The sequence below is a fragment of the Kaistella gelatinilytica genome (genome assembly GCF_015679325.1).
GTDB lineage: Bacteria > Bacteroidota > Bacteroidia > Flavobacteriales > Weeksellaceae > Kaistella > Kaistella gelatinilytica.
This window is the reverse complement of the sequence record NZ_JADPVI010000002.1, coordinates 692,058-746,922: the sequence shown is the minus strand read 5'-3', so window position 1 is coordinate 746,922 and position 54,865 is coordinate 692,058. Positions and strand designations below refer to the sequence as shown.

Here is a 54,865-nt window from a genome sequence, read left to right as displayed (position 1 = left end):
GCTTACAAAATTTCCGGTGCGTTCTGTGAATTCAATTTCAATATCATAAATTTCGTTATCTATATTTTGAGTGATCCCAAATCTTTTAGAAAGTTCAACATCCAGATTTTGTACAAAACTGCTGTTGTCAAAAGAATCATTGGTTAACTTGTATTTTTCGATCTGTTCTAAACCGAGGATCAAAAGTTGATTATTCTCTTTAATAAAACCTGAAACATGAACGACGCCGCGATGATATAAAATTTGAATTGGAAAGAACATTTGCGGAAATTCTACGTGAGAAGATATAGAAGTGTAATCGTAATTGACCTCTATAAGTTGCATTTCTCTTTTGTTTTGAATGCTCCAAATGCAGTCATCTAAAATTTTATGATAATTGGTGAATACCGAACCTTCATAAAAGTGGCTTGCTTTGATCTGAGATTTTGCAACATTGACAAAATGCTCAAACTGGCTTTTGCTGTACTTTTGATAGAAAAGTCCGATGATCTTCCCGAGAGAACTGCTTCTGGAAGAAATGATGGATAAAGGCATAAAATTTTGAAAAAGGACATAAGAATTTATATCAAATTCCGTCAACGGTTTTTCGTCGTTGATATATTCGATCTTCCATGTTTTTCTGTTTTTTTCTCCGACAGAAACCACCAGTTTTTCATTTGCGGGAATAACAGAGTTTTCTAGATCATACAAATCCCGATAGAAGCTGCGTGCGGAGATTTGAACCGCATTTTTACTCGCCCAGTTTGATAACATTTCGATTGTTACGGGACCAGATTTCAGGCGGCTGTAAATCATCATTAATCTTTTCGACTTTTCTGACATCTAAATTCATTTTGTATATAAAAATAGGGATTTTTAATGGCTTATCATCAACTTTATCAGTGTAAATGATGGATTTTTATCATCATATTTCTTTGTCGGTCCTTATTAAATTCCTTAATTTTAAGAAAATAAATATTAAGCAATGAATTACAGAACAGAAAAAGATACCATGGGCGATGTGCAGGTTCCTGCAGATAAATTTTGGGGCGCACAAACGGAGCGTTCCCGCAATAATTTTAAAATCGGTCCTGAAGCTTCCATGCCGCATGAAATTATAGAAGCTTTTGCTTATTTAAAAAAAGCGGCAGCATTTACGAATGCTGAATTAGGCGTTCTTTCCTCCGAAAAGAGAGATATGATTGCAGAAGTATGCGATGAAATTTTAAACGGGAAATTAAATGATCAGTTTCCTCTCGTGATCTGGCAAACCGGTTCCGGAACTCAGTCGAATATGAATATGAACGAGGTCATCTCAAATAAAGTCCATGTAAATAACGGCGGAACTTTGGGCGAAAAATCTGAAATTCATCCCAATGACGATGTGAATAAATCCCAAAGTTCCAATGATACTTTTCCAACAGCGATGCATATTGCAGCCTATAAAAAAGTGGTTGAACATACTTTGCCCGCGGTAGAAAAATTGCGAAATACGTTGCATGAAAAAGCAGAAAATTTTAAATCGATCGTGAAAATCGGACGAACCCATTTAATGGATGCAACTCCTTTAACTTTAGGTCAGGAATTTTCCGGTTATGTTGCACAACTGGATTATGCGATGAAAGCGATTACGAATACATTCGAGCATTTGCAGGAAATCGCTTTAGGTGGAACTGCAGTTGGAACAGGTTTAAATACCCCAAAAGGTTACGATGTTTTGGTCGCAAAATATATTTCAGAATTTACGGGACTTCCGTTTGAGACGGCGCCGAATAAATTTGAAGCTTTAGCAGCACACGATGCGATTGTTGAAAGTCATGGAGCGCTCAAACAATTAGCAGTTTCTCTTTATAAAATTGCTCAGGATATTCGTTTTCTCGCTTCCGGACCGAGATCTGGAATTGGAGAAATTCATATTCCTGAAAATGAACCGGGTTCTTCCATAATGCCCGGAAAAGTTAATCCAACTCAGAATGAAGCAATGACCATGGTTTGCGCACAAATTTTAGGAAATGACACTACAATTTCTTTTGCCGGAACTCAGGGGAATTTTGAACTCAATGTTTTCAAACCGGTGATGGCGTATAATTTTTTACAATCTGCGCAATTATTAGGTGACGCCTGTATTTCCTTTAATGATCACTGCGCGGTTGGAATTGAACCAAATGAACCTCGAATTAAAGAACTGGTGGAGAAATCATTAATGTTGGTTACTGCTTTAAATACGCATATCGGTTATGAAAACGCTGCAAAAATTGCAAAAACGGCTCACAAAAACGGAACGACTTTAAAAGAAGAAGCCGTGAATTTAGGATTGTTGACGGCGGAACAATTTGATGAATGGGTTAAACCAGAGGAAATGGTTTAGTTTGAAAGAAAAGATAATAGACGGATAAATGATAGATTTTTAAATGCAAAAAACTCTGGAATATTTCCAGAGTTTTTTGTTGATATGAAGTGCTATGAAAAATTTATAATCCAAGAGCCAAACCAATTACTAAAGCTTTATCATTTGGAAAGTGACTGTCTTTGAAGTAATTACTGAAATCTTTTTTCACGAAAATACTTAAGCTGTCATAAGAAAAAGTGAGTTGACCACCATAGATAAAAGGATTTACCTGATAATTCGATCTGTTTCTAAAATCGTCACCACTTCCTGCTACAATATTATTGGTAGACATTTGCACTCCGCCATAAACGTTGGCTCCCATTCGAAATCCGCGACTGTATTTTCTGTATTGAATATCCATCCCAACATTTTTTAATTTAGAAAAATTGTATTGTAAACCAAGTGGAATCATCAGATAACCTGTTCTCAATTTACTTTTATCAATATTACCGCCGTAATTTTCTATATAAACCTGACCATTACCATCTTTCGCAAAAATCTTATTATTATCTAACCGCAATGTTCTCCAGGAAAATCCTATACCTGAAATTAAACCCCAAGGACTCGTTCTGCTAAATTGATAGTTCAATTTCAACCCAAATTCCAGATTACTGCTATACGCAATGTTGGTATCCAGTTCATTATTTGGTAAGCTGTTCGTAAGATTCATTATGCCGTAAGAAAAATAGGGATCTAAACTTCGCGTCGCGCGGTATTTTTTTAAAAGATTTGCTTTTAATTCTTCTTCAGAAGTAATATCGGCGTTCAATAAAGAATATCTTACTTGCTTTTGAATGACAGAATCAAGATCAAATCCCAATGCTTCAATTCTTTGGTCTATTTTTCCCGCATACTTTTCAGAAATTTCTGCTTTTTGTTTATCGAAATCAGCTTTGTCCAGGTTTTTACTTACAAGAACTTTTAATTCTGCGTCCATCAAAGTTTTTTCCTGCTGAATAATAGCATTTATGCTCGATGCATACTCTTCAACTTTCTCTTTTACAACAGGACTTATCTCGCTCTCTTTTCTCGAAGGAAGATTGAGTCTGATGTTGACCTGGGCGTTAATAGTAGCGGCATAAAAACATACCAATCCCATCATGATAATTTTCTTGATCATCTTATTAATTTTTAAAAGTTTGTAGTTGAGTTATTTGGAGTGGAGGTCAATCGTTGCAACGTTGCTTCCATCTTTCGAATTTTCGATCACTTCTTTATGTTCTACGGAAAATAAGAGGGTAGAAGCATCAACATATTTTTTTCTTTTTTTAGGAACATTTGTTGAATCTATCGTCGCAAGAATATTCTGATTTGAACTCTGATTTTTATAGATTTCAGAAGCAATTTGTTTTTCAGTCTCTTTTACTGGAGTTGCTGATTTTGCTACAACAACGTCCGGTTTTGAAATTTCAATTTTTTGAGAGGATTGAATTCTGGTGTTTTTAGAAGCGATCAATTCAGTTTTTTGATTTAAAATTGGCGAAACTTCTTGTTCAACAGTCTTCTCTAATTTGTTTTTCTGTAGAACTTCCGTTTTTACAATTTGAGGTTGAGTAGCTTCTTTTTTATTAAAGATTAAAAAGCTTAATGTTGCCAGTAAAATAAAGCAAGCCGCCATTAAGAACCAATTCATTTTTGATTTTGAAGAAGTCTGAACTAAAGTTTGACTTTGACTTTCAATTTCAGCCCACAAATCTCTCTTCGGAGTAATTTCCCGCCCGTCGATTTGCTTTTTGATCTCTTGTTCAAAATTATATTTCGGAGTATTCATTTTTCAAGTTTTTTTGTTGCTGAAAGTAGATTTTTCTTAATTTCTCTTTTGCGCGAAACAGTTGTGTTTTACTTACTGCTAAAGAAATGTCGAGCGTTTCAGAAATTTCCTGATGCGAACAACCTTCGATGACATAAAGGTTAAAAACCATTCTGTAAGCATCCGGAAGCTGGTCTAAAAGTTCCTGCGCATTAAAATCAAAGTCGGTGATTTCGTCATGAAATTCTTCCAGAACTGCGGGATTAATGTCATCAATATAAAAAACCGTTTTGTGGCTTTTAATAAAATTCAGACATTCGTTCACTACAATTCTTCTGGCCCAACCTTCGAGATTTCCTTCGCTGCGAAATGTTTCGATACTTTTGAACATCTTGCAAAATGCTTTGATCACGCAATCTTCAGCCTGGTAAATATCGCTGACATAACTTTTGCTCACACTTAAGAATCGCTTTACATTTTGTTCATAGAAGATTTTCTGCGCAGCCGGCTCCTGTTTTTGCAGGCGACTTAGCAAATCATCTTTTTTATTATTGAACAAAATCTTCATACTTATTCTATTTCTACTTTAAAGACAACAAAATTTTAAAAAGGTTACAGTTAAAAATAATTTTTCAATATTTAAACTGTAAGTAATTGATAATGAATTAAAAAAAAATCCACTTTCTAATAAATGAAAATGGATTTTGATTATGAATTTAGATTGAAACTTCAACCGAGGTGGCGAAGAAATCTTCTAATTCCTGCAAAGTTTCCGGAGTCGTGATGATATCTTTTATCATTTCGCCTTTGTCGAGCAATACGATTCTGTTGCTGACTTCGGTCGTATGTGCAAGATCGTGACTTGAAATTAGAAAAGTGACTTGTTCGTTTTTTGTCCAGTCTTTTATTAATTTCTTCAATTTAATTTGAGTGGAAGGATCGAGGTTCGCAAAAGGTTCATCCAGAACAATAATTTCGGGAGTTCCAATTAAAGCGCCTACAATTCCGACTTTTTTCTGATTTCCTTTCGATAGATCACGGATGTATTTTTTGGCATTTAAAATCTCACCATTAAAAAAATCATGGAACTGTTTTAAGAATTCGTCGACACTTGCTTTGTTTTGCCCGCGAAGTTCGCCCAGAAAATAGAAATATTCTTCCGGAGTTAAATAACCGATCAAGAACGTGTCATCAATAAAAGCAGAAACTTTCTTTTTCCAGTTTTCATTTTCGTTAACTTTATTTCCATCGATTTCGATAAATCCTGTTGTAGGTTCTATTAAATCTAACAAAAGACTGAAAAGGGTCGTTTTTCCGGCGCCGTTATTTCCTACCAAACCGAAACTCTCTCCTTTCGGAATGACGAGGTTTTCGATGTGAAGCACTTTTTTGGTTCCGTAAACTTTAGATATATTTTGAATTGAAATCATTTGATGAGGTTTTAGATGATGGGTTTTAGATAGGAAGAAATTTCTTTGTGCGAAAATTGAATAAATAAATTATACTTTTTTGAAGGCATCGAGGGTCGAATATTTCTGGTTTTTATAAACTTTAACGATCACATCGAAAATTTTGTGTCTAAGAGAAAAACCAATAATTCCCAGAATTGCTAAACTCCCAACTGCAGGATAAATTCCGAAGAAGTGTTTCATTACCGCAAAAACGCCCATCGGTAAAATCATTTGTGGTAGGAGAAGCAGCATAATTTTCATATTAAAATTATTGCCACCACCACCGAATGATTTGCTTTTTGAGTTCAGGTCAATTGGTTTTTTATTGAAAGCACCTGCTAAAAGCGTGATGTAGGAATTGACGCCTAAATTATATAAACCTGCAGCAAGAACTGTTAAATAAAACTCCCAACTAATCAGAAGATAAGCTGAAGCCAGAACAATCGAAACAGAAATACCGATGATGATCAGCGACCATTTTCCTTTCAAATATTCTTTATACGGAACATTTTGTGTCATCATCAAAGGATAATACGAACTGTCCCAACTTGGAACGCGCTGACCAAACATCAACATAAATCCGCCCGTGATAAAAATTCCGGTGAAGAGTTGCATAAAACTGTTGTCATAGCCTTTCGAGTAAGTCAGTAAACCATAAAACAGAAAGAACAAGCTCATTGTTAAAGCCGATTTAGCAGCTTTACTTCTCTTCAGCAATCTTATATCATTGTTAATAAAAGTTCCCATCACACCGTAGCGATTCAAAAATACGATGTTTTCAGTTTTACCTTCTGCGACTTTTAATTCTAATCCTTTATCGAGGTAAAAGTTTCTGTAAATTTCCTGATAAGCGACATATGCTGCTAAAATTGCCAGAATTACTGGGATAAGAAACACTCCAAAATATTGATAGAAGCTGTAGAAGATTTTCTGCGAATAGTGAGACAGTTGGATGACTTTATAATATTCTAAAGCGCCAAAAATCGCCATAATTCCGAAGACGGTTATGACAACCGCATTTTTTCCGTTGAGTAAAATATTGAGAAAATTGTTAAAATAGAAAACCGCTAAAATTCCAATGGTAAACATTAAGACATGAATCACCGAAAATCCGCCATCAATAATAAGAAGTCCGGCAAAAGGGAGAAGAAAAAGTAAATTTCCCCAGTTGAAAAAATTCACAAGAACTTTGACCATGGTATAATTCACCAGTTTTTTTTTCGAAATTCCTAGAGTGAGAAAAGGTTTGATGTTTTGCGTCGGCATTTGTTGCATGAAATAACGAACCAGCAGATCAATTGCCCAATAGTAAATAAAATACTTACAGAAAATAAGAACAGGATCTACATGTAATTTTTCAGTCGCAAAGAAATAAAGCAGAAATGGAAGAGCCAGATAGGCAAAACTGAAATAAGCCATTCCGAAAAACATCAGAATTTTCATTCCAAGATTAGCGCCGAATTGCGGATTTCGTATGAAATTTTTGAATTCGAACTGGATGAGTCTTCGGTACATTTTCTTAGTTTTATGATAAGTCTAAAAATAAGAAAAATGTTACAGATGAATTACTTCATCAGTTCTCTTGCCTGAGAAACTGCGGCATCAGTGATCTTACTGCCAGAAAGCAACTGTGCGATTTCCTGTAATTTTTCGTCGTGATTCAAAGGAATGATCGTCGTTTGGGTTTTCCCGGAAACTTCTCTTTTGATGACTTTGTAATTATTATTTCCTTTCGCCGCAACCTGTGCAAGATGGGTGATCACGATGAGTTGCATGTTTTCTGACATGTCTTTCATCACATTTCCCATTTCTTCTGCGACTTTACCGGAAACTCCGGTGTCGATTTCGTCCAGAATTAATGTCGGAAGTTCTGCATTTTCTGCCATCAGTTTTTTAATGGAAAGCATTACCCGGGAACGTTCACCACCTGAAATTGCGGTCTGGATCGGCTTTAAAGGAAAACCTGCATTTGCCTGAAATAATAATTGAATATTTTCTTTTCCAAAATTGTTATAGCTTTCAACTTCAGTTAACTGAACTTCGATTTTGGCTTTTTCTAAACCTAACTGATTAAGTAGCTTTTCCGTCTTTTTAATGAAATTTGGAATGGCTTTTTTTCGGTTCTGAGATAATTCGTTTGAAGCTTTTTCTAAACTTTGAGAAGAAGCCGCAATTTGCTTTTCAGTGCTCTCGATTAAAAACTCTAATTCTGCAAAACCAGTTTGATCGTTCTGCATTTCGTCGCGAATTGCCTTCAGTTCATCGACGGAATTTACTTTATGTTTCAGGAATAAAGTATTAATTTTATTGAGTCTCGAAGACAGATCCAGCAATGTTTGTGGATTTGTTTCCATATGTTCAGCTTCGTTTTGAAGGTCGAAAACGAGATCTTTCAATTCAACAAAAGTTTCCTCAAATCTCTGATTTAACCTTGAAAATTCATGAGAAAGAGAAGCAACTTTTGATAATTTCGTTTTTACATCGAGCAATGAATCCAGAACGCCAATTTCTTCTGCATCCATTTTATTGAAGATCAAAGACAGATTTTCAATGATCGTCTCCGCGTTTTCATGTTTGCTTAATTGATCCTGAACTTCTTCCAGATCAAATTCATCCAGATTCGCCTCCAACAATTCCTCCAGCAAAAATACTTTGTAATCGTTTTCTTTATTGCCTTCAAGAAGTTGTTTTTTAAAATTCTCCAGTTCTTTGACCAACCTTTTGTAAACTAAAAACTCCTGCTGATAATTGGTAATTAAGGTTTTGTTTTTCGAAAGTCCGTCGATCATTCGAAATTGATATTCCTCATCAAACAAATTGGATGTTTCAAATTGGGAGTGAATATCGATGAGCTTTTCAGAAAGTTTCTTCAATGTCTCCAAAGTGACAGGAACATCATTGACAAAAGCGCGGGATTTACCGGTGGGCAGAATTTCTCTTCGGATAATCGTTTGATTTTCGAAGTCTAGATCGTTTTCTTCAAAAAAAAATTTAAACGTTTCATTTAAATTAAATTCAGCTTCAACGATACTTTTAGTTTCGGAACTCTGAGTTGATTTTACGTCTGCTCTTTCGCCCAGAATTAAACGCAGCGCACCAAGAATAATTGATTTCCCAGCACCAGTTTCTCCCGTAATTACCTGTAAACCCTTGTTCAAAGTAATTTCGAGGGAATCAATAAGCGCAAAGTTTTGAATGAAAATTCTTGAAAGCATATTTTGAAAAATCAATTACGAAATTACCAATTGAATTTCGGTTTGTAAATTTAAGAATTTAAAAGAGATTTCAATCTATTTCCACTTATTCCATTTGCTATCGATATCTTTCGGAGATAAAATAATGAGCAGCGATTTAAGATCTGCCATATTGATATTGGCATTATTTCCGGTATTGAAAATGTCGAAAATTTCCTGTTTTTTGGTGTCGATGAAAATATTCACCGGATAATTCATCTGAAAATTATTTTCATACTCTTTCAATTGTAAAACAGCATCTGCAATAATCTTTTTTCCGGCAGATTGATCCTGTTTTCCAAGATTATCTAAACCCGCACGATGATAAGTATAATAAAGGTTTCGGAGTGTATTTTGTTCCGGTCTCAACATATTATCGACCAAAGCGGCTCTGGTTTTTGGGCCTTCAATTAATGACCATCCTTCAAAACTTTGATTTTGAGAATTGTTCAAAATTTTCTGAGCTTTTTCAAACCAAGGTTGTCCCCCTTTCACTTTGAAACTGTCGCCGTCGTAGCCCAAAATAGTATAAACATAAAAACTGATTACATCAATTAAGTTTTTACCGGAAAACTGTCTTTCATTAAAAACGAGATTTTCATTTTCGGTATAATCAAACGAAAATTTAGTATCGTTGAGGTTTAAAAGTGGCGTTTCATAAGTCGTATTGAAAACCGGTCGAACTGCCTGTACGACGAGACTTGCTTTGAAATTACTGTTTCCAGATCGTTCTGCGATAACAATGGCGAAATTGCACTTGATCTTTTCTAAATTCTGCAGTTTTTTTCCGGTCCAGCTTGTATTGTTGATAAAATCTCTTAAATTTTTTTCTAAAGTTTTATAAACCTGCGTATTACTCCCGCCAAGCTGTTGTGCGTTGACCTGAACATTTGCCAAAAGCTCCTGAGAGAAGCTTAATTGAAAGGTGAAAATAAGGAGGAATATTGTAAAAAGTTTCTTCATGTTCAATGTAAAATTAGAAAACGGAAATTTAAGGATATTATTTTGAAATCTGTTCTTCCACGAAATTTAAAATATCTTTTGCGACATCATTTTTCGATTTCAAAGTAAATTCTTTCACTTCGGTTTTTGTAATAATTTTAATTTTATTGGTGTCGCTTTTAAATCCTGCTCCAGCATCGCGCAATGAATTTAAAACGATCATATCGAGATTCTTTTTCGCCAGTTTGCCTTTTGCATTCTCTTCTTCATTTTGAGTTTCCAGCGCAAATCCTACGAGAAATTGATGGGTTTTTCTCTCGCCCATCGTTTTCAGTATATCCGGATTTTTTATGAGTTCAATGGTCAAAGAATCATCATTTTTTTTAATTTTCTCTTTGGCTATTTCTTTCGGAGAGTAATCGGCAACCGCAGCACTTGCAATCGCAACATCGCAATTTTCGTAATGTTTGAAAACTTCCTCAAACATCTCTTTTGCAGAAGTAACGCGGTGAACTTTTATATTGGGATGATTGGTAGTCTGAGAACTTGGCCCGGAAATTAAGATCACGTTCGCGCCGCGATCAGCAGCAACATCTGCCAGTGAGAAACCCATTTTTCCGGAAGAATGATTTCCTATAAATCGAACAGGATCAATCGCTTCGTAAGTTGGTCCAGCTGTAATCAATACTGTTTTTCCGACCCAGGTTTTGGATTGAGACGTTGTATTAAAAAATTCTTCTATTTTTTCGACGATAGTTTCAGGTTCGGCCATTCGACCTTGTCCGGATAATCCGCTGGCTAATTCACCTATTTCTGCGGGAATAATAAAATGTCCGAAATCTTCTGCCATTTCTAAATTTTGTCGCGTCGACGGATGTTTATACATATCCAGATCCATTGCAGGAACAATAAAGACGGGGCATTTCGCCGACATATAAGTGGCAATCACTAAATTATCGCAAATTCCGTGAACCATTTTAGCCAGAGTATTTGCAGTACAGGGAGCAACTACGATCAGATCTGCCCAAAGTGCAAATTCCACATGATTATTCCACGTTCCATTTTCAGAATAAAAGTCGGAGAAAACAGGATTTTTTGAAAGGGTAGAAAGCGTGAGTTTCGAAACGAAATTTTCCGCTGAAGGAGTCATTAAAATTTGAACTTCTGCACCTTTTTTAATGAGGTTTCGCACGAGGTAAGTTATTTTGTAAGCAGCAATTCCGCCGCAAATACAGATGAGAATTTTTTTACCTTTAATGTTCATTTCAGTGACCGTTTATAGTGGAACGAATTTACTTAAATTTTTAGAAATAGAAATTTGGAGGAATGATGTAGCGAAATATGTACTTTAGAAATAGCAAAAGTCACAAAAGCATAGATCTTTTGTGACTTTTATTGTATTTGGAAAAAACCAGAAATTAGTTTCTTTCGTCTGTATTTCTAAAATAAATTTCACCATCTAACCATTCTCTGATCGCGATGGATGTAGGTTTAGGAAGTTTTTCGTAATGTTTAGAGATCTCAATCTGCTCTCTGTTTTCGAAAACTTCTTCCAATGTTGAATTATGCACTGCAAATTCGTCTAATTTACTGTGAAGTTCAGTGCGGATCTCAGCATTGATCTGCTCTGCTCTTTTCCCCATAATTACGATGGCTTCATAGATAGAGCCCACTTTTTCCTCGATTTTATCTTTGTCGTAAGTTATTGTACTTAATTCGGCTTTAGAATCTTTTACGCTCATATTCAGTGAATTATTATATTAATAAGTTTGCAAATATACGGGTTATTTTTGGATTTGGAAAGTCGCAGCAGGAGCCGGTGTAGCAAGAGACGCACTGTCTCTCCTGATCTGATCGCTGTTCTTTTCTGCGCTTTTCAGATCTTTCTCTGCGTTTGTTCTTACCTCTTCTGCTTTCTGTTTATCCAAAAGTTCTTTTCTTCGGTCTTCCACTCTTTTCTCTAACACCACGAAATCTTCTTTCGCTTTGTTTAATTTCGTTCTCAAGTCCACTGCTGTTTTTGCATTTTCGCTGTTCGGCATTTCTCTTTCAACCTGTTTTGTAAACGATAAAGCGTTTTCGATTCTGTCTTTTTTCAAATCGTAAACAGAGTTCGTTGCAAGCTCGTATCTCGATCTCAAAATATAATCATAAATTTTCGGACGAAGTTTGGTGCTTGGGAAATCATTTAACACATTGTCGAAAGCAACATTTGCAGCTTTGTAATCTGCTATCTTATAATATTGTTTTGCGTTCTCATACGCTTTGAATTCCAGTTTATAAGTCAGTTCATCGATAAGTTCATTGATGTTTTTTGACTTGTCAGAGTTCGGATAATTGTTGAGGAAAGTCTGAAGTTCGTTGATCGCCAGATCAGTGTTGGTCTGATCGAGATTGTAGTCCATTGAACCTTCGTAAAAACATAACGCAGACATGTAAGATGCATCTTCCGCCCGCTTATCCTGGGGAAAAGTCACCGCGAAATTTTTGAACTGATGTCCTGCTAATTTGTAATTTTTATCGTAATAATTCGCGTATGCAGAATTGTACACTACGTTTGGCGCATCATCGGTTCCTGCAACCAGATTAGATAACCTTTCGTAGAGAGCAAGTGCATCGCTCCATTTTTTCTTTTCGAATTTTTCGTTGGCAACTTTCAGGATAAAATCTTTATCTGCACTTTTCATCGCTAAACCTTGCTGTCTGTTACACGCAGACAATGCGAAAAATGCAAGAAGTACTATCAAATGTTTTTTCATAAATCTATTATAGCAGAAAATAATTTTAAATGATTTCTGCGGTTAAGTTTGCAAAAATATCATTTTTTTATCAATAGATTTTCTTTTATGATTATTTAACTAATATTTTAACGGTAAATATTCATAATTTCAAAAAAAACACCTTTTTAATAGGCTTGATATCCAATTACGGAGAAAACGGTGATCAAAAGATTCGCCTGAATTTTTTTTTCTGCCTCCACTAAATAATTTTCTTCTTTACCCGAAACATACAGTTCATAGAAATTTTTGTTCCGAATTACAAAAAGGGAAGATCCCACGATCAGTGTCAAAACATCTTCCGGTTTTGGAGCATTGGTGAAAACTCCGGAAGCAACTCCTTTTTTAATAACATCATCGATTTTTGTGGTAAAGGTTGTGTAGAATTCGAGCAGATCATCTTTTAAATGTTCGGTATGACGAAGTTCCTGTGTTACGAAGCCATGGAAATAATTATATTTAAACAATTGATTGACTACATATTTCACCAGTTCTTTCATCTGCATTTCCGGTTTTCCTTCTTTTATAATTTCGGCAAATTCTGCAAAGCTTTCTCTGGTTTTTTGAACTCTGTAGCGGTAGAGATACGACATCATTTTTTCCTTGGAGCCAAAGTAGTATGAGATCATGGCAACATTTATTTTTGCTTCAGTAGAAATATCCCGGATCGACGTTCCCTCAAAGCCTTTTTTTGCAATTAATTTCTCAGCCACATCCAAAATATGGATCTGTTTTTCTGAAAATTTCTTCTTCATGGTGTTTTATTTCGAGTAAAGTTAATGAAATTTTAACACAATTTATGTTACTATTTTGTCACTTGTTTAGTTTTTTCGGTATTTTTGAGAATGCAATTTTTTGATTTTCACCATCATTATTTTAACAGCGAATTCGGTATTTATAATTTGAAATTTAAAGAAGAATTGCCCAAGAATTATTTTTCTGCAGGAATTCACCCCAATTCAATTTCGGATAATATGGAGGAAGAATTTCATTGGTTAAAAGAAATTTCTAAGTTAGAAAAGTGTGTTGCGATCGGAGAGTGTGGTTTAGATGGTTTGATCGAAGTTGAAGAAAAATTGCAGGAAGAAGTTTTTGAAAGGCAGATTTATCTCGCGAATGAAATTCAAAAACCTTTAATTATTCATTGTGTAAGAAGATTCTCCCGATTAATTCCTTTCCGAAAAATATCGAAAGTTCCCATGGTCGTTCACGGTTTCAATAAAAGAAAAACAATTGGCGACGATCTGCTCAGAAATCAGTTTTATTTAAGTTTTGGAAAATCAGTTTTGTATAATGTAAATTTGCAGGAATTTTTAAGAGATTTTCCCCTGGACCAATTGTTTCTTGAAACGGATTCAGCAGACTTTAAAATTGAAGAATTATACCAAAAAGTGGCTTCAATAAAAAATCTGGAAGTAGAAGAGCTGCTTCAAATAATCAAAGGAAATCTCCAAAACATACAAATTTCAATATAAAAATGCAGAAAAATTGGCTTGAAAGAACAGAACTTCTAATAAAAGAAAATGGCATTGAGAAACTTCAAAATGCAAATCTGCTCATCGTTGGTTTGGGTGGAGTTGGTTCTTTTGCGGCAGAATTTTTGGCAAGAGCAGGTGTTGGGAAAATGACAATTGTTGATGGTGATATTGTCGACATCACGAATATCAACAGACAACTTCCTGCGCTTCATTCCACGATCGGAAAATCAAAAGTAGAAATTGTTGCAGAACGGCTTTTAGATATCAATCCAAAATTAGAACTGCTTAAGATCAACGAATTTCTTAATCCGGAAAAGATGGAAGAAGTTATTGATTCTCAGAAATTTAATTATATTTTGGACTGTATTGACAGTGTTACGCCAAAGGTTACTTTGCTTCTCATGGCGAGAAGACGAAAAATAAAAGTGGTAAGTTGTATGGGAGCCGGTGGAAAAATCGATCCTGCGAAAGTGATGGTGAGAGATATCAGCAAAACTTACAATTGTTTTCTGGCAAAACAAGTTCGAAAACGTCTGAAAAAAGAGAATATCGACAAAGGAATTCGGTGTGTTTTTTCCAACGAAATTCAGAGTGAAGAAAGTTTAGCAATGACTGATGGCGCGAATTATAAACGGTCTTTCTATGGAACGATCAGTTATATTCCGGCAATTTTCGGTCTGTACGCAGCTGCAGAAGTCATTAATTATATAATCGAAAAAGATGAGTGATCTTAAACTTCCGAAGGAGGAAAAGTTGAAACATAAAAAAGACATCACTTTGCTTTTTGAAAAGGGTAAATGGAAAACCTGTGACAATTTAAGAATTATCACCCTTAATTTAGATAAAAAACCGCAGGAAGATTTCTCTTTTGACCGACAAAAAGTGGGAGTTTCTGTTTCTAAAAGACATTTTAAAAAAGCAGTTCACCGAAATAGAATTAAAAGGTTGCTGCGTGAATGTTATCGTTTGAATAAAGAACTTTTTGTGGAAAAATTCGGAACAAATTCAATATCGATGCTTTTCTGGGTTTCTACTGAAAAGCCCGCTCATTATAAAATTGTAGAAGAAAATTTTTTAAAATTGTGTGAATCAGTGAAATAAAATCTCGGAATCATATCTCGGTTTTTGTAAATTTGGAAAACAATAATTTAAAACTTGTCACCAATGTTAGATCACATTCCTTATTTACCTTATCTAATAAGCGCTTTTATCGGTATAGGATTAGCTGCAGCAACAGGTTTTAGAGTATTCTTACCGATGTTTGCCGTAAGTTTGGCATCGTACATGGGCTGGATTCCACAAAACGAAAACTTTCAATGGTTGTCTGGTTTACCAACACTTATTACAACCGGAATTGCGATGATCGTTGAGATCTTGGCATATTATATTCCCTTTGTTGATCATCTTTTAGATACCATTTCGATTCCTTTGGCAACGGTTGCAGGTTCGGTAATGTTTGCAAGTCAGTTTGCAGATATTGGAACATTTCCACAATGGGCTTTAGCATTAATTGCGGGCGGAGGAACAGCCGCGGCGATCAGCTCGGGATTTGCCGGAACTCGTGCGGCTTCTACAGCGACAACAGGAGGATTTGGAAATTCTGTCGTCGCAACCACTGAAACAGCAGGCGCCGGAATTATGTCATTTTTAGCACTCGCTGCACCCGTAATTGCTTTTATTGCTGCAATTATTTTGATAATCACCGTGTTTGTTTTAGGACGAAAACTTTGGCGAAAATTCAGGAATTTTAATTCTGATAGAAATACGAAAACAATCCAGGTAGAATCGATAGATCGGAAGCATTTGGAATAATCAAAAAACGCTCATTAACGAGCGTTTTTTTTATGGATTCTTTCGAAGTTCTTTGATCTCCTGAATTTTCTCTTTGAATAGATCTTCTTTGTGTGGATGTTTCGTCGCTAAAGTTTCGTACGCTTTAATTGCTTTCGCATAGAGTTTTTGCTCTACGTAAAGATTGGCTAAAGTTTCCGTCATTAAATGTGAAATATTCGTCCCTTTTTCTTTTACGACAAAATCAGATTCTTCCTTCAGTTTAGAAATTTTCGGTTCTTTTTCAATGAATTTTTCGATGACTGTATTCTTAACTTCAACTTTAGATATAACCGGTTTTTCTTCGCTAATTTCTTCTTCTCGGTCAATTTTCAACCAGGTTTGCCAGGTATTTATGAAATTGGTAACATTGCTTCTTTCGGTGATCGGTTCTGTTTCTTCAACTTTCTGAGTTTCTTCCTCCGCTTTTTCAAGTTTTGGAGATTCAATCGGTGAAACTTTTTGCGTTAAAAAGGAAACATTTAAAACCGGTCTTTCTTCTAATTGCTCAACTTCAATTTTTGGTTCAGAAAGTTCTTTATCATCAAAACTATTTTTGATGATAACAGATTGCACTTCTGTTTTTATCTCCGGTTTTTTGTCAATTAAAGAATCCGGAATATTGCCTGAAAACTGCATCGGTTTCCACGAGGATTTTTCTGTTGAACCAGGTTTCTCCGTGATTTCTTCTTTTACTGAAGGTTTTTCTTCCGATATCTCTTCATTCTGAGTTTTTGTTTCCAAAATAACTTCCGGTGATTTTTCCGGAACAATTTCACTTTTGACAGGAGCGATTTCTAATTTTTGACTTTCAGAAAAATTAAGGTCATGGTTGTGATCCGGTTCAATTTCTACTACCTTTTCTTTTTTTGAAGCTTTCACTTTTGCTTCTACTTCCGCAATTAAAAGCTGCATTTCTAGATCCTGTTTGCTCAGTTGCGGTTTTGGCGCGACATAATGCTCTTCAGTATTAGTGGCCTTTATTTTAACATCCGGAAGAAATTCTTCCAAACCATGAAAACTTATCGTAGAAAGATCTTCAACTACAGGTTCTTCCTTAGAAATTGCAAGTTCATTGATGATGGTTTCAGGTGTGAAACTTTCTGCATCTTCCGTTTCTGTAAATTCAGCTTTTTCTAACGGAATTGAAATGCTTTTTTCTTCTTCCTCTTTTATAATGCTTTGCGTCACTATTTTCCCTGATTCTAAGGTAGATTGAATATCAATCTTCTCATTTTCTCTTTCCAAAAAATCTTCTTCACCTTCAAATAAAATTCGGTTTAAATTGCCTTCTACAAAAACAGGTTTTGCGGTCGGTTTTTCAATAATAATTACATCATTATAGATTTTTGGTTCGGGAAGTTCTTCGGCAGATCCTTTTTCAAATGGTGGATTCTCTGTATGATCTGGCGCCGAAATTATCTCTGTTTTTTTATTGATCAGTTGATAAAGAATTTTTTTATCAGTAGTATACGCTGCAGTTACAGAAAGTTCTTTTTGATAATTTTCTGTATCAAATTTATGGGTTCCAAACAAGTGTATCGCTCTGATATTCTGCAAATAAGGATGTTGCTTTATCTCAGAATTTAGCAAATCTAAATCTTGATTTTGGATGATTTCGGGGTTCTTGATTAATTCTAAAATTCTTGCGTTCATTTTACCAGTTGGCTACAATATCATTAAAAATTTTATTGATGATTCTCTCATTCACCACTTTCACCTGGGAAGTTTCGATGGTGTTAATATCCAGATCGCTGCTGAAAACGGCTTCATCAGAATACGTTCTGTCGAAACTTTTATTAGGCTCGATCTTATTTTCGTAATGCACTTTCACAGTGATCGTTAATTTATTTTGCGCAGCCTGAATATTTCCTCCCGGCGCATTTACAGCGGTGGAAATCGTGGTCGGCGTGATCGTGTAATCTATAATTTCACCTTCGATTAAAATATCGGGTTTCTCTGTAGCTCCTTTCAGAGTCGTACGTTGCAGAAATCTGTTCTGAATATCTGTAGAAAATTGTTGCGCTAAATTCGGATTCATCAAGGCAGAATTATTCGGAAATTCTTTAATTTGTATCGTCTTCGTTTCCGGGCTCAGTGATGATCCGGTAAAAGAATAGCAAGAATTTAATATCAATAACGCAAAAATTGTAAAAGCAAAAAGTCTTTTCATTTTAAATTTGTTCTGAACCTATTTCTTTAATTTCATCATAGGTGATTTGATTCATCGCATCTTCGTACGCCAAAAATTGGGTCACATAATTATACGGCAGTGTGAGGAAAATACCAATTCCGCAAAGAATAATACCGAGCTGACTCAGAAAACTTACAACGATCACAAAAAGTAGAATATTCCAGCCGATTCCGTTGGTCATTTCTTTTGACATGTTCCACGCCGTTTTAAGGTCTTTTACTCTCGCTACAGAAATGAGTGCAGGAATATAAAATCCTTTTATCAGAAAGTAAAAAAGAAATACCAATAAACCGATCATGTAGATGGGAATTAAAAAGGCCAGAGAACTGAAGGAATCTCCTAACTGGCTCCCGAAAACACTGACAATAATAATCGGAATTTCTAAAACGAGTATTGCTCCAATAATGATCAACTGTAAAATAAAATAGGGCATAAAATCGTCGAAATTAAAAATCTCTGAGGCTTCTGCAGGTTCACTTTTAAATACTTTACGGCTAAATTTATAAAAATTTCCCAAAGCCATCAAACCACAAAAAGGAATGATCGACATGATAATGGTGAATAAAAAGCCCAAGAAAAATTTTCCGAAGTCTTTCTTTAAAATTTCAAAGCCCTGACTCAGGTACTGGCTAAATTTAAAGTCAATTGGTTTTAGGTTTAGTTTTGTTTCCATGTTAGTCTTCTAAGTTATATTGTTTTATTTTTCGGTACAGTGTTCTTTGCGAAATACCAAGTTCATCGGCGGCTTTATTTCTTCGGCCTTTGTGTTTGTCTAATGCTTTCACGATCAATTCTCTTTCGTTGTTTTGAAGCGATAAAGAATCGGGTTTTGTCTCTTCAATTTCAATATCTTCTACATCTTCATACTCCTCATTTTGATTAGAAATGATTGTCGAGTTTTGATTTCCATTTTCAAAAAACAGCAAAGAATTGGCATTTTGATTTTGAGCTTCTGGCGTGAAAACTCTGTTGATGAGATTTTTTTCCTGATTACTGAAATCGCTGTTTTCCCGGTTTTTTATGAGTTCCGAAGTTAAGGATTTTAAATCATTAAGGTCATTTCTCATGTCGAAGAGGATTTTGTACATAATGTCTCTCTCCGAATTAAATTCATTTGAAGAAATGCCGCTTCCTTTTTTAATAACCGCCGGAAGTTGCGACTGCATAGGAATATACTCACTTAATTTTGTAGAATTTACTGTTCTTTCCTGTTCAACCACTGTCATTTGTTCAACTAAATTTCGCAGCTGACGAATATTTCCGGGGAAAGGATAATTTTCTAAATAATTCACTGCATCCTGGGTAAGAACCAATTCGGGCATTCTGTATTTTTCAGCGAAATCAATTGCAAATTTTCTGAAAAGCAAGTGAATATCACCTTTTCGATCTCTCAAAGTCGGCATGTCGATCTGTACAGTGTTCAAACGGTAATATAGATCTTCCCGAAATCTTCCGTCATTGATCGCATTCAACATATTCACGTTTGTTGCTGCGACAATTCGCACGTTTGTTTTTTGAATTTGAGAAGAACCTACTTTCATAAACTCGCCGCTTTCTAAAACACGAAGCAAACGAACCTGCGTTTGTACGGGCAATTCTCCCACTTCATCTAAAAATATAGTTCCGCCATCTGCAACCTCAAAATACCCTTTTCTGGTAGAAGTTGCACCCGTAAATGCGCCTTTTTCATGTCCGAAAAGTTCTGAATCAATTGTTCCTTCTGGGATTGCGCCACAGTTTACGACGATATATGGTTGATGTTTTCTACGGGATTCTGCGTGGATTATTTTAGGAATAAATTCTTTTCCAACGCCACTTTCGCCCATTACCAATACAGAAATATCGGTTGGTGCTACCTGAATTGCTTTTTGCAGCGCACGATTCAACACCGGAAAATTTCCGATAATCCCGAAGCGTGTTTTTATAGATTGTAAGTCTGTCATTTTGTTTTATTTATAGATTAGTAAGAATAAAATTTACAGTTCTTCAATTTGCGTTCTGTAAACTTTGTTGAAATGATGGGTGTAACCGTCTGTCATGTTTTTACCCTCGTCATAGCTTTTTAAGGCTAACTTTTTTAAATCTAAATAATCCTTATTTCTAATCTTAGCAACTTTGCTTTTATAATATATATTTTCAGCAAAATTGTTATACTTACTTTGTTTTTCGAAATTTTCTAAAGCTTTGTCATATTTTCCCAGTTCAAAATAGGTTACGCCAAGCTGGTAATAATCGTAGAAACCAACATTGTGGTCTTCCTTCAGCAATTGTTTTTCAAATATAGAAATTGCTTTTTCTTTTTGTCCTAAAGCCGAATAGCAAATTGCTTTTGCAATATGTAATTCGTAATCGCCATTTGCAGAATAACCAAGATAACCACTTGGATAAATTTTTTCTAAAGCTTCAATATCGGAAATTGCTTCTTTGTAATCGCGCAGAAATTGAAATTTGCACCAACCGCGATATCCGAGATGCGCTTTTGGATCTAATTGAACTGCTTTGTCAATGAGCTTTTTCCATGTGACGAAATCTCCTCTTTTCAAATACGGAACTGATTTTTCCATATAAGCATCGGCGAAAGTTGGGCATAACGCAATTGCTTTATCAAAATTTTCCTGCGACTTTCTGGAGCCTTGAGCACCGGAATTGTTATAAATTTCGCACGCTTTTTTACAGTTTTCTCCTTCGATTGCGTTGCAGTTGACCTGCGACTGCAAATTAGTGTAGATAACCAGTATGAAAAGGCTAAGGAAGTATTTCGGAAACTTTTCCATTCTCAATTTTAAAGGTTAAGTATTGGTAATAATCTAATTTTCTCCCTTCATATTCTTTGGGAATCCAACCGTCTAGTTTTTCAGTGAATTTTAAAAGCTGATCACCGAACTTTTTGTCAAAAGCAAATTTCTGATAGTTTTCATTCATCTGCTGAACCCTAAACAATCCAGTTTTTCCCTCGCAATTAACGATGAAACGAATAGTAATGTAACCATTTTCCGTACGATCATCTTGTAATTTAAGTGCTGCTAATTTTCTTTCTATTTCAATTTTTTCGCCTTTATACAGAAAACCTTTTAAGTCATTGTAATATTGAAAGGTAAAATCATCTGACAAACATCTTTTAAAGTCAGAACCATCAGTGTCTTGATTAAAAGCAATGTCTCCAACGTTTGCTGCATATTTGGATAGAGCATTTTTCTCTGACTGACAATTTGCAAGTAGAGGAATCATGAATAAGATGAGCAGTAAATTTCTCATTAATAATTTAAAGATTTTGGCAGCATTAGAATAAAATTTAATGAATTATTAAAATTTAAGTTTTCGTATTCTAATCCTAATTTTCTAATATTTTGGTAGTAAATCTGATGATTTTGATAATACATTTTCTCACTCTGTAAAAACCAGGCTTTCGCACCTAACTTCTGTGCAATAAACCATTTCTCTAGAAGTCGCGCTAATCTCCCGTTGCCATCATTCATCGGATGAATTTTGACAAAAACCAGATGGAGTAGCGATGCATAAAAAAAAACTTCTTCGATCTCTAAATTTTCTGTGAGCAAAACATTTAATTCTATGAAAAATTGATTCATTTCGCGCTCTACTTCAAAAGGAGAAGTTGCAACATATTCAATTTGTCCATTGTCTGTTAAAACATACATTTTCGTTTTTCGGTAAATTCCCTGAAGATGTGGTTTTAAAATATTTTCGGTTAAAATCTGGTGTGCTTTCAGAAGATTTTCTTCACTCAATATATTCTTTTTGGCAAAATCATAAGCATTGTAAAGGTCATCGATTTTTTTGGTGTAATCGGGCTTAAATTCAATCCCCAGATTTTTATGTTTGATGTAACTGTCCAGATCAACTTCTTCTCCCTCAATTTTACTTGAGTAAACTGAAGAAACGGACGTGTAAAAACTGAAATTCTCTGTCGAAATTTCTGCATCTTTTAAATTTTCAAATCCTCTTAATTGATCTCCTGCTTCCGGAAAATATTCTGGAAAAAGTTCAGTTTTTATGGATTTAAAATTGATCATTCGAAATTTTCTATAAAAAATACTTTTGTTTTTCGCTCTCACTGCAGCCCGACTTGAACGGATCCCGATGTAAAATCGGGAGGGAGTGGAAGGCGGAAAAGTCTGCCTCAAAAAACCTTAAACAGTTTTCCCTAAAAGCGTTCCCTGTGTGTTTCCGTGAACAAAAACAGTCACAATGTCGCCTAATTTCTGACCTTCTAATTTATCGAAAACACAAACTGCATTCTGGGAATTTCTTCCTTTCCACTGATTTTCGTTTTTTCTGGAGGTTCCTTCTATTAAAACTTCGTGATTTCTACCAACATAACCTTGCATCCTTTTTCGGGAAAGTTCACCTTGTAAAGCGATCACTTCTGCTAATCTTCGCTGTTTTACATCGGCAGGAATATCGTCTTCCATTTTTTTATGAGCCGGCGTTCCCGGTCGTTCAGAATAGGAGAACATGTAGCCGTAATCGTATTCAACTTCGCGCATTAAGCTTAAAGTTTGCTGGTGATCTTCTTCCGTTTCACCACAGAAACCGATGATCATATCTTGCGAAAATGAAATTTCGGGAACAATTTCTTTTCCTTTTTTAATTAAATCTAAATATTCCTGTCTTGTATGTTGACGGTTCATTTTTACCAGCATTGCATCACTTCCACTTTGTACCGGAAGATGCACATAATTGCAAATATTTTCGTGTTTTGCAATCATGCGGAAAACTTCTTCAGTCATTTCGTGCGGATTATTCGTAGAAAAACGAATTCGCATTTTTGGAACTGCAACAGCGACCATATCAAGAAGTTGAGAAAAAGTAATAGCGGTAAGTCGCTGCATTTCGGTAGCGTTTTTGAAATCTTTTTTCGGGCCGCCTCCATACCAAAGATAAGAATCTACGTTTTGACCCAGAAGCGTAATTTCTTTGTAGCCACTTTCCCATAAGTTTTTACACTCTTCAATAATTGAATGCGGATCGCGACTTCTCTCGCGACCACGCGTAAATGGAACTACGCAAAAAGTACACATATTATCGCAACCACGGGTGATCGTAACGAAGGCAGTAACACCGTTTCCGCCTAAACGAACCGGATTAATATCTGCATACGTTTCCTCTTTTGAAAGAATCACGTTGATGGCGTCTCTTCCGTCGTCAGTTTCTTTTAATAAATTGGGTAAATCTCTGTAAGCATCGGGACCAACTACCAAATCTACGAGTTGCTCTTCCTCTAAAAATTTAGTTTTCAAACGTTCCGCCATGCAACCTAAAACACCAACGGTTAAGCTTGGTTTGTCTTTCTTTAAATTTTTGAATTGAGAAAGTCGCATTCTCACCGTTTGTTCAGCTTTTTCCCGGATTGAGCACGTGTTGAGCAAAATTAAATCTGCTTCTTCTACATTTTGGGTAGTGTTGTAACCTTGCTCATTTAAGATAGAAGCAACGATCTCAGAATCTGAAAAGTTCATTTGACAACCGTAACTTTCCAAAAAAAGTTTCTTGGAGTTATCTGGTCTTTCAGCGGTTGCGATTGCTTCGCCTTGTTTGTTTTCGTCTATATATTTCTCTTGCACGTCGATAAGTTTTAGATTTTGAATTTTAGATTTTAAATTCAAAATGGGAGTGCAAATATATGAATTTCTGTGACAGAATGGCAGAGTTGTATTGTTTTCTTCTTATAAAGATAAAAGCTAATTCCGTTAATTTTTCAAGAAAAAATTAGAATTATTCTTGATCTGTAGTCGCGTTCAAAGTTAACCGATATCTGTAATCCACTGGTTTTCCATTGACAGTTGCAGATTTCCACATCTTTTTTGTACTTTGAATTCCGTAAACGATTCGTTTGTCAAATTCGATCATAGAAGATGATTTGAGCATTACAATATTTTCAATTTTTCCTTCTTTGGTAATAATAAATTCAGCAATGATATTGAATCGATCATTCCAGTCAAAACCTCTAACATCAATTCGGTTTACAATTCCTTTTCTAAATTCTGCGACGCCATTATTTTTGTAATTTCCGTAAGAAGGGAAAGAAAATTTCGGAAGATATCCATCCTGATAATTTTCAAAAAGATCTGCGGGAAAAATTATAAATGTCGCAACCGCAGCTTTTGGGACGCCGTCAACAGTTGCAGCATTCCAGTTTTTCTGAGACTTCGCAACTTCTCTCGCGAGTGTATAAGCACATTTATTTTTCGCAATATTTTGTTCATTGTGGTCTTTTACAAAACTCACTGATTTATCTTCATTGATCAGCAATTTAAGCTGATAAAACTCGTCTTTATTTGAGCAAGGTTCTAAATTTTTCTCAACGATAATATCGTGAAAATCTTTGTAATATGCTTCGTAACCGCCAATATATGGAACCTGATAATTAGGAAAATACTCCAGTATTTGAGCAGAGATCATTAAAGGGAAAAAGAAAATTAGAAAATAAATTTTTTTCATAAATAGGGAATTTCAAATTATATATTGAAAAAACTTAACGGAAGGGTAAATCTAAAATAATTTTTTTTTGATGGACTTTTGGATGTAAATTCTTTAAAATCAGTTGCTTTATGTTTTGCCTTTTTCAAGGTGTTGCTGTTATAAATAGCAAGTAGAAAGCTGAAACTTTCATGTTTGTTGGTTCAAGTTTGAAATTTTTAATTTAAAAACTTCGTGAAAATCTTTTTAGATCTTTTTCATCAATTTTAATAAAACCTTAATCTTTCATCAAACTGATCGGCATTCTAAACCTGTATTTAACTGGTATTCCATGAACTTTTGCGGGTATCCATTTCTTCTTGAGGGATTGAATGGATGAGATAACCATCTCATCGTATTCTTTAAGTCCAGATGTATTTTCCAGATTTACATTAACTATTTCGCCTTCTTCATTGACAAGGAATCGAACAATTAATGTTGCTTTTCCCGAACCTTTCACGTAAAAACCGGAAGTATCAATTTTTTTAGATACTTCATTTCTGAAACCATTTATTCCGCCTTCAAAAACAGGAAGTTCTGTAAATTTTTCTGGAGTGTAACCTTCTTTAAAATTTTCAAAAAAAGCGTCTGGGAAAATATAATAATGAGCGACTGCAGCTTTTAACTCTCCATTAATTTTTGCGGCGATAAAACCATTCATGTTTTTTAGAACTTCTTTGGTAAGTTCTTCACTGCATTTGCTGATCTGTTCCGGGAAATTTTCTGATTCGTAAAGTGATGCAGTTTCATCTTCATTTACTAAAATTAACGCACGAAAAAGTTCTTTTTTATTCTCGCAAGGTTTCATGTTTTTCGCAATTAAAATTTTCTGAAAATCTTTGTAGAACATTTCGTCGCCACCTAAGTAACTATGTTGATTAGCAGGGAACACTGCGAATTTCTGCCCATTAACGAAAATATTTAGAAATAATAGAATGTAAAGAAACCTCATCAATTTTTTTCTAAATATAAAAAAACTTTGTAGATTTTACAAAGTTTTAATTTTATGAGTATTAAATATCAAAATTGTCTGTTCGGAAATTTATTTTCTGCCTGATTTTAGATTCTATGGGAACTCCGTCGCAAGTAGCAGGCGTAAATTTTGGATTCATTTTCCGCAAAGCCAGTTCCAGATCGCGTTTCAATAAATTGCTGTTTTGTACTTCTGGATTAAGCTTAAAGCTTTGCATATTTCCGGATTTATTGATGGTGATGATCAATTCAAAAGTTCCATTAACCGAATAAAAGCTGTTATCAAGATCACTTTTCATATTGAGAAAAAGTTTTTGCTTGAAAGCATTTTCGCCCCCGGGAAATTGTGCATAAATTGCATTATAACATTTTAAACGATAGAATTCCAGCGGGTTGTTTAAATCGTAGGAAACCGTTTGTCTGCCGACTTCTTTCGTGTTGTCAGAAATGTCGTTGTCTTCAACTAAATATTGAGCATTGCTATAAGTAAAGGCAAAAATTAAAAATAGAAAGATCTTTTTCATTGTACAGAATTTTCAATAAAGTTACTCAATTTTGATTTAAAAAGAAAGCGTTGCAGGCGTTTTTAATCGCCATGATCAAAATGATCAGTAATGAAATTTACACTTAAAATGTATCGGGATTCTACAGGCTGATCATTTTGCAAAGCCGGTTTCCACTTGGTTTTTATTTTCTTCATCGCAAACATCATATCATCAATGAACATGTTACTATTTTTAACTTTGGGAACAATGTTGAGATCTTTAATTTTCCCATTAACATCGATATTAAATGTAAAATAAAATGTTCCGTTCACGGCATATTTTCGCAAATCGATGTAACCGTTTACCATTTTATGAAATTCTGCGCGAAAATCTTCTTCACCGCCGGGAAACTTAGCTTTTTCGGTGTAAATCATTTTGGGTTGTTCCGTTTTATTTTCTGTTTGACCGAATGCAAAAGAAGAAATAATAAGAAATAAAAGGCAAAATTTTCTGATCATTTTACAAGACTTCAATTTGGTTTCTCAACAGATCTTCAAACTCATCGCGTGTTCTTATCAAATGCGCTTTTCCGTCGATAAACAGAACTTCTGCAGGTTTCAATCTTGAGTTAAAGTTTGAACTCATCTCATAGCCATAAGCTCCCGCGTTCCGAAATACCAAAATATCGCCTTCATGCACTTCATTTAATTTTCTGTCCCACGCGAAAGTGTCGGTTTCACAGATGTTTCCCACAACCGTGTAAATTCTTTCGTTACCTTTTGGGTTTGAAAGATTTTCGATAATATGATAAGAATCGTAAAACATCGGTCGGATCATATGATTAAAACCCGAATTAATTCCGGCGAAAGTTGTGGCAGTCGTGTGTTTGATGACATTTGTTTTTACAAGAAGATGACCGCTTTTACTTACTAAAAACTTACCCGGTTCAAACCAGAGTTCAAACTTTTTCCGGGAAATTTTAGAAAATTCTGCAACGGCTTTCTCCACTTTTTTACCCAAAACTTTCACATCGGTTTCCAGATCGCCTTCCTGGTAAGGGACTTTGAAACCACTTCCCATGTCCAGATATTTTAAATTCGGAAATTTTTCTGCCAGTTCAAACATGATATCTAAACCCTGCAGAAAAACATCGGGATCTTTAATTTCGCTTCCCGTATGCATGTGAAGTCCTTCAACATTGATGTTGGTTGAATTCATCACGCGTTCGATGTGACGAAGCTGGTGAATAGAAATTCCGAATTTAGAATCGATATGACCGGTTGAGATCTTATAATTTCCGCCAGCAAAAATGTGGGGATTAATTCTGACAAAAATCGGATAAGAATTTCCGTACTTGTTTCCAAACTGTTCCAGGATCGAAATGTTGTCAATATTGATGTGAACTTTTAAAGACATTGCTTCTTCAATTTCGGCCAGATCAACGCAATTTGGCGTGAAAAGTATCCTTTTTGATTCGAAACCTGCTTTAATTCCCAGTTTTACTTCATTAATGGAAACGCAATCTAAACTTCCACCCAGTCGGTTCACAAATTTTAAAATATTGATGTTGGAAAGTGCTTTACACGCATAAAAAAAACGGGTGCTTTTATGAAATGAAGAAGTTAGTTTTTCGTACTGCGTTTTAATCGATTCAGCATCGTAAACGTAAGTTGGCGTGCCAAATTGGTGGGCAATTTTCAGTAAATCTTTATCGGTCATCTTATTATTTGTTTTAAAATTAAAAAAAGCACACTCGGAAAGAGCATGCTTGATTGTTGATTATCTAAGATTACAGCTCTTAATCCACGAAATTATCCTCAGAGAAAAACTTTTTTCCCTTAGAAGCAACTTGTTTTATAGATTTTGAGATGATCATATTTTTATTTTCTCTTCGAAATTTTTTTCAAAAGTAATTTTTTTTATTTAATTCTGCGTGATTTATTTTGACGGCAGTGGAATTATTTCAAAATCACTTCTTAAAAGAGCGAGTTGTAAATCGTTCTGCAGATCGGGTGGAAAAGAGTTGAGATCGATCTTTAATTTTGAAAGTTTCTCCCACGAATTGATCTGCGTATGAAGTTCGTGAAAACCAAAGGCGGTCAACTTTCCTTTTTGAAAGATCAAAAACGATTTTTCACCGAGCGTTCTTCCATCAGAAAGCCAGAGTTCATTTCTGCCTTTTAAATTGATTGTGTTTTTAAATTCTTCAAGATCCTCAAACTGTGATCGGGTTTTAATGAAACTCACCGCTTTTAATCCCTGGGTAAAAGATTTAAACCGAAGCAAAGGTTGTTCTTCTTTGATATTGCTGATCCGCTCTGCAAAATATTTTCCGTTTTTATGATACAGTCCGAACTGAAGGTTGTCGCGTTTCTGCAAACCTTTTGTCTTGATGATGAGTTTCGCCAGAATGTCGTTCCCGGTCAGATCATAATGAATTTGCGCCACATCATCCTGAATCTGTTTCCAGCGCTTGGATTTTGAGTTGAAAAGAATTTTTGAAAATTTGCTTAAATCATCCACAAAATCAAAGAAAATAATTTTTCCTTCAGCATTCTGAAAATAAATAATTCCTCTCTCAAAAGGCAGGTCCTGCGTGAGTTGTTTTATCTTATTCAGATACGTATTCGCATTGAGTTCTTCATGATGTTGCTGAATGATCTCGGAATCTTTGTCCTTGAACATCAGTAATTTAAAAAGTTCCAAAGTGGCTCTTGCATCTCCGGAAGCTCTGTGCTGATCAACTAAAGGAATTCCCAGTGATTTTACGAGTTTCCCCAGAGAAAAACTTTCCGCCTCGGGAATAAGCTTCTTCGCCAAAGGAATTGTATCTATCGTGTTGATCTTAAATTCATAACCCAGTCTTTTGAATTCCTGTCGCAACATTCGGTAATCGAATTCAATATTATGACCGACCAGAGTGGTGTTTTCGGTTATTTCTACAACTCTTTTAGCAATTTCGTGAAAATGAGGTGCAGACCGCACCATTCTCTGAGAAATGTTCGTTAATTTCTGAACAAAAGGAGTGATCTCACTTTCTGGGTTGACCAAAGTAATAAACTGATCTACAATTTCATGACCATCATACTTATATATCGCGATCTCAATGATACTTTCTTTCCTGAAACCTGCTCCGTTGCTTTCTATATCTACTACTGAATACATTTTTTCTTTTTCTATCTAACCATCTTCATCTGCACAAAAGATAATGTGCAATTATTTTCTTCCGCCCAAACCAAACATTCCCAATACAAATTTTGCGCCCTCTCTTGCCAATGTGGTGGTGAAGGTCCTTCCTGCGCTCGATTTCATGACACTTTCGAAAACGCCGGGTTCTTCTTTTACCGCTTTAGTTTTTACCGTTGGTGCAGCATTTTGAACTGCCTGCTCCATTCTGCTCGTCAACATTTCGTAGGCAGAATCTTTATTCATCGGTTGTTCATATTTCGCAACCATTGCAGAACGACTTGTTAAGTCTTCAACTTCGGCGTCTGTTAAAATATCCATTCTTGATTCCGGCGAAATTAAATAGGTATGAACCAAAGGTGTTGGAATTCCTTTTTCGTCCAAAGCCGTGATAAACGCTTCTCCAATTCCCATATTTTGAATCAGTTCGCTGGCTTTATAATATTCTGTGGTCGGATAATTTTCTACAGCTTTCGAAATTTCTTTTTTGTCTTTTGCGGTGAATCCACGAAGAGCGTGCTGGATTTTCAAACCTAATTGAGATAAGACATTTTCCGGAACATCGCCCGGAATTTGAGTGATAAAATAAATTCCGACTCCTTTGGAACGGATCAGTTTTACCATGGTTTCAATTTGATTTAATAAAGTTTTGCTGGCTTCATTAAAAATTAAGTGCGCTTCATCAATAAACAAAACCAATTTCGGTTTTCCGGAATCTCCTTCTTCAGGGAAAGTCATATAAATTTCAGCGAACAACGAAAGCATAAAAGTCGAAAACAATTGTGGTTTGCTTTGAATATTAGCAACTCTCAAAATATTTACAACGCCTTTTCCGTCTCTTTGTTTCAATAAATCGGTAACGTCAAAACTTGGTTCTCCAAAAAATTGTGAGGCTCCCTGTTGTTCAAGTGCAACGATTGAGCGAAGAATTGCGCCTAAAGAAGCGGGAGAAATTGAACCATAATTGTTGGATAAATCAGCTTTACCCTGCGCGTTATCGGTTACATATTGCAAAACTTTTTTCAAATCATCTAAATCGATCAACGGCAAACCTTTGTCATCGCAATATTTAAAAACGATGGACATGATGCTTTGCTGCGTGTCATTCAGATCTAAAATTTTAGACAGTAAAAGAGGACCAAATTCGGTGACAGTTGCTCTTAATTTTACGCCTTTTTCTCCGGAAATCGACATCAATTCTACGGGGAAAGGTTGTGGTGCGTAAGGTAATTTTGTTTTGGCGTATCTCTCTGTAATAATTGCATTTTCTGAGCCTGGTTCTGCAATTCCGGAGAAATCTCCTTTAATGTCGAGAACCAGAGACGGAATTCCTTTGTGTGATAATTGTTCGGCAAAAACCTGTAGCGTTTTCGTTTTCCCGGTTCCTGTCGCACCGGCAATTAATCCGTGTCGGTTGATGGTTTTCAGGGGAATTGTTACGTCAACTTCTGTTACAACTTCTCCGTCAAGCATTCCTTTACCTAAAGTAATGAAGTCGCCTTTCGGTGCATATTTCGTAGAAAGTTCCTCGATGAATTTCGCTTTATCTGCCATGTTGAAAATGATTTAAGGCGTTAAAGATAAATAATATTGAACTATTATTAATTTTATGACCAAAATAATTTTTAAATAAAATGATGAAAGTCATTTTCAATTAAGATAAAAAAGTCTTAATTTTGAAATATCAAATGAAGGCCATTTTATCAATCATATTGTCCACAATTATTTTTACAGTCAGTTTTCAAAACTCGTTGTTTATGATTGATTATCAAATCAACCGAAATTTTTACGAGATTCACTGTATCAATAAAGCGAAACCTGAGATGAATTGTCACGGGAAATGTCAGATGCAGAAGGAAAGCGAGAAATCTTCGAATCCTTTTAATTTGGTAAAATATTCTTTTGAATTTAATATTCTGCCCTCAAAACCTGCAGAATTTTCTTTTAAGATCAATGAGCCTTTAGCTTTTGATTCTACAACTTATACGTATCAAGATCGGAATATTTCTGAGATTTTTCTCGATATTCTGCCGAATCCGCCCCAAATTTAACTTGACTTTTTTGCAGTATTTCTTCATTTTCTTTCTGAAATTGAAGTGATGCTTTGATCTTTTTTACAAAGATTGAGAACCTATTTTCAAGTTATAATTTAAAATAAATACAATGAAATTTTCATTCAAAACTATACTTGCCTTTTTGGCAATGGCTTTCCTTATCGTGTCATGCAGAACTTCAGATAGCGACGAACCACTTACTACAACCAATCCAAATACCGAAATTGAAGGACTGACAAAAATTAAAGAAATTACGAACGATACTCATGTTATCGAACTTTATTCAAAATCGGGATCAACTAATTTGGGATACAATGATCTTAAATTAAGGATCAAAAATAAAGCAACGAATCAGTACGAAAAAAATGCTTCAGTTTCCTGGAAACCGGTGATGCACATGACAATGATGTCTCATTCTTGCCCAAATTCGAACGTAGAAAAAGTGACAACTGATGGAACACTTTATTCCGGATATATCGTTTTCACGATGCCTGGAAATGCTACAGAATACTGGGATTTGAAAATTGATTATACGATTGCTGGAACTACATACACTGCAACAACTTTTATTAATGTTCCTGTTGAAGCCAAAAAAACAGTTAATTCATTTTTGGGAAGTGATAATGTGAAATATGTTGTTGCATACATCGATCCAAAATCTCCGAAAGTTGCCATCAATGATATGATAGTGGGCGTTTGGAAAATGCAGGATATGATGACTTTCCCTGTTGCAGATGGTTATACCGTGAAAGTGGATCCAAGAATGCCGGGAATGGGAAATCACAGTTCGCCCAATAATGTAAACCCAACACAAACTGCTGCGGGGAAATTATACAACGGAAAACTTTCTTTAACCATGACTGGATACTGGAAAGTTAATCTTCAGCTCGCCAAAGCCGACGGAACTGTTCTGGGTGGTGAAGAAATTACCAGCACCAATCTTACAAGCAGTTTATTTTTCGAACTCGATTTCTAATTTTTATTCAACTAAAATCAAAGCTATTTGAAAGTCTGATCTTGAATTAGCTTTGATTTTTTCTTTTTCAGTTGCAATTAATCTTTTATTGGAAGATTAATTCAACCTCAATATCTAAAATGCTTTACAATGAAACGAATTATCCTCGTGAGTTTTCTAATGCTTCTATTTTCGAATAGTAATGCACAGAAGATTTCAAAAGATTCTCTTCAATCCCAACATATTCAGGAAGTTATTGTGATCGGAACTTCCAAAATTTCGACCAAAGAAAATAAACCTTTAGGCTCAATCGATGAGTATTTGCAAAAATCTGCGAAAGTCGATATGATCAAACGTGGTGCTTATGCCTGGGAACCGCTCATCAACAGTATGCCGACCGAAAGAACTTTGGTGACCATCGACGGAATGAGAATTTTCGGAGCCTGCACCGACAAAATGGATCCGATCACTTCTTATATCGAAGTTTCTAATCTCAAGGAAGCAACCGTAAGTTCTGGTCAGGAAGGTTCCTGTCATGGAAATACGATTGGAGGAGCCATCGATTTGAAAAGAAATAAAATGATGTTTGGTCAAACAAAATGGAACTTTAATGTCAACAGCGGATTTGAAACCGTGAATAATCAAAAGATTTTTGGGTCCGGAACAAACTTTAAAACAGAAAAATTCTATACCGATGTTAATTTTATGATGCGTGATGCCGACAATTACAAAGCGGGAAATAATATCGAGATCCCTTATTCACAATTTAAAAAGATCAATGTTTCTGGAATTTCCGGCGTGAAATTGGGCGAAAATAAATTATTAGAAGCTTCAGTTATTTACGACAAAGCGAGTGATGTTGGTTATCCTGCTTTACCGATGGATGTTTCTTTGGCAGAAGCGTTGATCACTTCTTTGAAATTTCAAATGTTGCCCAAAAGTGATTATTTAAAAAGCTGGGAAACAAAAATTTATTTCAACACCATCATGCACAGAATGGATGACACCAAAAGACCAAACGTCCCAATTCACATGGATATGCCGGGTTGGAGTAAAACTTTTGGCTATTATTCTCACTTAAAAGCTGATCTAAATAACCATCATTTTTTGCTTAATATTAATGGATTTTACAATAAATCGCGTGCAGAAATGACCATGTATCCTGCAGATCGATCTGAAAAATTAATGTTCATGTTAACCTGGCCCGATGTGAGAACCCTTGCGCAGGGAGTTTATCTGGAAGATCAAATTAATTTTAATCAAAATTCCAGTTTAAAATTATCGGCTTCTTTAACGATGCATCAAAATAAAGTCGATAGTGAATTTGGCTTAAACAGTTTACAGATTTTTTATCCTGAAATGAAGGCGGAAAAGTCCAGAATTTTAAAAAGTTTTGCCGCTAATTATGAATTTAATAAAAATGCATTTCAGGCTGGATTTGGTTTGGGATATGGCGATAGAGCGCCATCCGTTTCTGAAGGTTATGGATTTTATTTATTCAACAGTTTCGAAAAGTATGATTACATCGGAAATCCTTATTTGAAAAACGAATCGTCCTTAGAGGCAAACGCTTTTGTGGGAATGAAAAAAGAAAAATTTAACGCGAAGATTTCTTCTTCTTATTTTCATATCTCTGACTATATCGTGGGGAAAATTCTCGATAATCTCGTTCCCATGACCATTGGTGCAAATGGCGTGAAAAGTTATACCGCTTTGGATTATGCCACGATTTTTAATGTAAGTTTATCAACGGAATTACAAATTGCTGAACCTCTAAAATGGAGTACACAATTTGTTTACACGCGCGGAAAAGACCATCAGAACGGGAATCTTCCTTTTATGAGTCCTTTTAGTTATCAAACTTCTTTAAAATTTGAGAAAAATAAATTCTCTTCCGATCTGTCTGTTTTAGGAAATTCAAAACATCAGGATTTTGCCGCAATATATGGCGAGTCTGTAACTCCCGACTATTTTATCATGAATGCGAGTGCAGGTTATCTCTTCAATGTGAACAGCAGTAAAATTCTCGCAAGAGTTGGTGTTGAAAATCTTTTCGACCGCTTTTACACGACTTATTCTGACTGGAATAAAATTCCGAGACCGGGCAGGAATTTCTATTTGAATTTGAATTTTAACTGGTAATCAAGCGTTGAGGTTAATGTGAAATGGTAGTATTCGAAAGAAATACTCCAGTAAATTTTCAGTAAATTTGTGTAATACTTAAATAGATAATCATGAACAGAAAAAATATTCTAAACAAAATCATTCAGGAACAGAATAAGGTGATCGCTAGTCTGCAACAATCTGTAGATCAGTACAAAACCGCTTCAGATATGGATGAAGAAAGCACGCACGATTCAGAAGATTTTACCAATCAATCCATTGCAAAAGATATGCAGTTGCGGTTTGAAAAAATGATGACCGAAGCAGTTCAAAATCTCAATTTTCTTGAAAAGGAAATAGAGATCATTCATACAGAAATCGAGAACGGAAGTTTAATAGAGACTGACAAAAACTTCTTGTTCATTGGGATTTCTGTACCTGTTTTCTCAATGGAAGATAAAGAAGTTCTTTCATTCTCTGAAAAAGCACCTGTTTTCTTAGAGATCAAAGGCAAAAACGTTGGTGATTCTGTGAAAATTGGTGATGATACCTTGAAAATCGTAGCGATAAATTAATTTCAAAAAAGAGTTGTGGTTATGTGACTTCGATCACGTTCATACTCCATTTAAAGGGCTAATTTTGCCATAAATAAAGAGATGGAAATATTAGGATACTTTTTTGCAGTCGTTATTGGTCTCGTTTTGGGGCTTATCGGCGGCGGCGGAAGTATTTTAAGCGTGCCGGTTTTTGTATATATTTTTAAGTTTGATGCTGTTACTGCAACCGGACTTTCTCTTTTTGTAGTAGGAATTACGAGTTTAGTAGGTTCTGCAGGATTTATCAGACAGAAACAGATCGATTTTAAAACTGCTTTTATTTTTGGGATTCCCTCTATTTTGGGCGTTTTATTTTCCCGAAGACTGGTGCTCCCTAATTTGCCTGATTATATTATTAACCGATGGGGAATTGCATTGACCAAAGACATGTTCTTGCTGCTTCTTTTTTCGATTTTAATGTTGATCGCATCTTATAAAATGATTCGCAAAGACGACAGACCAAGACTTAGAAAAGAGCAGGAAACGAATTATACATTACTCATTTCACAGGGACTTTTGGTAGGAATAATTACAGGATTAATAGGAGCAGGTGGTGGATTTTTGATTGTCCCCGCTTTAGTAATGCTGTTAGGATTAAATATGAAGAAGGCAGTTGCGACCTCACTTTTTATTATCGCAATGAATTCAGTATTTGGTTTTTTGAGTACTTTACAAATGTTCGATCAGGATTGGGGATTTTTGTTGAAGTTCACTGCTTTGTCAGTAGTGGGAATCTTTATCGGAATTCTAATCGCCAAAAAAATTGATGGCCGGAAACTAAAACCGATATTTGGGTGGTTCGTTTTGTTAATGGGCCTTTTCATTATCTTTAAAGAAATATTTTTAAAACAACTAATATAATTATGAAAAACATATACATCGCGATTTTCGCCTTATTTTTCTTGAGTTCTTGTTCCAAAAGCGAGCAAAATTCTTCAACTGTTGAACGTAAGAAAACGCCGTCCACAGAAGTAAGTCAAGTTCAGGAACCTATCAAACTCAAAAATAGCAAAGGCGAAGAAGTGAGCGTCGTTTATTTTGCAGAAGGTGATGCAGTTGCGGTAAAAATTCAGAAAACCGGTGCAAAAGAAGAGAAGCTTTCCGCAAAAACGAGTAATGAAAATGGAAATCCCATCTTCACCAATCAGAATTTCATGTGGGAAATGACCCAGGAAGGAAAAGCAGGAAAGCTGACCGATAAAGATGGAAATTCCTCAGAATACAAATAAGATCGAAGCGTTGATAAATGATTAATTTTGACCCTATAAATTTCAGGGGCGAAATTTGAGAATTTTAAAATAAAAAAAATGAAAATAGAACAAATATATACAGGTTGTCTTGCGCAGGGAGCTTATTACATTGTCTCGGAAAATGAGGCGGTAATAATTGATCCACTCCGCGAAACAAAACCGTATATGGATCGGTTAGAAAAAGATCAGGTAAAGCTCAAATATATTTTTGAAACCCACTTTCATGCGGATTTCGTTTCAGGGCACGTAGATCTGTCCAAAAAAACGGGAGCTGCGATTGTGTATGGACCTACTGCAAATCCGGATTTTGAAGCGATCATAGCAGAAGATAATCAGATTTTTGAGGTTGGGAAAATTAAAATTAAAGTATTGCATACTCCGGGTCATACCATGGAAAGTTCTACGTATTTGCTCATCGATGAAAATGGTAAAGAAACCGCAATTTTCTCCGGAGACACTTTGTTTTTAGGAGATGTTGGAAGACCAGATTTAGCGCAGAAATCCGCACACATGACGCAGGAAGAATTGGCTGGTTTGCTTTACGAAAGTTTACAAAATAAAATTATGCCTCTTGCTGATGATATCACGGTTTATCCCGCTCACGGCGCCGGTTCCGCCTGTGGAAAAAATATGCAGAAAGAAACGGTAGATACTTTGGGAAATCAGAAAAAGACGAATTATGCTTTGAATCAACCGGATAAAGAATCTTTTGTTCATGAAGTTTTAGATGGACTTTCCGCGCCACCCAAATATTTTGGAATGAATGTCGCCATGAATAAAGGAGGGATTTTAAGTTTCGACGAGGTTATGAAACAGGGAAACAAACCATTGTCACCCGATAATTTTGAAGAGATCGTAGAACATGCAGGAGCCTTGATTTTAGATACAAGAGATGCTGCAGATTTTCACAAAGGTTATATTCCAAATGCGATCAATATCGGTTTGAAAGGTGATTTCGCACCTTGGGTCGGAGCGATGATCGTTGACGTAAAACAACCGATCGTGTTGGTTGCAGATTTAGGATCCGAAGAAGAAGTGATCACAAGACTTTCGCGTGTTGGTTTTGATGAGGTTTTAGGATTTTTAGAAGGTGGTTTTGAATCCTGGAAAAATTCAGGGAAAGAAATCGATACGGTAAATAGAATTTCTGCTGAAGAATTTGAAAAACAATTCAACGAAAATTCAAAAGTTTTTGATGTAAGAAAAGAAAGTGAATACGAAGCCGAACATGTTGCTGAAGCTTATCAGAGACCTTTAGCTAAAATTAATGAATGGGCAAATTTGATCGATAAGAACGAACATTTCTTCATTCATTGTGCAGGAGGTTACAGAAGTATGATCGCATCAAGCATTTTAAATTCCCGAGGAATCAGGAACTTTACCGAAATTGAAGGTGGTTTCAATAAAATAAAAGAAACTGCTGTTCCGAAAAGTAATTTTATGTGTCAAAGTAAATCTTTAAAATAATGAAATTGAAATATTTTTTAAATCTGGGAATCGCTGCAATATTGTTGTTCTCTTGCGCGGCAAAAGTTCCTGTAGCAACGACGAATCCTGCAAACTTGAAAGAAATTGTAAACGATCCGGAAACAACGATTGTTGATGTTAGAATTCCAGAACAGTTCAATGAAAAAACAGCGAAAGGCGCGGTGAATATTCCTTTAGCAAAAATCGAAGACAATATCGATTTTTTCAAAAAGCAGAAAAAAGTAGTTCTCTTCTGTAACCGAGGAATTCAGGCACAACAGGCTTTAGATATTCTAAAGAAAAACGGCGTTGAAAATGTCTATTTCGGCAAAACGCTCAACAATGTAGAAGCAATACAAAACGAAAAATAGTACAATGAATATAGTAGAAAATATCACATTCAGCACTGAAAAGGCGAATGTGTTTTCCATTAAAAAAAGTGATAAAATTAAATATTTCGCCGTTGCATTAGGAAAAGATGCGATGTTGAAAAAACATACTGCTCCCGTTCCAGCAACATTGGTTGTTTTAAAGGGAGAAATTAATTTTCTGATTCAGGGTGAAACCATCAATATGAAACAATTCGATGTTTACGAAATTCCCGTAAACGTAGAGCATGAAGTCGTAGGAGTTTCCGAGGAAAATTTATTTTCAGTAGCACAGGAATTGTAATGAAAGAGGAGCTTTCTTGCGGAACCGTTTCCTGCCAAACCAATCTCGATCAAAATTATTGGGACAATCAGTGGCAGAAAAAGGAAACCGGTTGGGACATTGGTTACTCTTCTCCTGCAATCGAGGAGTATATTTTACAATATCCAAATAAGGAAGCGAAAATTTTGATTCCCGGATGTGGAAATGGTTATGAAGCCGAGTTTTTATGGAATCTTGGTTTTAGAAATATTACAGTTCTAGATATTGCGCCAAATGCGGTAGAAATTTTAGAAAATAAGTACAAAGACAAAGTAGGAATTTCTGTGATTTGCGAAGACTTCTTTCAGCATGAAGGGAATTATGAGCTAGTTATTGAACAGACTTTTTTCTGTGCGATCCCGACTTTGCTGAGGAATCAATATGCATCTAAAATGCACGAACTTCTCAATGAGAATGGAAGAATTATCGGCGTCATGTTCAACAGAAATTTTGAAAAGAAAGGTCCGCCTTTTGGTGGAAGTATTCCAGAATATCAATTTATTTTTAAGAAATATTTTGAAATTCAGAAAATGGAAGAATGTTATAATAGTATCGAAGCAAGAAAAGGAAGTGAGATCTTCATTAACCTCAAAAAAAATAAGATGAAAGCAAATATGGGAAGTTTCGACCGCATTATACGATTACTAATTGCAGCAATTATCGCTTATCTATTTTACATCCATTACATTTCAGGGGTATTCGGAATCGTTCTTGTTGTGGTAGCCGTAGTTTTTGCTTTAACAAGTTTTATAGGTTTTTGTCCGCTTTATCGCTTATTGGGAATGAATACGTGTAAGAAAAATTAAATTTTATGATGATGCAGTTTTTTAAAAAACACCAGTTAGGGATTTTCGGTATTTTTTTGGGCGGAATTTTAGGTTACGCTTACTATCATTTTATCGGTTGCGAATCTGGGACGTGTGCAATTACTTCAAAACCTCTCAATTCTTCAATTTATGGAATGGTGATGGGATATTTGGTTTTCTCAATGTTTCAAAAATCTAAAAAAACAATACAAGATGTTTGATTTTATTAAAAATATTTTCTCGAATAATTCAGTTGATTATAAAGAACTGATGAAAAACGGCGCGCAAATTATCGATGTTCGAACGCCGAGTGAATTCAGTAATGGAAGTATTAAAAATTCCAAAAATATTCCTTTGCAAAATCTTGCAGCGGAGATGAAAAAATTAGATTTAAAGAAACCTGTAATTACCTGTTGTGTAAGTGGAATGAGAAGTGCTTCGGCAAAATCGATGCTCAAGCAAAATGGTTTCGAAGCTTATAATGGCGGCGGTTGGAGTGCACTTCAAAATAAATTAAACAAATGAATACCTTGTTAAAATACTGGAATATAAGAAGAGTACTTTACTTAATTGGTGGGGTTTTCTTTGTATTGGTTGCAGTTAACGACCGATCTTGGTGGATGATTCCATTTGGACTTTATTTTATTTCAATGGCTGTTTTCAGATTTGGTTGCGCTACCGGAAATTGCGAAGTTCCATTTTCTAAAGAGGATGTCAAAACTCAAAACTAATTTTTTAGTTATATAATTTTAATTCAAAAATTTAATAGTATGTCTCAAAAATTTCAAGAACTCATTAATTCTGAACGACCTGTTTTAGTTGATTTTTTTGCAACGTGGTGTGGTCCATGCAAAGTGCAGTCTTCTGTTTTGAATACTGTGAAAGAAAATATTGGTGATCTGGCAAGAATTATCAAGATTGATATCGATCAATATCCAGCAATCGCCGCAGAATACGGAGTTCGCGGAGTTCCAACTTTAATCGTATTTAAAAATAGCGAATTGCTTTGGAAAGAAAGTGGCGTTCATGATGTGAATACTTTAACCAATCTATTGCAGGATTTTTCTAAATCTTAAGATTTATTTGATTTCAAAAGAATCTCTGTCATTCAAAAATTGAAAAGTTTCCCGAAAGTGCTTCAGTTTTTCAACATTGAATTCTGCTGAAACAATATCGTTTTTAACTTCTGAGACAATACTTCCATCAGCAAAAAAGCAATAAGAACTTTCAGGATAACTCAGGTTATTACCGTCGATTCCAACCCTGTTAAGTCCGAAAACGTAGGCTTGATTTTCGATTGCACGAGCTTTTAATAAAGTATTCCAGGCATCAATTCTTTTTTCCGGCCAGTTTGCCACATATAAAACAGCGTCATAATCATCGTTATTTCTTGTAAAAACCGGGAAACGCAGATCGTAACAAACTTGCAATAAAATGCGCCAACCTTTGTAGTTCACAATAACCCTTTCTGTTCCTGCGGAAAATTTATGGTCTTCTCCCGTAAAAGAAAATAAGTGTCTTTTGTCGTATTGATAGTGTTTTCCATCCGGAAGTACAAAGTAAAAGCGGTTATAGAATTTATTATTTTCATATACAGAAGCACTTCCGCAAATTGCAGTGGTGGATTTTTTTGCAAAACCTATCATCCATTCCAGTGTTTCGTAATTTCGATCTGCAATTTCTTCGGGCTTCATATAAAATCCGGTCGTAAACATTTCTGGCAGAATAAACAGGTCAGATCGTGTATTCTGTAATGATTGCTCAATTTTCTTGAAATTTTCTGCTTTATCTTTCCAGGCGATTTCAAAATTTAATCCGCTTACCTTCAAATTGTTATTCATGATTCTTCTATAACTTCGATTAAATGTACAAAATATTATTTTAAAACGTGACTTTTATATGAAATTTGGTACTATTTTTGATTAGCATAAACCTATTAAAAATTTAATTTAAAGTTATGAAAAAACTACTGGTAGTATGTGCAATGTTCCTTTTTGGACAAATGGCATTCGCGCAAGCTTGGCAAGGAAAAGGAGATCAAAAAATACAGGTTGGTTTCAATGGTTGGGGTTACGGAACTGGTATTACAGGAACTTATGACTATGGTTTGTCTAAAATTATTTCGATTGGTGCAGGAGCGAATTTTTATTTCGCACACAACGATTCTAAATATGAAAATGACAACTTTGGAATATTCGGTAGATTAAATTTTCACTTACAGGATCCATTAGGACTTCCTTCAAAATGGGATATTTATCCAGGTGTTGATTTAGGTATTCTGGGTAAAAGCGGAACTTATTTCGGTGCTCACGTAGGGGTAAGATATTTCTTCAACAACAATATTGGTATTTATCTTGAAGCAGGTAACAACGGAAGCGTTGGTGTTTCATTCAATTTGTAAGACTTTACAAAATATAAGACAGAAGGTTCTCATTTTGAGAGCCTTTTTTATTTGACAAGCTTTTGATAATTTGTATCTTCGCAAATCTTAAATAATTTAAACATTTTCAATGACATTAATACAGTTATTTCAATTTATATTGAGCATCTCTATCCTTGTAATTCTGCACGAACTGGGGCATTTCATACCCGCTAAACTCTTCAAAACAAAGGTTGAGAAATTTTATCTCTTCTTCGATCCATGGTTTTCAATTGCAAAAAAGAAAATTGGTGATACCGAATATGGAATTGGGTGGTTGCCTTTCGGCGGATATGTAAAAATCGCCGGAATGGTTGACGAAAGTATGGATACTGAGCAATTAAAACAGCCTGCCCAACCGTGGGAATTCCGTAGTAAACCAGCTTGGCAACGATTGATCATCATGATGGGTGGTGTTACCGTAAACTTCTTTTTAGCTTGGTTGATCTATTCTTCTCTAAGTTATTTTAAAGGGGAAACTTACCACGACCTTGCTAAATTTGAAAATGGAATTGCAGTTTCTGAAGCAGGCAGGAAAATGGGACTTCAAAGCGGAGATAAAATTCTGAAGATTGACGGGAAACCCGCAGAGAGAATGGAAACTTCTACCATTAATATGCTTTTTGCCAATCAGGTAACGGTTCTTAGAGGAGGCAACGAAATTACTTTTCCTGTAAATGAAGACGGCGTTGCTGCGGTTCTGGCTGAAAATGAAGCCAAGCTGTATTTCAGTCCGCGTTTTCCGGTGGTTATTGACAGTCTTGTTCCAACCGGCACTGCAAAAGCTGCAGGTTTGTTGAAAGGCGATAAGATCGTAGGAATAAACGGAAAGAAAATTCAGTATTTCGATGAATTGGGAACTGAACTTTCTCAACAGAAAAATCAAAATGTCGTTTTCGATATTGAAAGAAATAACATGCCTGAAAAAGTCGACGTTAAAGTTGATGATAAAGGCAAAGTAGGATTTTCCCCAAATACTGCAGTAGCGCAAAAAGAGTTTGAAAAAACAGAGGTAACGAAGCAATATTCATTTTTAGGAGCAATCCCAAGAGGATTAACGAGAACTGTTGATGTTTTAACAATGCAGATCAAACAATTTAAAATTGTTTTCAACACCAAAACGCAAGGTTATAAGAAAGTTTCGGGACCAATTGGAATTATCAAGCAAATGCCAAAAGAAATCAACTGGGAGTTTTTCTGGAGTTTCACGGCGATGTTTTCGGTATGGTTGGCTTTCCTTAATTTAATTCCGATTCCGGGATTAGACGGTGGACACGTTGTTTTCACACTTTGGGAAATGATTACAGGAAAACCTGTGCCGCAAAAAGTTCTGGAAAATGCACAAATGATCGGCGTTATATTTTTGTTAGGATTAATGGTCCTGATCTTCGGAAATGACATCCTGAAATGGATTACGGGAAAATTTTAAAATTTTCTCATAAAAGTTTTGGCAAAACTAAAAAAGTTTTTATATTTGCAGACGCTTAGCGCAAAGAGCAACACTCCTCTTTAGCTCAGTTGGTTAGAGCATCTGACTGTTAATCAGAGGGTCCTTGGTTCGAGCCCAAGAAGAGGAGCAAAACCATCACAGAAATGTGGTGGTTTTTTTGTGTTTATAATTCTGAGGTTTTATTTTTTAGCTAAATTGCTCCCTTTTGAAAGTCAGTCAATTAGAAAATTATCTGGTATTAATAGCGGTGAATCGTAAAAAAAACCACCACTAATTAAAGAGATGGTTTTAAATAAAATATTTTTTGATTTATCTTTTCTTCACTGCTTTCGCAATATTGATGATCACCTTCACTGCTTTCTCCATTGATTCTAAACAAACATATTCATACGGTCCATGGAAATTTATTCCACCCGCAAAAATGTTCGGACAAGGTAATCCCATATAAGAAAGCTGTGCACCATCAGTTCCACCGCGGATCGCTTTGATTTTAGGCTCAATATTGGCGTCTTTCAAAGCTTGCTCTGCAATATCAACAATATGCATTTTACCTTCAAATTGCTGCTTCATATTGCGATACTGTTCTTTAATCTCAATCTCAGCGGTTCCTTCACCGAATTTTTTATTAAATTCTGTCACTTTATCAGTGATGAATTTTTTTCGATTTTCAAATTTTTCATTATCGTGATCACGAATGATGTATTGGATCTTCGCTTCTGAAACATCAGATTTTAAATCGGTCAAATGATAAAATCCTTCAAATCCCTTTGTTGTAGAGGGAGTTTCGTTTTCCGGCAGCATTTTGATGAATTCTGCAGCCAGTAAACTCGCATTCACCATTTTTCCATAAGCATAACCGGGATGTACGCTTAAACCATGTATTTGCACAACCGCTCCGGCTGCGTTGAAATTTTCATATTCCAGTTCGCCAACTTCGCTTCCATCCATTGTATAGGCCCATTCTGCACCGAATTTTTTCACATCGAATTTGTGAGCGCCTCTTCCTATTTCTTCATCTGGAGTAAATCCGATTGCAATTCTGCCATGTTTGATATCGGGATTCGCCAGTAGAAATTCTGCAGCCGTTACAATTTCTGCAACTCCCGCTTTATCATCAGCTCCTAATAAACTCGTTCCGTCGGTTGTAATTAATGTTTTTCCGATATAATCTTTTAAAGTTTCAAATTTTGAAGGAGAAAGCGTAAATCCAGTTTTAGCATTCAACACCAAGTCTTTTCCATCATAATCGTCCCAGATTTGAGGGTTTACATCTTTACCATTAAAATCAGGAGAAGTGTCGTAATGCGAAATAAATCCAACAACCGGTTCATTGTCATTTTCTAAATTGGAAGGAACATAAGCATAGATATATCCGTTTTCATCCATCGAAACATCACTTAAACCCAGCGTTTTTAATTCTTCGAAAAGATATTTTGCAATATCCCACTGTTGCGGTGTTGAGGGTGTCGTTTCGCTTTCAGGATCACTAGTAGAATAAATTTTCACGTAAGTTAGAAAGCGATTTTGTAATTTTAGTTTCCAGTCAAGATTAAAATCTATGGTAATCATAAAGTAGTATTTTCAACAAAGTTAAAAGTTTACGTTGAGGATAAGGCAACGATTCCGTAAATATTTTTCAGACATTGATCAGTAATTATTTCTTAAAATAATGACTGTCAATTATTTAATTATTTTCTAATTTTTTTTAAAGTTTTGTTATATTTGAAAAAGCCAAAATTAAAATGTTTTTAACTGAATGTTCACGAGATGCGATGCAAGGATGGGGAGAATTTATTCCCACCACCCAGAAAATTGATTACATTAATTCATTGATGGCAGTTGGTTTTGATGTTCTTGACTGTGGCAGCTTTGTCTCGCCAAAATCAATTCCTCAGATGTCAGATTCAGGACAGGTCCTTGATGAAATTGACAAAGGAATTTCTAACACAAAATTATCGGTCATCGTTGCCAATTATCGCGGCGCTGAGAAAGCTTTGAAACATGATCAAGTTGATATTTTAGGATTTCCGTTTTCGATTTCAGAAACTTTTCAACACCGGAATACGAATAAAAGCCAGGAAGAAGCATTTTCCGACATTCAGAAAATTAACGAACTGTTAAAAACCGACGGCAGAGTTTTGAATGTATATTTTTCAATGGCATTCGGTAATCCATATGGGGAAATGTGGAAGTGGGAAGATGTTGATTTCTGGGCAAAAAGATTTGATGAAATCGGCGTTAAGAATATACTGCTTTCTGACACGACGGGAACTGGAACCTTAAAACAAATTGAACTTCTATTTGATAAAATTCCTTCTAAATATCCAAATATTGATTTTGGAGCACACTTTCATAACCGATACGAAGATTCTTACAAGAAACTGAAAGCAGCCTATGATAACGGTTGTCGCAGATTCGATTCCGCGATCAAAGGAATTGGCGGTTGTCCCATGGCGAAAGATGATCTGGTGGGAAATATGCCTACAGAACAGGTGATCAATTTTATGGCTCTAGAAAAGATCGAACATTCTCTGAACCTATTGAATTTCGAAAGTTCTTATAATCGTGCAAAAGATATTTTTCATTTTTAAGAAAGAGAAATCTGGATTTATACAAGTGAGAAACTTAACCTGCATTATTCTTCCTTCAGCAAAATCTTCGGTGTTTTTCATACACTTAAAGTCATGTTAAGTTGTTGATTTTAATCGTTATCTTTAACATTAAATAAACACATAACTATGACATCAACAATTACTTACTTAGGAGATTTTAAAATTGTTTCACAACATGAAAAATCCGGTGCAGAAATTATTACCTGTGCGCCATTGCGCGAAGGTGGAACATCTGAACTTTTCTCGCCATCCGATATTTTCGGAATTTCTTATGGCCAGTCAATGTTGATGGCGGTTGCTGTTTTAGGGAAGCATAAAGGGATCGATATTACGGGTGCAACCTGTGAATTAAAAAAATCAACGCATCCGGAACCAAAAAGAATCGGGACTATATTTTGTATCGTGCGAATCCCTGGAAAATTTACCGATGAAGAAAAGAAATTTATTGAGGAAACTGCCCTGAATTGTCCAGTCGCTTTATCAATACATCCAGACATTCAGAAAACGGTAATGTTTGAATTTGAGTGATAAAAGTTATTATAATTAAAAATGCCGCAATTAAGCGGCATTTTTTTTAGAACATTCCTAATTCAAAACGGGCTTCTTCGCTCATCATGTCCTTGTTCCAGGAGGGTTCAAAGGTGAGTTCCAGATCGACTTCTTTTACACCTTCCGTTTCGGAAACTTTTTCGCGAACTTCCGCGGGTAAACTTTCTGCTACGGGACAATTTGGGGTCGTCAAAGTCATTATTACTTTCACCGCACCTTCATCAGAGATCTGTACATCGTAGATGAGGCCAAGCTCATAGATGTCAACAGGAATTTCGGGATCGTAAACTGTTTTTAAAGAGGTTATAATATTTTCGCCGATATCAGCAATTTGTTCGTCTGTGTATGCCATAATTAAATATTGGAGATTTTCATCTTAAAAATTCTGATATTCGCCAAATTCTCAGCAGTTTTATCGTTTAAATTTTTAAAGCGAAATCAAATTTTCTAGTCGCTTTTTAGTATTATATCTTCCTGACGCATGCGCCGAAAAACGTTTGCCAAAGTTAAGACATCTTTTTCACAATATGTAACAATTCTAAATAAGTCTTTTTCTATATAGTAAATCGATGCTACCATTGAGCCGTCGATATCATCTTTCGGCGTGGGAATCCCAAAAACATGAGCCAGTAATTCTAACGAAACATAAGATTTGTAATCACCGAATTTCCACAATTCCATCGTATCGAGGTGTTGAATTTCCCAGGGTTTTTTACCAAATAGCTGAAAAGGTTTTGGTGGATGCATTCCATTAATTAAAAATCGCCGCGCGATCCAGGGAAAATCGAATTCCTTTCCATTGTGTGCGCAAAGAATCACATCGCGAAGTTTTGGTCGGTTAAAAATTTCTCCAAATTCCTCTAAAAGTTTTTTTTCATCGTCCCCATAAAAACTCTTGATCATTATCTTTTCATTTTTTTCCATGATCCCAACAGAGATGCAGATGATCTTGCCGAATTCTGCCATAATTCCTCCTCGTTCGGTATAAAATTCTTCAGCAGTGAAATCATCTTTCCGTTGCAAACGCGTTTTCTTATCCCAAAGCTTTTGCGTCGATTCATCTAATGCTTCCCAATTCCCAACTTGAGGAACGGTTTCGATATCCAGAAATAAAACTTTTTCAATTGGAATTGTTTGTAACATGATTTTTGAATTTAATTTTATAAACGAACCTACAATTTTAAAAATTTATGATCAAAATTAACCAACTTGAAAACCGTTTTCCACTGCAATGGTGGGACTTAAAAGGGTAACTTCTTTGTTCTCTCCGTAAATTCCAAGAATTAAACATTCACTCATAAAATTAGCGATTTGTTTTTTCGGAAAGTTGACGACGGCTACAATTTGCTTTCCTAAAAGTTCTTCTTTTTGATAGAGATCTGTGATCTGAGCTGATGATTTTTTAATGCCCAAAACTCCGAAGTCGATTTCTAATTGATAGGACGGCTTTCTGGCTTCCGGGAAATCTGAAACGGAAATGATCGTTCCGCTTCTCATATCGATTTTTTCGAAATCCAGCCAGGATATTTCCGGTTTGATAGTCATTTGAAAATAAAATTTATTTCTTCACAGAAACGATATAATCGTACACCATTTCATGTTGTTGGTCATTCAATTTTGCTTTTGGCGCCATTGAATTCATAAGTCCAACCCAGTCCTGTGCGGAATGATCGGTCGGATTTGGTAAGTCGTGGCATTTTGCGCAGGAGTTTTCATAAACTGTTTTTCCCAGAGCAAGTGTTTCAACCGTATTCATTTTTGAACCTTTTACAACGGCTGGTTGTGGAGTACAGGAAGCTAAAATTCCTACAACGGCGATTGCGGAGAAAATTGATGTTTTGCTTAGTATTGAGGTGTTTTTGTCAGTATAAAGAAATTTAGAATTCATTAATTTTATATTTTATTTCATTCAAAAATAAACAAATTTCTGCTTATAAAAGTTTTTGTCTCTGCGATATTTAAAATTTAGAGATGAAATCTCGGCCAAAAAAAAAGTAAAAACTGAATTGATATTGATGAATTGAATTGATTTAAGAAAAACATTTGTATTTTTGAGTTCATGGAAAATCTTTCTACTAAAGAATTGATAAACGGAATTAAATCGGGTAATAAACGCTTGATTGGTAAAGCCATCACTTTAGTTGAAAGTAAAAAGCCTGAACATCGCACTCAAGCCGAAGAATTATTAAAAGAGATAATGCCTTTGACTGGAAAGTCTATTCGAATAGGAATTACTGGAGTTCCGGGTGCCGGAAAATCGACTTTTATTGAAAATTTCGGAAAACTCCTTATCAGCAAAGGTAAGAAGGTCGCAGTTTTGGCGATCGACCCGAGTTCTTCTCTGAACAAAGGTTCAATATTGGGCGATAAAACCAGAATGGAAGAACTTTCGAAAGAAGAGAACGCATTTATTCGGCCTTCACCAACTTCAGGGTTTTTGGGTGGTGTCGCGAATACGACTTTCGAGACGATGATGATCTGTGAAGCGGCTGGTTATGACAGCATTTTGATTGAAACCGTGGGAGTAGGACAGAGCGAAGTTTTGGTTTCTGATATTACAGATGTTTTTTTGTTTTTGAAAATTATCGGTGGTGGAGACGAACTTCAGGGAATTAAACGCGGAATTATGGAAATGGTCGATGTGATTTTCATTAATAAAGTCGAGGAAGAAAATACCATTAAAGCAAAAAATACCAAAGTAGAATTACTGCGGGCGCTTCATTTTTTACCTTCAAAGGAAAAGAATTGGAAAGTTCCGGTTTTGCTAGGTTCTGCTTTAAAAAATATTGGTTTGGAGGAAGTTTATCTAAAGGTAGAGGAATTTATTTCTTTAAAATTAAAGAATAATACTTTTGAAAAAGTGCGGCAATCTCAGGCAGAGAAACGCTTTGATTATTGGGTTCAGGAATATATTATTCAAAAAACAAAAGAAGAAAAATCTGTAGAAAGTTTTTATGAATTGCACAAAAAAAATGCTTCCGAACTGAAATCAAATCCAAGTTCGGAAGCGAAAATATTTGTCGAAAAGTTATTGAAAAAGTAATTATTTTTTAACAGTCTTATTTGCCATGATATAACCGTCATAAGAAATTGACTGTCGGTCATTTGCGCGGATTGAAAGATAAGCTTTGCCGTTTTTATAAACTTCCAATATGATATTATTAATGTTCTGCTGATCTTTTGGTTGGATCGAATAGATTAAACTTCCTTTTTTTCCGGCGGTTTTATTGATCTTAAAATCTTTTGACGTGAAGCGGAACGAATTCTTTTCACTGTCAAAATTCGGCGTGTACATTTTTCCAAAATAAGGCAAGTCAACTTTTATTTCGTCTTTTTTAATCTCCACGGTGTAACCGTACTCTAAATTCAGAATATTAGAAGAACTTGAGTTCGGAAGCGAATTCAGTACGTTGACCACCTCGTAACTCGTAGGATTTGCATGTTCGGCCAAAAAAGTAAATTCGGTAGACTGTAGTAATGAAGTTACTTTTTCAGAACTCATATTGCTTTGAGTATCACAGGAATTCGTGAGAATCATCACTAATCCCATCATCAGTATTTTATGTAAATTTTTCATCTTCTTTTTCCCATAACCGCTGCAATAATTGTGCTATCGGATGAAGTTGTTTTTTATTTGGAATAAAAATTGATTTCGGAACCAAAATTGTAATACTACAAATATGAAAACATTTACTCAACTATTAGGAGCTTGTGCATTATCTTTCACGATGATCACTTGTACGACCAATCCAATAACAGGACGACAATCTTTACAGCTCGCCAACAATCAGGAAATTTCTGCAATGGCACTACAGCAATACAGACAGACTTTGTCTCAATCTAAAGTAATTACCGGCACTACTGCCGCGAGAAGTATTCAAAATGTTGGGATGAGAATTAAGAACGCAGCCAACAACTATTACAAAAATATTGGAAGAGAAGGAGATTTAGCAGATTACAAATGGGAATTTAATCTTATCGACGATAAGCAAATAAATGCGTGGTGTATGCCGGGCGGAAAAGTTGCAGTTTACAGCGGTATTTTGCCTATTACGAAAACTGATGCGGGTTTAGCAGTAGTTTTGGGTCACGAGATCTCTCACGCACTTGCAGGGCATGGTAACGAAAGAATTTCTCAATCAATGATCGCACAATATGGTGGAGCAATTTTAGGAAGTACAATTTCAAACGGACAAATGGCGGCAATTTTCCAACAAGTTTATCCGATTGGAGCGCAGGTTGCATTATTGAAATATGGCAGAAGTCAAGAGCTTGAAGCAGATGAAATGGGACTTTATTTAATGTCAATGGCGGGTTACGACCCAAGAGAGGCTCAACCTTTCTGGCAAAGAATGGAAGCGGCTTCCACTGGAAACAGACAACCGGAATTTCTTTCTACCCACCCAAATCCTGATACCAGAAGAGCAGATTTAGATTCGCATATGGCAAAAGCTTTACAGTATTACAAAGCATCAGGCGGTAAAGTATAGACCAATTCAATATAAAAACATCAACCTTCCTAAAAAATTCTTAAATTTGGGAAGGTTTTTTTAATTATACAACTATGAAAAATTTAATATTTATAGGTTTTCTACTTTTAGGATTGGCATTTCTCCTGTATTATCTACAGCCTCAGTTTTCCGCAGTAAAGCTTTTTGAACCCATGACCTTAATGGGAATTCTCGCAGGAATTGGTATTGGATTAATTATAGGTGGAATTGTGGGTTATGCAAGTAAAGGATCTGCTGTTCGCAACGAGCAAAAAAAACAAGAACTGAAACAACTTAGAAAAGAAAAAGAAGATCTGGAAAAGCAGGCTGCAGAATTGGCAAGGCAACAAACTGTAACTTATGTACCAGACGAAAATCAAAATCCTCAGAACTATTAATTCTGAGGATTTTTTTATTTAAAGTAATTTTTATTTTAGAATTTGTAACCCAAACCTAACATGAAAACACTTGATCTGTTATCATAATTTATTTCCTGACTTGATCCTGCAACAGTATTAATGAATTTTCTCTGATCGCTGGAGAAAGCTCCTTCGTATTTTGCAGAAAGAATCAATTTTGAGATCTCGCTCTGTACTCCGATTTGGTAACCTACTGAAAATTCTTTGGCATTCACTTTTTGAGAGAAACTGTCATAATTTTCGTCTTTCGCAAGATTAAAACTGGCAACAGGTCCAACATAAGCACTCAAAGTATTACCTAAAAGATTATAACCCAGCAAAACAGGGATATCAATTCGGCTTGTTTTCGCTTTGATGGTTGTTGACTGAGCGTTTACATCATTTGCGACTGTAACTTCGTTGCTGAAATTGGTGTAATAAATTTCCGGCATTACGTAAAATGAGGTTGGCAAATTTACTTTCATCGACAAACCTGCGTTGAAACCAATAATGTTTTTTCCACTCTCCGTAAATGCAGTCGAAGCAGCAGTTTTTAAATTTTGCCAGGTTGCTGAACTTGTAGGGATCAAGACATTTGCTTTTGCAGCAAAAGAAAGTTGAGCAGAAGCACAAACTGCGCTGGAAAGTAAAACTATACTAAGAATTTTCTTCATTTGATGGGGGTTTTGTTATAATGTTGTCAATAGATGTCTTGTTGGTTTCCAGAAAATATTCCCGTAATTCCTTAAATAACTCTGATGAATAAACGAAATCGATGAGGTTTTTATTGCCTGCATTGATGAGGATATCTTTGTCACCTTCCCATTCTTTAATCCCATCGCGCAAATAAATTATTTTTTCACCGATGGTCATCACAGAGTTCATATCATGGGAGTTGATAATCGTTGTCGTATTGTATTCCTTGGTGATCTCTAATAGTAGATCATCAATAATATTAGAAGTATACGGATCGAGTCCTGAATTAGGCTCATCGCAAAATAAATATTTTGGATTATTCACGATCGCTCTCGCGATCGCAACCCTTTTTTGCATTCCGCCCGAAATTTCTGAAGGATATTTCCGGTTGGCTTTTTCTAAATGAACGCGGCCAATAACTTCAAATGCCCGTCTTTTCTTTTCTCTAAAAGTTAAATTCGTAAACATATCCAGCGGAAAAGTAATATTTTCCTCGACGGTCATCGAGTCGAAAAGTGCACTGCCCTGAAAGACGGTGCCGATTTCTGACCTCAGCTGTTGCTTGTCATCGCGACCCATTTTATTGATGTCTCTACCGTCAAATAATATTTCTCCTGAAGTTGGCTGATAAACATTGAGCAAACTTTTCAGAAAAACAGTTTTTCCCGAACCACTTTGTCCGATGATGAGGTTTACTTTTCCGGTTTCAAATGTGGTGGTAATTCCTTTCAGAACTTCCATGGTATCAAAACTTTTCTTAAGATCTTTAATTTCTATCATTAGCTTAGGAACATTTGAGTTAATATTAAGTTCATGATAATGATCGACACGATCGTCCAAACTACTGCCTGTGTACTTGCACGGCCAACTTCCAGGGAACCACCTTTAACATTGTATCCAAAATAAGCCGGAATGGTCGCAATTAAAAATGCAAAAACTGCAGTTTTAAGAAAAGCGTACCAAATAAAATGTTGCGGCATATACATTTGAACTCCAGTAATATAATCAGCTTTGCTCCAGCTTCCTGTCGCAATTCCGGCAAGATAACCACCCCAAATTCCGAAAACGATACTGATCGCGATGAGTAAAGGATTAAAAATGATGCTGGCTAAAATTTTGGGAAGGATCAAAAAATTTGGAGAATTAACACCCATAATATCCAGAGCATCTATTTGTTCTGTAACCCTCATTGTGCCAATACTCGATGCGATATAAGATCCTACTTTACCCGCAAGAACTACTGAAATAATTGTCGGCGCAAATTCCAGGATCAATACCACTTTGGTTGCATAACCCACGAATGAATTAGGAACTGGAAAAGAGGAAGCACTGAAATTATTAAACATTTGAATCGCCACAACTGCACCCACAAACGTGGAAGTAAAAAGTACTAATCCAAAAGAATTAACCCCTAAATCGTAAACCTCGCGCATAAAAAGTTTGCCAAATATTGCGGCTTTCTGCGGTCTTTTTAAAGTTTTAGATAATAAAAGGAAGTATGCTCCTATCTCACTCAAAAATCTTTTTAACATTCTGCTAAATTAGTGTTTTTATTTTTTTTCTGAATTTTTTTAATTGGCATTTTTATCACCATTAATAACTAAAAAGATGGTTTTTAAAATGATGATAAAATCGAGGCTTAAACTCCAGTTTTTTACGTAAAAAGCATCGGCCAAAATTCTTTTCTGCATTTGAATATCCCGGTCTCCCGAATCTCCACGAAGTCCGTTTACCTGTGCTAATCCTGTAATGCCCGGTTTTACAAGACTTCTGATGGAATATCGACCAATTTTTAATTTGTAAAAATCATCAACCAAAAGCATGTGTGGTCTCGGACCAACAACGGACATATCGCCTTTTAAAACATTTAAAAACTGCGGCATCTCATCTAAACTTGTTTTTCTGAGAAATCTGCCTATTTTGGTAATTCGTTTATCGTTTTCTGTCGTTGTTTGTTTGGTACAATCGTCGTTGACGTACATCGTTCGAAATTTAAAGCAGTTAAATACTTTGTCGTGGTACCCATATCTTTTTTGTAAAAAAAAGATCGATCCAGGATTATCCAGCTTTATTAAAATTGCGATCAAAGGAAAAAGCCAGGAGCAAATGAAGATAAGAACGATGCTGGAAAACAGGATGTCTACCGCTCTTTTCATCGTAATGTTGGTCAGATAATCCAGCGGAAATTTTGAGCGAACCAAAACGGGTTGCATTTCAATATATCCTAAATCATAACGGAAAAAATTATTCTTAGCAATGCTGGGAATCAAAGAAATTCGAACTTTATGTATTTCCGCGAGACGATAAACGTCCTGTTCATGGTCGTTTTCAAAACGGTCAGAAGAAAGATACATCGTGTGAATACCATTTTCTTTCCAGTATTTGATTAAATTCTCTGGGTTAAATTTTTCTTCAGATGGATATTCGAAAATTTTAAATCCGTAATCTTTTCTTTCCGTTAAAATATTTTTGAGTAATTCGGTAGAAGAATCTTCGTACAAAAACATAATGTTTCTATAATTGATCCCTAAGGTCCGCACATATTTCAGAGTAAAAAATACCAGAGATTTAATGATAAAAAGCAACAGGAACAAGGAAATAGCAATAAGAAAACGATCCTGTTTCAAAAAATCATTGTTGCTCACTTTAGCCAGTAAAATGACGCCGAAAATAAATATAAAAATATGCGTGACAAGACGTTCCAGATAAATGGTGTACGTGAGATTTCTGGCAATTGAATATAATTTGGTTCTTCCACTAAGCAAAATCCAGAAAAGAGTAAGCAGAATCAGAGACAGGGTGTTCTGCTCCCAAATTTCTTTATCGTATTTGAAATCATTATTTCTAATAAAAAACAGCAGAAAGACTCCAGCAATAACCAGAACGTCAAGCAAAATAAAAGTGGCTTTGAAATATCTAGAATATCGAATTTTTTGCATAAAGCCGAATTATATAAAAAGTAAATTTAACATAATTTACGGAATATTCAAATATTTATGCGTTTGTACAGACGCCTGCCATTTTGGATTTGCTAATATAAAATCGGTAATTTTCGGATAGATCTCTTCTCTTTTACTCCATTCGCTTTGAAGATAAAGTTTGCAGTTTTCTGAAACTTTTGCAGCCTGTTCTTCGGCGAATTTAAAATCATTATTGTTGAAAATGATCATTTTCAGTTCACTGGCTT

65 protein-coding genes and 1 tRNA gene (2 of these 66 only partly in view) are annotated in these 54,865 nt (G+C 35.4%); 27 read left to right on the top strand and 39 right to left on the bottom strand.

Features of this window, described 5'->3' with window-relative positions; all coding sequences use genetic code 11:
* A protein-coding gene (locus IV494_RS10575) for a WYL domain-containing protein (RefSeq protein WP_196080105.1) crosses the window boundary here: on the bottom strand, window positions 1-822 show its 5' portion. 240 nt of this gene lie to the left of the window's left edge; 822 of the gene's 1,062 nt are visible here — the first part of the coding sequence; its start codon is at window positions 820-822; its stop codon lies beyond the left edge, outside the window.
* Between the two features lie 142 nt (window positions 823-964).
* Between IV494_RS10575 and fumC the strand changes: the two genes are divergently transcribed.
* Window positions 965-2,347: a class II fumarate hydratase gene (gene fumC, locus IV494_RS10570; protein ID WP_196080104.1), complete on the top strand. Its 1,383-nt coding sequence runs from the start codon at window positions 965-967 to the stop codon at window positions 2,345-2,347.
* A gap of 103 nt (window positions 2,348-2,450) precedes the next feature.
* On the opposite strand, the gene IV494_RS10565 is transcribed toward fumC, so the two are convergent.
* The 11 genes from IV494_RS10565 to IV494_RS10515 form a co-directional block, all read right to left on the bottom strand.
* Window positions 2,451-3,488 carry a porin family protein gene (locus IV494_RS10565; RefSeq protein WP_196080103.1) on the bottom strand — a complete coding sequence of 346 codons (1,038 nt, stop codon included), beginning with the start codon at window positions 3,486-3,488 and terminating at the stop codon, window positions 2,451-2,453.
* A 30-nt stretch (window positions 3,489-3,518) separates the two neighbouring features.
* Complete coding sequence (locus IV494_RS10560) at window positions 3,519-4,139, bottom strand: hypothetical protein (RefSeq protein WP_196080102.1); 621 nt, start codon at window positions 4,137-4,139, stop codon at window positions 3,519-3,521.
* Complete coding sequence (locus IV494_RS10555) at window positions 4,120-4,686, bottom strand: RNA polymerase sigma factor (RefSeq protein ID WP_196080101.1); 567 nt, start codon at window positions 4,684-4,686, stop codon at window positions 4,120-4,122. The genes IV494_RS10560 and IV494_RS10555 overlap by 20 nt, the downstream gene beginning before the upstream one ends.
* A gap of 148 nt (window positions 4,687-4,834) precedes the next feature.
* Window positions 4,835-5,548: an ABC transporter ATP-binding protein gene (locus IV494_RS10550; protein WP_196080100.1), complete on the bottom strand. Its 714-nt coding sequence runs from the start codon at window positions 5,546-5,548 to the stop codon at window positions 4,835-4,837.
* 69 nt (window positions 5,549-5,617) lie between these two features.
* Window positions 5,618-7,084 carry a DUF5687 family protein gene (locus IV494_RS10545; protein ID WP_196080099.1) on the bottom strand — a complete coding sequence of 489 codons (1,467 nt, stop codon included), beginning with the start codon at window positions 7,082-7,084 and terminating at the stop codon, window positions 5,618-5,620.
* Between the two features lie 50 nt (window positions 7,085-7,134).
* Window positions 7,135-8,784 carry a DNA repair protein RecN gene (locus IV494_RS10540; RefSeq protein WP_196080098.1) on the bottom strand — a complete coding sequence of 550 codons (1,650 nt, stop codon included), beginning with the start codon at window positions 8,782-8,784 and terminating at the stop codon, window positions 7,135-7,137.
* Between the two features lie 75 nt (window positions 8,785-8,859).
* A complete protein-coding gene (gene porD, locus IV494_RS10535) occupies window positions 8,860-9,765 on the bottom strand; it encodes a type IX secretion system protein PorD (RefSeq protein ID WP_196080097.1) in 906 nt (301 codons plus the stop codon).
* Window positions 9,766-9,802: 37 nt separating this feature from the next.
* Complete coding sequence (gene coaBC / locus IV494_RS10530) at window positions 9,803-11,008, bottom strand: bifunctional phosphopantothenoylcysteine decarboxylase/phosphopantothenate--cysteine ligase CoaBC (protein ID WP_196080096.1); 1,206 nt, start codon at window positions 11,006-11,008, stop codon at window positions 9,803-9,805.
* 154 nt (window positions 11,009-11,162) lie between these two features.
* A complete protein-coding gene (locus tag IV494_RS10525) occupies window positions 11,163-11,486 on the bottom strand; it encodes a DNA-directed RNA polymerase subunit omega (protein WP_196080095.1) in 324 nt (107 codons plus the stop codon).
* Between the two features lie 42 nt (window positions 11,487-11,528).
* On the bottom strand, window positions 11,529-12,503 hold the full coding sequence (locus tag IV494_RS10520) for an outer membrane protein assembly factor BamD (protein ID WP_196080094.1): 975 nt from the start codon (window positions 12,501-12,503) through the stop codon (window positions 11,529-11,531).
* A 146-nt stretch (window positions 12,504-12,649) separates the two neighbouring features.
* Window positions 12,650-13,276, bottom strand: coding sequence for a TetR/AcrR family transcriptional regulator (locus IV494_RS10515; protein WP_196080093.1), 627 nt, complete (start codon window positions 13,274-13,276; stop codon window positions 12,650-12,652).
* A gap of 147 nt (window positions 13,277-13,423) precedes the next feature.
* On the opposite strand from IV494_RS10515, the gene IV494_RS10510 reads away from it, so the two are divergent.
* The 4 genes from IV494_RS10510 (at window position 13,424) to IV494_RS10495 (ending at window position 15,811) form a co-directional block, all read left to right on the top strand.
* Window positions 13,424-13,996, top strand: coding sequence for a TatD family hydrolase (locus IV494_RS10510; protein ID WP_230380073.1), 573 nt, complete (start codon window positions 13,424-13,426; stop codon window positions 13,994-13,996).
* Between the two features lie 2 nt (window positions 13,997-13,998).
* Complete coding sequence (locus tag IV494_RS10505) at window positions 13,999-14,727, top strand: tRNA threonylcarbamoyladenosine dehydratase (RefSeq protein ID WP_196080091.1); 729 nt, start codon at window positions 13,999-14,001, stop codon at window positions 14,725-14,727.
* Window positions 14,720-15,100 carry a ribonuclease P protein component gene (gene rnpA / locus IV494_RS10500; RefSeq protein ID WP_196080090.1) on the top strand — a complete coding sequence of 127 codons (381 nt, stop codon included), beginning with the start codon at window positions 14,720-14,722 and terminating at the stop codon, window positions 15,098-15,100. The genes IV494_RS10505 and rnpA overlap by 8 nt, the downstream gene beginning before the upstream one ends.
* 63 nt (window positions 15,101-15,163) lie before the next feature.
* Window positions 15,164-15,811 (top strand): DUF4126 domain-containing protein, encoded by a 648-nt coding sequence (locus IV494_RS10495; protein WP_196080089.1) that lies wholly within the window; start codon window positions 15,164-15,166, stop codon window positions 15,809-15,811.
* A gap of 30 nt (window positions 15,812-15,841) precedes the next feature.
* Here the strand turns inward: IV494_RS10495 and IV494_RS10490 are convergent, their stop codons facing one another.
* From IV494_RS10490 to IV494_RS10420, 15 genes are all read right to left on the bottom strand, one after another.
* A complete protein-coding gene (locus IV494_RS10490; RefSeq protein WP_196080088.1) occupies window positions 15,842-17,485 on the bottom strand; it encodes a hypothetical protein in 1,644 nt (547 codons plus the stop codon).
* A 1-nt stretch (window position 17,486) separates the two neighbouring features.
* Window positions 17,487-18,002 (bottom strand): LptE family protein, encoded by a 516-nt coding sequence (locus IV494_RS10485; protein WP_196080087.1) that lies wholly within the window; start codon window positions 18,000-18,002, stop codon window positions 17,487-17,489.
* A 1-nt stretch (window position 18,003) separates the two neighbouring features.
* Window positions 18,004-18,696, bottom strand: a complete 693-nt coding sequence (locus IV494_RS10480; protein ID WP_196080086.1) for a hypothetical protein — start codon at window positions 18,694-18,696, stop codon at window positions 18,004-18,006.
* A gap of 1 nt (window position 18,697) precedes the next feature.
* Window positions 18,698-19,966, bottom strand: a complete 1,269-nt coding sequence (locus IV494_RS10475) for a sigma-54 interaction domain-containing protein (RefSeq protein ID WP_196080085.1) — start codon at window positions 19,964-19,966, stop codon at window positions 18,698-18,700.
* A 33-nt stretch (window positions 19,967-19,999) separates the two neighbouring features.
* The gene (locus IV494_RS10470) at window positions 20,000-20,797 is read right to left on the bottom strand and encodes a tetratricopeptide repeat protein (protein ID WP_196080084.1); all 798 of its coding nucleotides are present in this window, start codon (window positions 20,795-20,797) and stop codon (window positions 20,000-20,002) included.
* On the bottom strand, window positions 20,769-21,278 hold the full coding sequence (locus tag IV494_RS10465) for a hypothetical protein (RefSeq protein ID WP_196080083.1): 510 nt from the start codon (window positions 21,276-21,278) through the stop codon (window positions 20,769-20,771). The genes IV494_RS10470 and IV494_RS10465 overlap by 29 nt, the downstream gene beginning before the upstream one ends.
* A complete protein-coding gene (locus tag IV494_RS10460) occupies window positions 21,278-22,054 on the bottom strand; it encodes a Fic family protein (RefSeq protein WP_196080082.1) in 777 nt (258 codons plus the stop codon). The genes IV494_RS10465 and IV494_RS10460 overlap by 1 nt, the downstream gene beginning before the upstream one ends.
* 117 nt (window positions 22,055-22,171) lie before the next feature.
* Window positions 22,172-23,605, bottom strand: coding sequence for a tRNA (N6-isopentenyl adenosine(37)-C2)-methylthiotransferase MiaB (gene miaB / locus IV494_RS10455; RefSeq protein WP_196080081.1), 1,434 nt, complete (start codon window positions 23,603-23,605; stop codon window positions 22,172-22,174).
* A gap of 151 nt (window positions 23,606-23,756) precedes the next feature.
* Window positions 23,757-24,482 (bottom strand): energy transducer TonB, encoded by a 726-nt coding sequence (locus IV494_RS10450; protein ID WP_196080080.1) that lies wholly within the window; start codon window positions 24,480-24,482, stop codon window positions 23,757-23,759.
* Window positions 24,483-24,738: 256 nt separating this feature from the next.
* Entirely contained in the window at window positions 24,739-25,452 is a 714-nt protein-coding gene (locus tag IV494_RS10445) for an energy transducer TonB (protein WP_196080079.1), read from the bottom strand.
* 61 nt (window positions 25,453-25,513) lie between these two features.
* Window positions 25,514-25,996, bottom strand: a complete 483-nt coding sequence (locus IV494_RS10440) for an energy transducer TonB (protein WP_196080078.1) — start codon at window positions 25,994-25,996, stop codon at window positions 25,514-25,516.
* A 62-nt stretch (window positions 25,997-26,058) separates the two neighbouring features.
* Window positions 26,059-26,475, bottom strand: coding sequence for an energy transducer TonB (locus IV494_RS10435; protein WP_196080077.1), 417 nt, complete (start codon window positions 26,473-26,475; stop codon window positions 26,059-26,061).
* 1 nt (window position 26,476) lies between these two features.
* A complete protein-coding gene (gene lysA, locus IV494_RS10430; RefSeq protein WP_196080076.1) occupies window positions 26,477-27,676 on the bottom strand; it encodes a diaminopimelate decarboxylase in 1,200 nt (399 codons plus the stop codon).
* Window positions 27,677-27,895: 219 nt separating this feature from the next.
* Window positions 27,896-29,122: a 3'-5' exonuclease gene (locus IV494_RS10425; protein ID WP_196080075.1), complete on the bottom strand. Its 1,227-nt coding sequence runs from the start codon at window positions 29,120-29,122 to the stop codon at window positions 27,896-27,898.
* A gap of 51 nt (window positions 29,123-29,173) precedes the next feature.
* Entirely contained in the window at window positions 29,174-30,697 is a 1,524-nt protein-coding gene (locus tag IV494_RS10420) for a helicase HerA-like domain-containing protein (RefSeq protein WP_196080074.1), read from the bottom strand.
* Window positions 30,698-30,900: 203 nt separating this feature from the next.
* Between IV494_RS10420 and IV494_RS10415 the strand changes: the two genes are divergently transcribed.
* From IV494_RS10415 to IV494_RS10350, 14 genes are all read left to right on the top strand, one after another.
* Window positions 30,901-31,194, top strand: coding sequence for a hypothetical protein (locus IV494_RS10415; RefSeq protein WP_196080073.1), 294 nt, complete (start codon window positions 30,901-30,903; stop codon window positions 31,192-31,194).
* 112 nt (window positions 31,195-31,306) lie between these two features.
* Complete coding sequence (locus IV494_RS10410) at window positions 31,307-32,173, top strand: hypothetical protein (protein WP_196080072.1); 867 nt, start codon at window positions 31,307-31,309, stop codon at window positions 32,171-32,173.
* 129 nt (window positions 32,174-32,302) lie between these two features.
* Window positions 32,303-34,294: a TonB-dependent receptor plug domain-containing protein gene (locus tag IV494_RS10405; RefSeq protein WP_196080071.1), complete on the top strand. Its 1,992-nt coding sequence runs from the start codon at window positions 32,303-32,305 to the stop codon at window positions 34,292-34,294.
* Window positions 34,295-34,386: 92 nt separating this feature from the next.
* Window positions 34,387-34,830 carry a hypothetical protein gene (locus IV494_RS10400; RefSeq protein ID WP_196080070.1) on the top strand — a complete coding sequence of 148 codons (444 nt, stop codon included), beginning with the start codon at window positions 34,387-34,389 and terminating at the stop codon, window positions 34,828-34,830.
* An 81-nt stretch (window positions 34,831-34,911) separates the two neighbouring features.
* Entirely contained in the window at window positions 34,912-35,712 is an 801-nt protein-coding gene (locus tag IV494_RS10395) for a sulfite exporter TauE/SafE family protein (protein ID WP_196080069.1), read from the top strand.
* A gap of 2 nt (window positions 35,713-35,714) precedes the next feature.
* Complete coding sequence (locus tag IV494_RS10390) at window positions 35,715-36,080, top strand: hypothetical protein (RefSeq protein WP_196080068.1); 366 nt, start codon at window positions 35,715-35,717, stop codon at window positions 36,078-36,080.
* Window positions 36,081-36,158: 78 nt separating this feature from the next.
* Window positions 36,159-37,568, top strand: a complete 1,410-nt coding sequence (locus IV494_RS10385; protein ID WP_196080067.1) for an MBL fold metallo-hydrolase — start codon at window positions 36,159-36,161, stop codon at window positions 37,566-37,568.
* Window positions 37,569-37,573: 5 nt separating this feature from the next.
* A complete protein-coding gene (locus tag IV494_RS10380; protein ID WP_196080066.1) occupies window positions 37,574-37,939 on the top strand; it encodes a rhodanese-like domain-containing protein in 366 nt (121 codons plus the stop codon).
* 4 nt (window positions 37,940-37,943) lie between these two features.
* Window positions 37,944-38,240, top strand: a complete 297-nt coding sequence (locus IV494_RS10375) for a cupin domain-containing protein (protein ID WP_196080065.1) — start codon at window positions 37,944-37,946, stop codon at window positions 38,238-38,240.
* Window positions 38,240-39,064, top strand: coding sequence for a YgaP-like transmembrane domain (locus IV494_RS14750; RefSeq protein ID WP_196080064.1), 825 nt, complete (start codon window positions 38,240-38,242; stop codon window positions 39,062-39,064). The genes IV494_RS10375 and IV494_RS14750 overlap by 1 nt, the downstream gene beginning before the upstream one ends.
* An 11-nt stretch (window positions 39,065-39,075) precedes the next feature.
* Complete coding sequence (locus IV494_RS10365) at window positions 39,076-39,285, top strand: DUF6132 family protein (RefSeq protein WP_230380070.1); 210 nt, start codon at window positions 39,076-39,078, stop codon at window positions 39,283-39,285.
* Complete coding sequence (locus IV494_RS10360; protein WP_196080062.1) at window positions 39,278-39,589, top strand: rhodanese-like domain-containing protein; 312 nt, start codon at window positions 39,278-39,280, stop codon at window positions 39,587-39,589. Before IV494_RS10365 ends, IV494_RS10360 begins: the two co-directional genes overlap by 8 nt.
* Window positions 39,586-39,795 (top strand): hypothetical protein, encoded by a 210-nt coding sequence (locus tag IV494_RS10355; protein WP_196080061.1) that lies wholly within the window; start codon window positions 39,586-39,588, stop codon window positions 39,793-39,795. Before IV494_RS10360 ends, IV494_RS10355 begins: the two co-directional genes overlap by 4 nt.
* Before the next feature lie 39 nt (window positions 39,796-39,834).
* Entirely contained in the window at window positions 39,835-40,140 is a 306-nt protein-coding gene (locus IV494_RS10350; RefSeq protein ID WP_196080060.1) for a thioredoxin family protein, read from the top strand.
* Window positions 40,141-40,143: 3 nt separating this feature from the next.
* On the opposite strand, the gene IV494_RS10345 is transcribed toward IV494_RS10350, so the two are convergent.
* On the bottom strand, window positions 40,144-40,905 hold the full coding sequence (locus tag IV494_RS10345) for an amidohydrolase (RefSeq protein WP_196080059.1): 762 nt from the start codon (window positions 40,903-40,905) through the stop codon (window positions 40,144-40,146).
* A gap of 116 nt (window positions 40,906-41,021) precedes the next feature.
* On the opposite strand from IV494_RS10345, the gene IV494_RS10340 reads away from it, so the two are divergent.
* The 3 genes from IV494_RS10340 (at window position 41,022) to IV494_RS10330 (ending at window position 43,060) form a co-directional block, all read left to right on the top strand.
* A complete protein-coding gene (locus IV494_RS10340) occupies window positions 41,022-41,465 on the top strand; it encodes a DUF6646 family protein (RefSeq protein ID WP_196080058.1) in 444 nt (147 codons plus the stop codon).
* A gap of 109 nt (window positions 41,466-41,574) precedes the next feature.
* Window positions 41,575-42,912, top strand: a complete 1,338-nt coding sequence (rseP, locus tag IV494_RS10335) for an RIP metalloprotease RseP (RefSeq protein WP_196080057.1) — start codon at window positions 41,575-41,577, stop codon at window positions 42,910-42,912.
* Window positions 42,913-42,986: 74 nt separating this feature from the next.
* Window positions 42,987-43,060 (top strand) — tRNA-Asn (locus IV494_RS10330).
* 182 nt (window positions 43,061-43,242) lie between these two features.
* Here the strand turns inward: IV494_RS10330 and pepT are convergent.
* Complete coding sequence (gene pepT / locus IV494_RS10325; RefSeq protein WP_196080056.1) at window positions 43,243-44,502, bottom strand: peptidase T; 1,260 nt, start codon at window positions 44,500-44,502, stop codon at window positions 43,243-43,245.
* Window positions 44,503-44,675: 173 nt separating this feature from the next.
* Here pepT and IV494_RS10320 point away from each other — a divergent pair, with 173 nt between their 5' ends.
* Both IV494_RS10320 and IV494_RS10315 read left to right on the top strand, forming a co-directional pair.
* Entirely contained in the window at window positions 44,676-45,524 is an 849-nt protein-coding gene (locus tag IV494_RS10320; protein WP_196080055.1) for a beta/alpha barrel domain-containing protein, read from the top strand.
* A gap of 147 nt (window positions 45,525-45,671) precedes the next feature.
* On the top strand, window positions 45,672-46,073 hold the full coding sequence (locus IV494_RS10315; protein WP_196080054.1) for an OsmC family protein: 402 nt from the start codon (window positions 45,672-45,674) through the stop codon (window positions 46,071-46,073).
* Between the two features lie 46 nt (window positions 46,074-46,119).
* On the opposite strand, the gene IV494_RS10310 is transcribed toward IV494_RS10315, so the two are convergent.
* From IV494_RS10310 to IV494_RS10295, 4 genes are all read right to left on the bottom strand, one after another.
* Window positions 46,120-46,446 carry an SUF system Fe-S cluster assembly protein gene (locus IV494_RS10310; protein WP_196080053.1) on the bottom strand — a complete coding sequence of 109 codons (327 nt, stop codon included), beginning with the start codon at window positions 46,444-46,446 and terminating at the stop codon, window positions 46,120-46,122.
* A gap of 95 nt (window positions 46,447-46,541) precedes the next feature.
* Window positions 46,542-47,237 (bottom strand): 3'-5' exonuclease, encoded by a 696-nt coding sequence (locus IV494_RS10305; RefSeq protein ID WP_196080052.1) that lies wholly within the window; start codon window positions 47,235-47,237, stop codon window positions 46,542-46,544.
* A gap of 57 nt (window positions 47,238-47,294) precedes the next feature.
* On the bottom strand, window positions 47,295-47,639 hold the full coding sequence (locus IV494_RS10300; RefSeq protein WP_196080051.1) for a tRNA-binding protein: 345 nt from the start codon (window positions 47,637-47,639) through the stop codon (window positions 47,295-47,297).
* 13 nt (window positions 47,640-47,652) lie between these two features.
* Window positions 47,653-47,982 (bottom strand): cytochrome C, encoded by a 330-nt coding sequence (locus IV494_RS10295; RefSeq protein WP_230380069.1) that lies wholly within the window; start codon window positions 47,980-47,982, stop codon window positions 47,653-47,655.
* 171 nt (window positions 47,983-48,153) lie between these two features.
* On the opposite strand from IV494_RS10295, the gene meaB reads away from it, so the two are divergent.
* Complete coding sequence (gene meaB / locus IV494_RS10290; RefSeq protein WP_196080050.1) at window positions 48,154-49,137, top strand: methylmalonyl Co-A mutase-associated GTPase MeaB; 984 nt, start codon at window positions 48,154-48,156, stop codon at window positions 49,135-49,137.
* On the opposite strand, the gene IV494_RS10285 is transcribed toward meaB, so the two are convergent.
* Window positions 49,138-49,671 carry a DUF4251 domain-containing protein gene (locus IV494_RS10285; RefSeq protein ID WP_196080049.1) on the bottom strand — a complete coding sequence of 178 codons (534 nt, stop codon included), beginning with the start codon at window positions 49,669-49,671 and terminating at the stop codon, window positions 49,138-49,140.
* A gap of 103 nt (window positions 49,672-49,774) precedes the next feature.
* On the opposite strand from IV494_RS10285, the gene IV494_RS10280 reads away from it, so the two are divergent.
* Window positions 49,775-50,584, top strand: coding sequence for a M48 family metallopeptidase (locus IV494_RS10280; protein ID WP_196080048.1), 810 nt, complete (start codon window positions 49,775-49,777; stop codon window positions 50,582-50,584).
* A gap of 74 nt (window positions 50,585-50,658) precedes the next feature.
* Window positions 50,659-50,982: a hypothetical protein gene (locus IV494_RS10275; RefSeq protein ID WP_196080047.1), complete on the top strand. Its 324-nt coding sequence runs from the start codon at window positions 50,659-50,661 to the stop codon at window positions 50,980-50,982.
* 35 nt (window positions 50,983-51,017) lie between these two features.
* Here the strand turns inward: IV494_RS10275 and IV494_RS10270 are convergent, their stop codons facing one another.
* The 5 genes in view from IV494_RS10270 to IV494_RS10250 are tightly spaced (at most 39 nt apart) and all read right to left on the bottom strand, a layout consistent with a single transcriptional unit that may run on beyond the window.
* On the bottom strand, window positions 51,018-51,656 hold the full coding sequence (locus tag IV494_RS10270) for an outer membrane beta-barrel protein (protein WP_196080046.1): 639 nt from the start codon (window positions 51,654-51,656) through the stop codon (window positions 51,018-51,020).
* The gene (locus IV494_RS10265; protein WP_196080045.1) at window positions 51,640-52,458 is read right to left on the bottom strand and encodes an ABC transporter ATP-binding protein; all 819 of its coding nucleotides are present in this window, start codon (window positions 52,456-52,458) and stop codon (window positions 51,640-51,642) included. The genes IV494_RS10270 and IV494_RS10265 overlap by 17 nt, the downstream gene beginning before the upstream one ends.
* Window positions 52,458-53,210: an MlaE family ABC transporter permease gene (locus IV494_RS10260; RefSeq protein WP_039350903.1), complete on the bottom strand. Its 753-nt coding sequence runs from the start codon at window positions 53,208-53,210 to the stop codon at window positions 52,458-52,460. The genes IV494_RS10265 and IV494_RS10260 overlap by 1 nt, the downstream gene beginning before the upstream one ends.
* Window positions 53,211-53,249: 39 nt before the next feature.
* Window positions 53,250-54,617 carry an exopolysaccharide biosynthesis polyprenyl glycosylphosphotransferase gene (locus tag IV494_RS10255; protein ID WP_196080044.1) on the bottom strand — a complete coding sequence of 456 codons (1,368 nt, stop codon included), beginning with the start codon at window positions 54,615-54,617 and terminating at the stop codon, window positions 53,250-53,252.
* A gap of 36 nt (window positions 54,618-54,653) precedes the next feature.
* Window positions 54,654-54,865, bottom strand: the end of a protein-coding gene (locus IV494_RS10250) for a 7-carboxy-7-deazaguanine synthase QueE (protein WP_196080043.1). It continues 421 nt past the right edge of the window; only the last 212 of its 633 coding nucleotides appear in the window; the start codon falls outside the window, past its right edge; its stop codon occupies window positions 54,654-54,656.

What these genes read in the sequence shown, in the direction of transcription:
- IV494_RS10415 (WP_196080073.1), top strand. Translation starts at nt 30,901, where the DNA reads ATGATTGATTATCAAATCAACCGAAATTTTTACGAGATTCACTGTATC.
- IV494_RS10275 (WP_196080047.1), top strand. Translation starts at nt 50,659, where the DNA reads ATGAAAAATTTAATATTTATAGGTTTTCTACTTTTAGGATTGGCATTT.
- IV494_RS10385 (WP_196080067.1), top strand. Translation starts at nt 36,159, where the DNA reads ATGAAAATAGAACAAATATATACAGGTTGTCTTGCGCAGGGAGCTTAT.
- rseP (WP_196080057.1), top strand. Translation starts at nt 41,575, where the DNA reads ATGACATTAATACAGTTATTTCAATTTATATTGAGCATCTCTATCCTT.
- coaBC (WP_196080096.1), bottom strand. Translation starts at nt 11,008, where the DNA reads ATGAACATTAAAGGTAAAAAAATTCTCATCTGTATTTGCGGCGGAATT.
- IV494_RS10475 (WP_196080085.1), bottom strand. Translation starts at nt 19,966, where the DNA reads ATGACAGACTTACAATCTATAAAAACACGCTTCGGGATTATCGGAAAT.
- IV494_RS10260 (WP_039350903.1), bottom strand. Translation starts at nt 53,210, where the DNA reads ATGTTAAAAAGATTTTTGAGTGAGATAGGAGCATACTTCCTTTTATTA.
- IV494_RS10280 (WP_196080048.1), top strand. Translation starts at nt 49,775, where the DNA reads ATGAAAACATTTACTCAACTATTAGGAGCTTGTGCATTATCTTTCACG.
- IV494_RS10555 (WP_196080101.1), bottom strand. Translation starts at nt 4,686, where the DNA reads ATGAAGATTTTGTTCAATAATAAAAAAGATGATTTGCTAAGTCGCCTG.
- IV494_RS10295 (WP_230380069.1), bottom strand. Translation starts at nt 47,982, where the DNA reads ATGAATTCTAAATTTCTTTATACTGACAAAAACACCTCAATACTAAGC.
- IV494_RS10315 (WP_196080054.1), top strand. Translation starts at nt 45,672, where the DNA reads ATGACATCAACAATTACTTACTTAGGAGATTTTAAAATTGTTTCACAA.
- IV494_RS10490 (WP_196080088.1), bottom strand. Translation starts at nt 17,485, where the DNA reads ATGAACGCAAGAATTTTAGAATTAATCAAGAACCCCGAAATCATCCAA.
- IV494_RS10350 (WP_196080060.1), top strand. Translation starts at nt 39,835, where the DNA reads ATGTCTCAAAAATTTCAAGAACTCATTAATTCTGAACGACCTGTTTTA.
- IV494_RS10470 (WP_196080084.1), bottom strand. Translation starts at nt 20,797, where the DNA reads ATGGAAAAGTTTCCGAAATACTTCCTTAGCCTTTTCATACTGGTTATC.
- IV494_RS10420 (WP_196080074.1), bottom strand. Translation starts at nt 30,697, where the DNA reads ATGGCAGATAAAGCGAAATTCATCGAGGAACTTTCTACGAAATATGCA.
- IV494_RS10390 (WP_196080068.1), top strand. Translation starts at nt 35,715, where the DNA reads ATGAAAAACATATACATCGCGATTTTCGCCTTATTTTTCTTGAGTTCT.
- IV494_RS10495 (WP_196080089.1), top strand. Translation starts at nt 15,164, where the DNA reads ATGTTAGATCACATTCCTTATTTACCTTATCTAATAAGCGCTTTTATC.
- IV494_RS10305 (WP_196080052.1), bottom strand. Translation starts at nt 47,237, where the DNA reads ATGTTACAAACAATTCCAATTGAAAAAGTTTTATTTCTGGATATCGAA.
- IV494_RS10465 (WP_196080083.1), bottom strand. Translation starts at nt 21,278, where the DNA reads ATGAGAAATTTACTGCTCATCTTATTCATGATTCCTCTACTTGCAAAT.
- IV494_RS10340 (WP_196080058.1), top strand. Translation starts at nt 41,022, where the DNA reads ATGAAAAAACTACTGGTAGTATGTGCAATGTTCCTTTTTGGACAAATG.
- IV494_RS10540 (WP_196080098.1), bottom strand. Translation starts at nt 8,784, where the DNA reads ATGCTTTCAAGAATTTTCATTCAAAACTTTGCGCTTATTGATTCCCTC.
- IV494_RS10405 (WP_196080071.1), top strand. Translation starts at nt 32,303, where the DNA reads ATGAAACGAATTATCCTCGTGAGTTTTCTAATGCTTCTATTTTCGAAT.
- IV494_RS10560 (WP_196080102.1), bottom strand. Translation starts at nt 4,139, where the DNA reads ATGAATACTCCGAAATATAATTTTGAACAAGAGATCAAAAAGCAAATC.
- meaB (WP_196080050.1), top strand. Translation starts at nt 48,154, where the DNA reads ATGGAAAATCTTTCTACTAAAGAATTGATAAACGGAATTAAATCGGGT.
- IV494_RS10445 (WP_196080079.1), bottom strand. Translation starts at nt 25,452, where the DNA reads ATGAGGTTTCTTTACATTCTATTATTTCTAAATATTTTCGTTAATGGG.
- pepT (WP_196080056.1), bottom strand. Translation starts at nt 44,502, where the DNA reads ATGATTACCATAGATTTTAATCTTGACTGGAAACTAAAATTACAAAAT.
- IV494_RS10355 (WP_196080061.1), top strand. Translation starts at nt 39,586, where the DNA reads ATGAATACCTTGTTAAAATACTGGAATATAAGAAGAGTACTTTACTTA.
- IV494_RS10255 (WP_196080044.1), bottom strand. Translation starts at nt 54,617, where the DNA reads ATGCAAAAAATTCGATATTCTAGATATTTCAAAGCCACTTTTATTTTG.
- IV494_RS10450 (WP_196080080.1), bottom strand. Translation starts at nt 24,482, where the DNA reads ATGAAAAAAATTTATTTTCTAATTTTCTTTTTCCCTTTAATGATCTCT.
- IV494_RS10300 (WP_196080051.1), bottom strand. Translation starts at nt 47,639, where the DNA reads ATGACTATCAAACCGGAAATATCCTGGCTGGATTTCGAAAAAATCGAT.
- lysA (WP_196080076.1), bottom strand. Translation starts at nt 27,676, where the DNA reads ATGACCGATAAAGATTTACTGAAAATTGCCCACCAATTTGGCACGCCA.
- IV494_RS10410 (WP_196080072.1), top strand. Translation starts at nt 31,307, where the DNA reads ATGAAATTTTCATTCAAAACTATACTTGCCTTTTTGGCAATGGCTTTC.
- IV494_RS10515 (WP_196080093.1), bottom strand. Translation starts at nt 13,276, where the DNA reads ATGAAGAAGAAATTTTCAGAAAAACAGATCCATATTTTGGATGTGGCT.
- IV494_RS10550 (WP_196080100.1), bottom strand. Translation starts at nt 5,548, where the DNA reads ATGATTTCAATTCAAAATATATCTAAAGTTTACGGAACCAAAAAAGTG.
- IV494_RS10480 (WP_196080086.1), bottom strand. Translation starts at nt 18,696, where the DNA reads ATGGAAACAAAACTAAACCTAAAACCAATTGACTTTAAATTTAGCCAG.
- IV494_RS10310 (WP_196080053.1), bottom strand. Translation starts at nt 46,446, where the DNA reads ATGGCATACACAGACGAACAAATTGCTGATATCGGCGAAAATATTATA.
- IV494_RS10460 (WP_196080082.1), bottom strand. Translation starts at nt 22,054, where the DNA reads ATGATCAATTTTAAATCCATAAAAACTGAACTTTTTCCAGAATATTTT.
- IV494_RS10285 (WP_196080049.1), bottom strand. Translation starts at nt 49,671, where the DNA reads ATGAAAAATTTACATAAAATACTGATGATGGGATTAGTGATGATTCTC.
- IV494_RS10545 (WP_196080099.1), bottom strand. Translation starts at nt 7,084, where the DNA reads ATGTACCGAAGACTCATCCAGTTCGAATTCAAAAATTTCATACGAAAT.
- IV494_RS10360 (WP_196080062.1), top strand. Translation starts at nt 39,278, where the DNA reads ATGTTTGATTTTATTAAAAATATTTTCTCGAATAATTCAGTTGATTAT.
- IV494_RS10485 (WP_196080087.1), bottom strand. Translation starts at nt 18,002, where the DNA reads ATGAAAAGACTTTTTGCTTTTACAATTTTTGCGTTATTGATATTAAAT.
- IV494_RS10375 (WP_196080065.1), top strand. Translation starts at nt 37,944, where the DNA reads ATGAATATAGTAGAAAATATCACATTCAGCACTGAAAAGGCGAATGTG.
- IV494_RS10440 (WP_196080078.1), bottom strand. Translation starts at nt 25,996, where the DNA reads ATGAAAAAGATCTTTCTATTTTTAATTTTTGCCTTTACTTATAGCAAT.
- IV494_RS14750 (WP_196080064.1), top strand. Translation starts at nt 38,240, where the DNA reads ATGAAAGAGGAGCTTTCTTGCGGAACCGTTTCCTGCCAAACCAATCTC.
- IV494_RS10345 (WP_196080059.1), bottom strand. Translation starts at nt 40,905, where the DNA reads ATGAATAACAATTTGAAGGTAAGCGGATTAAATTTTGAAATCGCCTGG.
- porD (WP_196080097.1), bottom strand. Translation starts at nt 9,765, where the DNA reads ATGAAGAAACTTTTTACAATATTCCTCCTTATTTTCACCTTTCAATTA.
- IV494_RS10565 (WP_196080103.1), bottom strand. Translation starts at nt 3,488, where the DNA reads ATGATCAAGAAAATTATCATGATGGGATTGGTATGTTTTTATGCCGCT.
- IV494_RS10320 (WP_196080055.1), top strand. Translation starts at nt 44,676, where the DNA reads ATGTTTTTAACTGAATGTTCACGAGATGCGATGCAAGGATGGGGAGAA.
- IV494_RS10435 (WP_196080077.1), bottom strand. Translation starts at nt 26,475, where the DNA reads ATGATCAGAAAATTTTGCCTTTTATTTCTTATTATTTCTTCTTTTGCA.
- rnpA (WP_196080090.1), top strand. Translation starts at nt 14,720, where the DNA reads ATGAGTGATCTTAAACTTCCGAAGGAGGAAAAGTTGAAACATAAAAAA.
- IV494_RS10520 (WP_196080094.1), bottom strand. Translation starts at nt 12,503, where the DNA reads ATGAAAAAACATTTGATAGTACTTCTTGCATTTTTCGCATTGTCTGCG.
- IV494_RS10505 (WP_196080091.1), top strand. Translation starts at nt 13,999, where the DNA reads ATGCAGAAAAATTGGCTTGAAAGAACAGAACTTCTAATAAAAGAAAAT.
- IV494_RS10365 (WP_230380070.1), top strand. Translation starts at nt 39,076, where the DNA reads ATGCAGTTTTTTAAAAAACACCAGTTAGGGATTTTCGGTATTTTTTTG.
- IV494_RS10265 (WP_196080045.1), bottom strand. Translation starts at nt 52,458, where the DNA reads ATGATAGAAATTAAAGATCTTAAGAAAAGTTTTGATACCATGGAAGTT.
- fumC (WP_196080104.1), top strand. Translation starts at nt 965, where the DNA reads ATGAATTACAGAACAGAAAAAGATACCATGGGCGATGTGCAGGTTCCT.
- IV494_RS10395 (WP_196080069.1), top strand. Translation starts at nt 34,912, where the DNA reads ATGGAAATATTAGGATACTTTTTTGCAGTCGTTATTGGTCTCGTTTTG.
- IV494_RS10400 (WP_196080070.1), top strand. Translation starts at nt 34,387, where the DNA reads ATGAACAGAAAAAATATTCTAAACAAAATCATTCAGGAACAGAATAAG.
- IV494_RS10425 (WP_196080075.1), bottom strand. Translation starts at nt 29,122, where the DNA reads ATGTATTCAGTAGTAGATATAGAAAGCAACGGAGCAGGTTTCAGGAAA.
- IV494_RS10270 (WP_196080046.1), bottom strand. Translation starts at nt 51,656, where the DNA reads ATGAAGAAAATTCTTAGTATAGTTTTACTTTCCAGCGCAGTTTGTGCT.
- IV494_RS10525 (WP_196080095.1), bottom strand. Translation starts at nt 11,486, where the DNA reads ATGAGCGTAAAAGATTCTAAAGCCGAATTAAGTACAATAACTTACGAC.